General features: G+C 38.0%; 54 protein-coding genes and 1 tRNA gene. 21 read left to right on the forward strand and 34 right to left on the reverse strand.

What is annotated here, in order from left to right:
* Window positions 1–223: 223 nt before the first annotated feature.
* The 4 genes from DKM50_01245 (at window position 224) to DKM50_01260 (ending at window position 3179) form a co-directional block, all read left to right on the forward strand.
* The gene (locus DKM50_01245) at window positions 224–1414 is read left to right on the forward strand and encodes a hypothetical protein (protein PZM83729.1); all 1191 of its coding nucleotides are present in this window, start codon (window positions 224–226) and stop codon (window positions 1412–1414) included.
* A gap of 13 nt (window positions 1415–1427) precedes the next feature.
* A complete protein-coding gene (efp, locus tag DKM50_01250) occupies window positions 1428–1988 on the forward strand; it encodes an elongation factor P (protein PZM83730.1) in 561 nt (186 codons plus the stop codon).
* Between the two features lie 206 nt (window positions 1989–2194).
* The gene (otsB, locus tag DKM50_01255) at window positions 2195–2971 is read left to right on the forward strand and encodes a trehalose-phosphatase (protein ID PZM83731.1); all 777 of its coding nucleotides are present in this window, start codon (window positions 2195–2197) and stop codon (window positions 2969–2971) included.
* 118 nt (window positions 2972–3089) lie between these two features.
* Window positions 3090–3179 (forward strand) — tRNA-Ser (locus tag DKM50_01260).
* Window positions 3180–3185: 6 nt separating this feature from the next.
* Here the strand turns inward: DKM50_01260 and DKM50_01265 are convergent.
* Genes DKM50_01265 through DKM50_01305 form a run of 9 tightly spaced genes read right to left on the reverse strand, consistent with a single transcriptional unit; the run spans window position 3186 to window position 17879 of the window.
* Window positions 3186–3380, reverse strand: a complete 195-nt coding sequence (locus tag DKM50_01265) for a hypothetical protein (protein ID PZM83732.1) — start codon at window positions 3378–3380, stop codon at window positions 3186–3188.
* Window positions 3381–3420: 40 nt separating this feature from the next.
* Entirely contained in the window at window positions 3421–5466 is a 2046-nt protein-coding gene (locus tag DKM50_01270) for an ATP-dependent Lon protease (GenBank protein ID PZM83733.1), read from the reverse strand.
* Window positions 5467–5478: 12 nt separating this feature from the next.
* On the reverse strand, window positions 5479–7761 hold the full coding sequence (locus tag DKM50_01275) for a hypothetical protein (GenBank protein ID PZM83734.1): 2283 nt from the start codon (window positions 7759–7761) through the stop codon (window positions 5479–5481).
* Complete coding sequence (locus tag DKM50_01280; GenBank protein PZM83792.1) at window positions 7709–8710, reverse strand: DUF1016 domain-containing protein; 1002 nt, start codon at window positions 8708–8710, stop codon at window positions 7709–7711. Before DKM50_01280 ends, DKM50_01275 begins: the two co-directional genes overlap by 53 nt.
* 54 nt (window positions 8711–8764) lie before the next feature.
* Window positions 8765–12496, reverse strand: a complete 3732-nt coding sequence (gene pglX / locus DKM50_01285) for a BREX-1 system adenine-specific DNA-methyltransferase PglX (protein PZM83735.1) — start codon at window positions 12494–12496, stop codon at window positions 8765–8767.
* A 49-nt stretch (window positions 12497–12545) separates the two neighbouring features.
* Entirely contained in the window at window positions 12546–12917 is a 372-nt protein-coding gene (locus DKM50_01290; GenBank protein PZM83736.1) for a GxxExxY protein, read from the reverse strand.
* A gap of 48 nt (window positions 12918–12965) precedes the next feature.
* Window positions 12966–16562, reverse strand: coding sequence for a BREX system P-loop protein BrxC (gene brxC / locus DKM50_01295; GenBank protein ID PZM83737.1), 3597 nt, complete (start codon window positions 16560–16562; stop codon window positions 12966–12968).
* Between the two features lie 20 nt (window positions 16563–16582).
* A complete protein-coding gene (locus tag DKM50_01300; protein PZM83738.1) occupies window positions 16583–17140 on the reverse strand; it encodes a hypothetical protein in 558 nt (185 codons plus the stop codon).
* Window positions 17121–17879, reverse strand: coding sequence for a hypothetical protein (locus DKM50_01305; GenBank protein ID PZM83739.1), 759 nt, complete (start codon window positions 17877–17879; stop codon window positions 17121–17123). Before DKM50_01305 ends, DKM50_01300 begins: the two co-directional genes overlap by 20 nt.
* 723 nt (window positions 17880–18602) lie before the next feature.
* Here DKM50_01305 and DKM50_01310 point away from each other — a divergent pair.
* The gene (locus tag DKM50_01310; protein ID PZM83740.1) at window positions 18603–18998 is read left to right on the forward strand and encodes a hypothetical protein; all 396 of its coding nucleotides are present in this window, start codon (window positions 18603–18605) and stop codon (window positions 18996–18998) included.
* A gap of 46 nt (window positions 18999–19044) precedes the next feature.
* On the opposite strand, the gene DKM50_01315 is transcribed toward DKM50_01310, so the two are convergent.
* The 16 genes from DKM50_01315 to DKM50_01390 form a co-directional block, all read right to left on the reverse strand.
* Entirely contained in the window at window positions 19045–20841 is a 1797-nt protein-coding gene (locus DKM50_01315) for a hypothetical protein (protein PZM83741.1), read from the reverse strand.
* Between the two features lie 9 nt (window positions 20842–20850).
* Window positions 20851–21378: a hypothetical protein gene (locus tag DKM50_01320; protein ID PZM83742.1), complete on the reverse strand. Its 528-nt coding sequence runs from the start codon at window positions 21376–21378 to the stop codon at window positions 20851–20853.
* 12 nt (window positions 21379–21390) lie between these two features.
* The gene (locus DKM50_01325; GenBank protein ID PZM83743.1) at window positions 21391–21951 is read right to left on the reverse strand and encodes a hypothetical protein; all 561 of its coding nucleotides are present in this window, start codon (window positions 21949–21951) and stop codon (window positions 21391–21393) included.
* 16 nt (window positions 21952–21967) lie between these two features.
* Window positions 21968–23959, reverse strand: coding sequence for a hypothetical protein (locus DKM50_01330; protein ID PZM83744.1), 1992 nt, complete (start codon window positions 23957–23959; stop codon window positions 21968–21970).
* Window positions 23960–24159: 200 nt separating this feature from the next.
* Window positions 24160–24591, reverse strand: a complete 432-nt coding sequence (locus DKM50_01335; protein ID PZM83745.1) for a hypothetical protein — start codon at window positions 24589–24591, stop codon at window positions 24160–24162.
* Window position 24592: 1 nt separating this feature from the next.
* The gene (locus DKM50_01340) at window positions 24593–25132 is read right to left on the reverse strand and encodes a hypothetical protein (protein ID PZM83746.1); all 540 of its coding nucleotides are present in this window, start codon (window positions 25130–25132) and stop codon (window positions 24593–24595) included.
* On the reverse strand, window positions 25095–25538 hold the full coding sequence (locus DKM50_01345; GenBank protein PZM83747.1) for a hypothetical protein: 444 nt from the start codon (window positions 25536–25538) through the stop codon (window positions 25095–25097). Before DKM50_01345 ends, DKM50_01340 begins: the two co-directional genes overlap by 38 nt.
* A 6-nt stretch (window positions 25539–25544) precedes the next feature.
* Window positions 25545–26042 carry a hypothetical protein gene (locus DKM50_01350; GenBank protein ID PZM83748.1) on the reverse strand — a complete coding sequence of 166 codons (498 nt, stop codon included), beginning with the start codon at window positions 26040–26042 and terminating at the stop codon, window positions 25545–25547.
* Between the two features lie 27 nt (window positions 26043–26069).
* Entirely contained in the window at window positions 26070–26402 is a 333-nt protein-coding gene (locus DKM50_01355) for a hypothetical protein (protein ID PZM83749.1), read from the reverse strand.
* A 354-nt stretch (window positions 26403–26756) separates the two neighbouring features.
* Window positions 26757–27965, reverse strand: coding sequence for a hypothetical protein (locus DKM50_01360; GenBank protein PZM83750.1), 1209 nt, complete (start codon window positions 27963–27965; stop codon window positions 26757–26759).
* A gap of 8 nt (window positions 27966–27973) precedes the next feature.
* Window positions 27974–29527, reverse strand: a complete 1554-nt coding sequence (locus DKM50_01365; GenBank protein ID PZM83751.1) for a type II secretion system protein GspE — start codon at window positions 29525–29527, stop codon at window positions 27974–27976.
* The gene (locus DKM50_01370; protein ID PZM83752.1) at window positions 29520–29903 is read right to left on the reverse strand and encodes a hypothetical protein; all 384 of its coding nucleotides are present in this window, start codon (window positions 29901–29903) and stop codon (window positions 29520–29522) included. The genes DKM50_01365 and DKM50_01370 overlap by 8 nt, the downstream gene beginning before the upstream one ends.
* A gap of 8 nt (window positions 29904–29911) precedes the next feature.
* Window positions 29912–30286 (reverse strand): response regulator, encoded by a 375-nt coding sequence (locus DKM50_01375; GenBank protein PZM83753.1) that lies wholly within the window; start codon window positions 30284–30286, stop codon window positions 29912–29914.
* Between the two features lie 13 nt (window positions 30287–30299).
* Window positions 30300–31817 (reverse strand): hypothetical protein, encoded by a 1518-nt coding sequence (locus DKM50_01380; protein ID PZM83754.1) that lies wholly within the window; start codon window positions 31815–31817, stop codon window positions 30300–30302.
* 120 nt (window positions 31818–31937) lie between these two features.
* On the reverse strand, window positions 31938–32330 hold the full coding sequence (locus DKM50_01385; GenBank protein PZM83755.1) for an 8-oxo-dGTP diphosphatase MutT: 393 nt from the start codon (window positions 32328–32330) through the stop codon (window positions 31938–31940).
* Between the two features lie 159 nt (window positions 32331–32489).
* On the reverse strand, window positions 32490–33071 hold the full coding sequence (locus DKM50_01390; GenBank protein ID PZM83756.1) for a hypothetical protein: 582 nt from the start codon (window positions 33069–33071) through the stop codon (window positions 32490–32492).
* A gap of 177 nt (window positions 33072–33248) precedes the next feature.
* On the opposite strand from DKM50_01390, the gene DKM50_01395 reads away from it, so the two are divergent.
* Window positions 33249–33617, forward strand: a complete 369-nt coding sequence (locus DKM50_01395; protein ID PZM83757.1) for a two-component system response regulator — start codon at window positions 33249–33251, stop codon at window positions 33615–33617.
* Here the strand turns inward: DKM50_01395 and DKM50_01400 are convergent.
* The gene (locus DKM50_01400) at window positions 33614–34084 is read right to left on the reverse strand and encodes a cupin fold metalloprotein, WbuC family (GenBank protein PZM83758.1); all 471 of its coding nucleotides are present in this window, start codon (window positions 34082–34084) and stop codon (window positions 33614–33616) included. The genes DKM50_01395 and DKM50_01400 overlap by 4 nt on opposite strands.
* A gap of 161 nt (window positions 34085–34245) precedes the next feature.
* Between DKM50_01400 and DKM50_01405 the strand changes: the two genes are divergently transcribed.
* The 3 genes from DKM50_01405 (at window position 34246) to DKM50_01415 (ending at window position 38109) form a co-directional block, all read left to right on the forward strand.
* Complete coding sequence (locus tag DKM50_01405) at window positions 34246–34917, forward strand: cytochrome c biogenesis protein CcdA (protein ID PZM83759.1); 672 nt, start codon at window positions 34246–34248, stop codon at window positions 34915–34917.
* A gap of 419 nt (window positions 34918–35336) precedes the next feature.
* A complete protein-coding gene (locus DKM50_01410; protein ID PZM83760.1) occupies window positions 35337–36605 on the forward strand; it encodes a glucose-1-phosphate adenylyltransferase in 1269 nt (422 codons plus the stop codon).
* A 34-nt stretch (window positions 36606–36639) separates the two neighbouring features.
* Complete coding sequence (locus tag DKM50_01415; protein PZM83761.1) at window positions 36640–38109, forward strand: leucyl aminopeptidase; 1470 nt, start codon at window positions 36640–36642, stop codon at window positions 38107–38109.
* 11 nt (window positions 38110–38120) lie between these two features.
* Here the strand turns inward: DKM50_01415 and DKM50_01420 are convergent, their stop codons facing one another.
* From DKM50_01420 to DKM50_01435, 4 genes are read right to left on the reverse strand one after another with little or no spacing between them, the layout of a single operon-like run.
* Complete coding sequence (locus DKM50_01420) at window positions 38121–38702, reverse strand: hypothetical protein (protein ID PZM83762.1); 582 nt, start codon at window positions 38700–38702, stop codon at window positions 38121–38123.
* Between the two features lie 54 nt (window positions 38703–38756).
* Window positions 38757–39431: an endonuclease III gene (gene nth / locus DKM50_01425; protein PZM83763.1), complete on the reverse strand. Its 675-nt coding sequence runs from the start codon at window positions 39429–39431 to the stop codon at window positions 38757–38759.
* 57 nt (window positions 39432–39488) lie between these two features.
* Window positions 39489–41216 carry a DNA polymerase/3'-5' exonuclease PolX gene (locus DKM50_01430; protein PZM83764.1) on the reverse strand — a complete coding sequence of 576 codons (1728 nt, stop codon included), beginning with the start codon at window positions 41214–41216 and terminating at the stop codon, window positions 39489–39491.
* A 23-nt stretch (window positions 41217–41239) separates the two neighbouring features.
* The gene (locus tag DKM50_01435; GenBank protein PZM83765.1) at window positions 41240–42052 is read right to left on the reverse strand and encodes a hypothetical protein; all 813 of its coding nucleotides are present in this window, start codon (window positions 42050–42052) and stop codon (window positions 41240–41242) included.
* 158 nt (window positions 42053–42210) lie between these two features.
* Here DKM50_01435 and DKM50_01440 point away from each other — a divergent pair, with 158 nt between their 5' ends.
* The 4 genes from DKM50_01440 (at window position 42211) to DKM50_01455 (ending at window position 44958) form a co-directional block, all read left to right on the forward strand.
* Entirely contained in the window at window positions 42211–42930 is a 720-nt protein-coding gene (locus tag DKM50_01440; protein PZM83766.1) for a hypothetical protein, read from the forward strand.
* Window positions 42931–43265: 335 nt separating this feature from the next.
* Window positions 43266–43676 (forward strand): hypothetical protein, encoded by a 411-nt coding sequence (locus tag DKM50_01445; protein PZM83767.1) that lies wholly within the window; start codon window positions 43266–43268, stop codon window positions 43674–43676.
* Between the two features lie 177 nt (window positions 43677–43853).
* Entirely contained in the window at window positions 43854–44309 is a 456-nt protein-coding gene (locus tag DKM50_01450; GenBank protein PZM83768.1) for a hypothetical protein, read from the forward strand.
* A gap of 451 nt (window positions 44310–44760) precedes the next feature.
* A complete protein-coding gene (locus DKM50_01455) occupies window positions 44761–44958 on the forward strand; it encodes a hypothetical protein (GenBank protein PZM83769.1) in 198 nt (65 codons plus the stop codon).
* Window positions 44959–44997: 39 nt separating this feature from the next.
* Here DKM50_01455 and DKM50_01460 read toward each other — a convergent pair whose 3' ends face one another.
* Window positions 44998–45369: a hypothetical protein gene (locus DKM50_01460; GenBank protein PZM83770.1), complete on the reverse strand. Its 372-nt coding sequence runs from the start codon at window positions 45367–45369 to the stop codon at window positions 44998–45000.
* Between the two features lie 381 nt (window positions 45370–45750).
* Here DKM50_01460 and DKM50_01465 point away from each other — a divergent pair, with 381 nt between their 5' ends.
* From DKM50_01465 to pyrF, 8 genes are all read left to right on the forward strand, one after another.
* Window positions 45751–46710, forward strand: coding sequence for a hypothetical protein (locus DKM50_01465; GenBank protein ID PZM83771.1), 960 nt, complete (start codon window positions 45751–45753; stop codon window positions 46708–46710).
* A complete protein-coding gene (locus DKM50_01470; protein PZM83772.1) occupies window positions 46658–47791 on the forward strand; it encodes a hypothetical protein in 1134 nt (377 codons plus the stop codon). The genes DKM50_01465 and DKM50_01470 overlap by 53 nt, the downstream gene beginning before the upstream one ends.
* Window positions 47791–50100, forward strand: a complete 2310-nt coding sequence (locus DKM50_01475) for a hypothetical protein (GenBank protein PZM83773.1) — start codon at window positions 47791–47793, stop codon at window positions 50098–50100. Before DKM50_01470 ends, DKM50_01475 begins: the two co-directional genes overlap by 1 nt.
* A gap of 127 nt (window positions 50101–50227) precedes the next feature.
* Window positions 50228–51517: a hypothetical protein gene (locus tag DKM50_01480; protein PZM83774.1), complete on the forward strand. Its 1290-nt coding sequence runs from the start codon at window positions 50228–50230 to the stop codon at window positions 51515–51517.
* Between the two features lie 253 nt (window positions 51518–51770).
* Window positions 51771–52685 (forward strand): dihydroorotate dehydrogenase, encoded by a 915-nt coding sequence (locus tag DKM50_01485; GenBank protein PZM83775.1) that lies wholly within the window; start codon window positions 51771–51773, stop codon window positions 52683–52685.
* A 157-nt stretch (window positions 52686–52842) separates the two neighbouring features.
* Entirely contained in the window at window positions 52843–53484 is a 642-nt protein-coding gene (locus tag DKM50_01490) for a 50S ribosomal protein L25 (GenBank protein PZM83776.1), read from the forward strand.
* A 13-nt stretch (window positions 53485–53497) separates the two neighbouring features.
* Window positions 53498–54025: an orotate phosphoribosyltransferase gene (gene pyrE / locus DKM50_01495; GenBank protein ID PZM83777.1), complete on the forward strand. Its 528-nt coding sequence runs from the start codon at window positions 53498–53500 to the stop codon at window positions 54023–54025.
* Window positions 54026–54829, forward strand: a complete 804-nt coding sequence (pyrF, locus tag DKM50_01500) for an orotidine-5'-phosphate decarboxylase (protein PZM83778.1) — start codon at window positions 54026–54028, stop codon at window positions 54827–54829.
* Here the strand turns inward: pyrF and DKM50_01505 are convergent.
* The 3 genes from DKM50_01505 to trpB are packed head-to-tail and all read right to left on the reverse strand — an operon-like array spanning window position 54826 to window position 57424.
* Window positions 54826–55353, reverse strand: coding sequence for a hypothetical protein (locus DKM50_01505; protein PZM83779.1), 528 nt, complete (start codon window positions 55351–55353; stop codon window positions 54826–54828). The genes pyrF and DKM50_01505 overlap by 4 nt on opposite strands.
* Window positions 55354–55400: 47 nt before the next feature.
* A complete protein-coding gene (locus DKM50_01510) occupies window positions 55401–56201 on the reverse strand; it encodes a tryptophan synthase subunit alpha (GenBank protein PZM83780.1) in 801 nt (266 codons plus the stop codon).
* Window positions 56202–56233: 32 nt separating this feature from the next.
* The gene (gene trpB / locus DKM50_01515) at window positions 56234–57424 is read right to left on the reverse strand and encodes a tryptophan synthase subunit beta (GenBank protein ID PZM83781.1); all 1191 of its coding nucleotides are present in this window, start codon (window positions 57422–57424) and stop codon (window positions 56234–56236) included.
* Window positions 57425–57671 lie beyond the last annotated feature (247 nt).

Here is a 57671-nt window from a genome sequence, read left to right on the forward strand (position 1 = left end):
ATAGGGAGCGACTCGTCCCTATTATAATCATCCCAATAGGGATACTTTATTGCCTGAACTCAATGTTTATCAGCGCTAAAACTCATAATTAGAACTGCTGAGCTGTTAACTTTCTGTGTTTTTATTGGAATCAGTTGTGCTTTTGAGGTGCTTTTGGGGCGAATTAAAAAATGACTCCTATGGATTGAAAACAGTTGCTTTCCAAAAATCATTAGCTTAAGATATGAGCATGCAACTACGTGATCAGAATATTGATATTTTTTGTGAGGTTATTGATAACTTCGGCGATGCCGGTTTTTCTTTCAGGCTGGCGAGGGCTCTGAAGCAACATAACCGTAGCCGTCGTATCAGATTATTTATCGACGATATTTATACGCTTAAAGCTATTGCTCCTGAGATCGATATACATTCCGTGAGTCAGATATTAACGGGTATTGAAATCGTTTGTATGGATAGTTACCTGAATGGCCAGGTTCAGCAGCTTACATTTGCTCCGCTTATTATTGAGTCACTTGCCTGCGAGATCCCGGATTTGTTCAGGACCCAGGTATATGAACAGGCTCAGTTAATCATCGTGATCGAGCATCTTACCGCTGAGAGAAGCTTTGAGTCCATGCATGGCTTAGCGGCCCCTACAGGCTTTGAAACGCCTCGTTATGTATTTGCTCAAGGGGTTACCTCCAGGTCAGGGGGAATGCTGATAGAAGATACAATAATAGATATAATTAACCAACACACAGACCAATCTGAATGGCGTAAAAAATGGCTGGAACCTTTTCGTAGCCAGTTGCCTACTGATGCACTTGATTTCAAAATGGGAAGTCTGTTTTCTTATAACCGCAGTATGGATAATCTGGTTGATGCTTTGCATGCGTTAAACGAAAATAACCTGATGTTTGTTTTGGGCAATTTATCCCAGGCTTCTATAAAACAGGCGTTGGAAAACAGAAACGTCGACTGGATTTCTGCCGGGGTTGCCCGACTGGGACAGGCGTATTTTTTATTCCCGGAAATGCTTCACTATAATGACTATGATTCATTATTGTTTTCAATGGATTATAATTTTGTGCGCGGGGAGGATTCTCTTGCACGTGCGATACTTGCCGGCAAACCTTTTGTCTGGCATAGCTATGAACAGGAAGATAATTATCAGCTTGTTAAAGTAGCTGCCTTGCTTGATGTCATGGAAGCTTATCAAGACTGTGCATCTAAGGTCTTTGAGCAGTACAGGCAACTGCTAATGTTATATAATTCTAAAAAAATAGAAAATAATCTTTATAATCTATGTGAATACTACTATTCTTTCTTTCATGATTTTGTTAAAATACAATCCTGGGTGAATCGCTTTCGTCAGGATTTAATATTACACGGTGGTATTGTTCCCAATCTTGACCGATTTATCAAATCTTTATAATGGAGAAAATAATATGCAATTAGCACAGGATCTAAGACCGGGAAATATTATTAAGCAAGGAAGGGACCTCTATGTTATTCTCAAGGCTGAGTATTTCAGAGCTGCACGGACGAATGCTGTAGTCAAGACAAAATACAAAAATATGTCTACAGGCTCCGTGAGTGAAGTAATTTTCAAGCTTAATGAGAAACTTGATGACGTACGTCTGGACAAGAGAGAAATGCAGTTTTTGTATGATCTTGACGGGATGTATGCTTTTATGGACCAGGAAACTTATGATCAAATGGAAATACCGAAAGAAGATATTGGCGATAACGTTAATTATATTAAAGAGCAGGACATGGTAAGTATTGTGTTATACGAAGGCAAAGCATTAAGTGTTGAAGTTCCTAAAGCAGTTGAGCTAAAAGTAACCTATTCTGAAACAGGTTTGCGTGGAGATACCAGCGGAAAAGTTACTAAGCCTGCGACTGTTGAAACCGGGTATGAATTGGCCGTTCCTGTGTTTGTTAATGTTGACGATGTTATCCGTATTGATACCGCTACCGGTGAATATATAGAACGAGTCAAATAAGCGCCTTTTACCTGCAAAGGTTATTCGAGCCACAATTTTTGTCATTTAATCTGCTCCCCTGCGAAGGGGAGCAGTTAGCTATTTTACAAAATACACTTGCATTTATCCCATAAACATATTATTAGTTTCTTACTTTTAGGCAGCTTAATGCCTGCGTTATTTTTTAATAGAATAATGGTTGTTCGGATTGTAAAAAGAGGCAGGATATGACAGAGCTATTAAATGACGAGAATGAAAAAAAAATAATCGAGGATTATAAGAAAAGTGAAAAACGAATTCTTTTTCTTGATTACGATGGCACTCTTGTCTCTTTTTACGATAGGCCTGGGATGGCGAAGCCTGATGAAGCGCTTACTCAGTTGCTGAGGGACCTTTCTTTTGATGTCAGGAACAAGGTGTTTATAATTAGCGGAAGAAACAGGTACCTGCTCGGAAAGTGGTTGAATATTTTTAATATCGGACTTTCTGCTGAACATGGTGCCTGGCTTAAATATAATGGCGATCCATGGCAGACATTAATCCCGATTGATACCGCATGGAAAAAAGACCTGCGACCGATATTTGAGCTTTATGCGGATACAACTCCCGGATCTTATGTCGAGGAAAAGGATTTTTCGATTGCCTGGCATTATCGAAAGACGTACCGGGCATTAAGTGATATTAGGGTAAAGGAATTGAGAAGAGATATGCTCCCGAAAGCGAAGGCGCTTCACTTGCAGATTTTGGAAGGACAAATGGTGTTTGAAGTTAAGAACCCTGACGTTAACAAGGGCCTTGCAGCACTGAGATTTATGTCGGATGAAGCTTATGATTTTTCATTTTCAGCGGGCGACGATAGAACTGATGAGGATATGTTCAAACTGCTCCCGCCGAAAGCGTATTCGATTAAAGTTGGTAATCCGCCGACTGCTGCCCGCTATTATGTCAGGACCTACAGTGATCTTCGAAGTTTGTTGCATAAATTGTTACGTGTTGCCAAATAATTCGGTTTGTCCGAATCGCTGTCCTTCAGCCTTAATATGCGCTATTTACACGATTAATAGTTGAAGTGTCGCTAATTACCGTGTAATATGTGGTAGTATAATTGAATATAGTGACAACGGAGAGGTGACAGAGTGGCTGATCGTGCCTGTCTCGAAAACAGGTGTACCTTTACTGGTACCGTGGGTTCGACTCCCACCCTCTCCGCCATTCCAGCTATATTAGCAATTTATGTTTGGTACAGTTTTGGTACAAATTTTTGAATTCCAGGACTTCAACCTGCATTTTTGCCCGCTTACCACGCGACTTATTGATGTACAAACCGTAATATCGAACAAGCTGATACCCTTTGATACCAATGCGTTTCGCTTTATAGCACTTGGTCAGCAAATCAGTTATGTTTATCTCCAATTACTGTATAAAATCCTCAATCAATACCAAGCGAGAGATGCTACGAATCCACAACCTTCTGCAATAACATCTGACCATTACCGTAAAAGGGGACATCGGTCTTACCTAGCGTGCTAGCTGGCAGTGTAGTCATTTCACTGATATTCTCCATTGGGACAAGGATCGTCTTTGCGCCGTTGTCGGATAAGATGGTAACCTTGTCTGGAAAGTGCAGAGCTCGTTCCACGGCTCCACCTATGGAGATATTTCCAAGTACTGCCAGTCCGGGTTTAAGGTTCTTGTTATAAATGGCTGAGATAATTGATACATAGACAGCACTGCCTATACCTCCACTAATATTTGCACCCAGTAGATTAGTAACCTGTATGTTAATATCATAGCCTTTTAAAGAATGTTGTTCGTTAAGAATGGTTTTTTCATTTGCCTTGATGTAGTTATAGGTGTTTTTAATATTCTCTTTTACATCGGTATTTGAAGTGCCGGTTATGTTTAGTTTTCCGCTTCCCTGTATCGCAACCGCCTCGATTTTAACCAGGCAATTATTGTCGCCATCGCTGGTAGCTGTGTAACAAACACCCGGAGGCAAAGCATTTTTCTCGATTAGATTGCTGCCCCGTTCTTCCGGCAAGCCAACAAATATCTCTTCTTGCGTCTCTTTGTCGATGTATGAAAAATTGGTATCCCAGAACTCCATTCCACCGATTCTCTTTAACTGTTCTTTAACTCGGCGCCTCATTTCCATGGCTAGAACCAAGTATTCTCTTATATCCTCTTTTGTGAAATTGGCATCTGGATGTAGCAACTTAATGAACCCTGATACAATTTTGCGAACCGACTTCGAGTCTCTTTGTTTTAAATGATGCCCAAAAGAGAAATACTTATCAATTGCATCGTTGTAATTGGTTCTGCGCTGATACTTTAGGTTCTCAGAAAAGAAATCGGTGCTAAAACCAAAATGACCCGTGAAATTGGAAGGGCTAAATTTGGTTATCTCCCAGCCAGGCAAAAACAAATGTATTCGATCAAGGAAGGCTGTATCTCCGTTGACTTCATCGGATAGCGGACTGAAGAGATGTGAAGTTTGAAGTACGGTTTCAACTGGCTGATTAATGTTACCATTATAGATAATTGATGCTTTACCAGAGATCTCGCCACCTTTACCGCCTCGGGAAAATGATCCGGACTCCATGTAGTCTTTCATTAAAGGCTTAGCGTCAGGATCTTTAAAAAGTTTATCTGTACTTTCATCAAAGCAGATTGCATCCCATTCGCCTACTGATCCAATTCGGCCGGTGGAATTATTGACAAATAGTTTAGCCACAGTACCCTGACCACCTGAGATAAGGAGTGCATACGGTGTAATTTCTTTGTAAATATAGGATTTACCAGAAGACCTGGGTCCTAGTTCAACCATGTTGAAATTGGCCTCTACGAGAGGAATTAGCCTCATTAGCAGAAGTGTCTGTTTTCTCGGGTCTAAGCCTTCGCTTGCAGGTTCATAGCCAGCGCTTCGGAGTAATAAAGTTTGCCATGCTTCTTTCGTAAACTCTTTTCTTTTTTCAACAATTTTGTTTCCGTCAAACCTTGATAGCTGGATTGGTTTTATATCTTTAACTACGAAGGGATATACGGTTGAACCTACCGTGATCAAAGGATCGTATTCCATTTCAATAATAGCCCAGATTCCGCCAAGAAGAATTTTTTCATGGCTATTTACCAGCTCATCACTGATATTGGCTTTCTTAATATTGCTGTTCGATATTGATGCCCAATACCTGTCTTTTTGAGGATCAAGGTCGACTGATATTTTATCTATTATCTTATAGCGACCATTCTCTCTTATTTTCGATTGAATTAAGGAACTTTCTTCAGGATTTACATAATGATCGTGAAGTATTTTTTTTACTCCATCGATACCTTCTTTAATTTTAGCTTCATCATCCGTGCTACAGGTGTTGGCTAGCAAATACTCCAGAACAAATGCAGGGACATTAGCTCCGCCTTTGATAATAGCAGCCAAATCTTTTCTGACCACAAATCCCTTAAAATGCTCTAAGGTCTGCTTGTCTAAGTCATCTAATATCATAAATGCCTCCCATTATAATAAACCGCCAAAATCACGTGCATCGGATTTCTTTATTGTAACTGTGTCTAATTGTTCCTGAGTTTCTGCGTCTAATAACACGGCCATAACTTCGGCGTTACCACTAAAAGAAAATTCAGCTGATAACGTCTTCCCTGACTCGATCGTAAGGATGCTGCTGCTGGAATACTGACAATTACCGGAATACAACATGATCTGAACTTTGCGGCTATTAGCAAACAAATCAGTGCAGGCACCTGCTTGTAATTTGATACCAAACAAGTCGCCGATAACATCTGCTAGTTCTAGTTTATTTATAATAGTCACGTCCAGGTTGGAGGTCACTGCGCTCTGTTTTTTAAATACAAACTTAGGAATAATTATCTCCTGTGGGGTAAACCCGCCATGAGAAAAGCCATACACGCCTTTTGATTTGAATGGTCTATGGCTCTTAGCCGTATAGACATACTTATACTCACCACTTGACCTTTCAAACATCAACCAATCAGTATTGTTTTGTTTGTCGACGGTAAGAATGTATCTTTCACTCGGTTTGCATAGTCCAGTGACTGCCGGATCAATTTTATCGGATTCGGTTAAGAGACCGGTTAAAACAAATCCGTGATCGGTTACTAAATGGACTTCTTTATATCCCATATTGATTAGTTGCGTGATCTTATCTTGGAGAACAGCTTCGAATTCTGAAAACAATTTGAGAGCACCCTGTTGCAGCTTTTCACCAGTGCTATCGATGTCTTTGTAAGTCAGCACCAGATAGTCAGCTTGTTCGCCATAGTTCAAATCAGCTAAATTAATAAAGGTTATATTTTTACCGGTTGATGCAACCAAACTTTTTTCACGGTCCTTGTGTATGGCAAGTACCTCATCATTTCCCAGATACAAAGCACTCATGTTGTGCTCAGTTTCGGAGGGCATATCGGCAAGCATTATGTGCTTATCAACTTTAAGTTTTTTCTGTAAAGACGCAGCTATCTGATCGGCGATTTCATAGCGGATGCCATCGCCTACAATCACAGCAATTCTTGGTTTAGCTTTTTTTAACAAGTTTACCAAATAGCCTTGTTGATCAGATTTGTATTCACCGGCAAATTCAAACCATTTATGCAGCAAGTCCTGGTTAAGGCTTTCGTAATACTCTTGCAGCGGTCGAATTATTTTTTCTTCCTGTAAAAAACGTGCGTATAGATTGCGGATAGCCCTATCTACTTTAGCAAAGTGGTTTGTATAAAACTCCACAACTTTACTCAAAGAATTGCAGGAGATTAATGTCTTGCTGTCAAATTCCAGCAGCGTTATTACATCGGACCACCATGAAGGGATAAACCGTTTTGCTTTTTGACTATTTGCACGGATTTTTACCGATGCCAATTTTTCAGAGATATATACTTTATCCCGAAGGTTCTTTGTAATATCAATGATTGCCTTGTGATCCAAAACCTCAAAACAATGCTCAGGGCTTGCGTTCCAGTGTGCAACTGCAAGATTAATGTGATAATTGCTTATATAGTCCACAAGTGAGCTACAGTAGGTCTCACTATCCATCCAGCGATAATAAAGCTGTAGTAATTCCTTAGAAATATTATTAGCAAGCAAACCATCGAAAAGTTTTTTGACTACCTCATCAGCGAGTGTCCGGGGCGGTTTATTCATGTACGGCTGATTTAGCAATTCGAATACTTTCTCTTCAAACAATCTGCGGATATCAGTATCTTTAACACTTAGATATGATTCTGGATCGTGCAGAAAAGGTAACAATTCATCCTCCAGGTTAACCAACTCTTCCAGGTTTTGAAGGATCTTTTTCCACCAGGCGATATCTTTTCCTATGCCCATTTTACCTGCGGTTAAAAGTACAGGGCTGTCCATCTGCACTTGTAGGCCTGTGCTTGCAAAAAGTTTCTTCTTGAGCCATTCCTCGGGGCTGGTGAGATCAAGACACCCATGAGTAAAGCAGTAATCAAATAAGAAGCTCAGCTTTTCCTGTCTGCGGGTTACATAAAATACCACCGGCTTATCTTTGTATTTAGTTTCAGCCTCATATCGCAAAAACAGCTCTTCTTTGACTGTCTGCCAATCTTCGGTATATGTGCTGTCTGTCTTAATAATGATATAGTTGCCAGTATCTAATAAAGGCAAAAGAAACCCGCACTGAGCTTTTGGGTCAAGGATTACTACCCTTTTGCGAAGTTTCAGCTGATGTTCAATATCTTCCAAAAACCATTTATCAATCATTACCGGACTTATCCTCCTGTGCTTCTGCGTTTTCAAACAATTCATGTAGTTTTCTTTGCAGTACTGCTTTAGGTATCAGCTTAGTTTCATAATCAGCAATCAGAGTAGGACTTATTGATCTGCTTAGTGCATATTCAACTACATCCTGGTCTTTATAAGCGCAAAGCAGAATGCCGATGCTCGGGTGCTCATGCGCTTTTCTGACATCTCTGTCCAGCGCTTCCAGATAAAACTCCAGTTGCCCCATGTGTTCTGGTCTAAATTTGTCTATCTTAAGCTCAAAAGCAACCAGGCACTGAAGGGAACGGTGATAAAAAAGAAGATCTACATAAAAATCCTCATTTCCCACCTGCAATCTATAATTCTCGCCCATGAAGGTGAAGTCTCCACCAAGTTCAAGAATGAAATGTTTAAGATTATGGACTAAGCCTTTCTGTAAATCACGCTCAGAATGCTGTTCCGGTAAGCCGAGAAACTCAAAAACATAGGTGTCTTTAAAAGTATCTGAAATATTTTGTGGTAATTCTCTCATCACAGGTGAAAGATTTGTCTGGGCTATCTTGGTCCGTTCAAAAATACCAGTAACGATCTGCCGTTCAAGTTCTCTCTTGGAATATTTTTCTCTGATAGCTAGTTGGAGATAGAACTCTCGTTCCTCCTGGGTCTTGCAAGCTGTTATTATAATCAGATTATTTGTCCAGGATAATTGTGTCACCAGTGGAGACAGTTTTGGCTGGTCGTTATATATTTCATAAAACTGCTTCATTCTCCAGAGGTTTCTAACATTAAATCCTTTAATATCAGGCTCGGTTTTCTGGATGTGCTCAGCAAGGCCGGAGACTACACCTTTTCCCCATTCCTCAGAATTTACTTTGCCTGAAATATATTTACCTACCTGCCAGTATAGATCAATCATTACATGATTAACATTGCTGATCGCTTTATTGCGAGCCTCACGAATAAGTGTAAGAACTTCGGTAAAATTATTAGTGATTATATCTGACATGATTAACTCCATTTTCTCACAAACTGATTATAAACTATCATCCTACCAGTCCGCTTTTAAATATTTATCTAGTTGTTTTGCGTTGAGCACATCGCAGCGAAGCAAGCCTTTTTTCTGCAAAGGTGCTATGTTTTTACCTACGCCATCATCGAGCTTAGGGTCATAGCCTTCAGCGATGAGTTCCTCAATTTTTTTGGTAAACTCGGCGATCTCCCTTAGCTGCAAACTGATTTTCTCTTTCTCGCTCTGTGCCTGGGCGGTCTCGCTGTCCTTGAGCTGGATCTGGCGATACTCCAGGTTCTCTATACGTTTACTGATATAGGCTGTCTTGAGCCTGAATAGGTTATCCCGGCTCCATTTGTAGATGCTAATGTATACTTCTAGCCCCTGATTTTCTCCGCTGGATAGATGCCAGATAAAAGGGGTCTTGGGCAGGTACATAAAAAGGTTAAGGTGGTTGCTTAAATCATTAAAGAAGTTGTGTTCCAGATAATCATTCAGCGGTTTACCAAGCAGACCGTCCATTTGCATAAACTGAGCAGAAGTAAAGCCATTATCCAGGCAATGTTTCTCCAGTCGATCAAGCAGTCGTGGTTCACCCAATTGACCAACCAGCGGGATGATCCCATCATCGTCGTCTGCTAGTATGGTGCGGATAGCATCTGCCAGAAACTCCAGAGCAATCTCGGCTGCACGAGCTGAAGGTAATACGTTTGCTTCTTTGAACCAGTACCAGATGTTGATTGGGTTGATCTGGTGACGGATGCAGAATTCTTCCAGGTCGTTGTTGTTTTGATAGAGTGTGGCAAATTCTGCTTTGATGGCTTGAATTTGCTGGTCTTCAACTGTAGTTATTTCTAAGTTGTTGATGAATTCTTTACCACGAAGGTCACGAAGATCACGAAGCTTTTTTAATTCATTATTTTCTTCGTGTTCTCTGTGTTCTTCGTGGTGAAATATTTCCAAATAAGCAGCACGTGCTTCTGCCAATACCGGCAATTGTCCTACAGGTTTGCCCATTTTTGTTTCTACTTGCAGGCGGTCTTCAGGGCTGAGATCGTAGACCTCAAAAATCAGCTCATTAATGATAGCTTCGTTGAGCAGGACTCGGGTTAATTGAGCGTTTTCGTAATTTAGATAGGAAAACAATCTGTCTTTTAGGGTTGATTCCGTATAAGCACTAATTGGAGTTTTATTAAAGTTTGTTTCAATTATATGGTAAGAACAGAGGTGTTTTTTAATTTCGATATTTTGTGCCGCTAAATTGGAAATATATTTCTCAAATTCTTCAGTTGGCTTTACATAAGGGATTCGCTTAATATCGCCTATCTGAGTATGAACTGTTGAATTTAAACAGCTTGCTATATATGAAACTAAATTAGTGTTTAATAAAGCAATAGCGTATCCTAAATCTGAAATATCTTTAGGCAAAATTCCAGGACCTGACATATCAAATAGAACATCTTTATCTAAAAATCTAAAAGCAACACCTTTTGATGTGGCATCTGAATAGGTTATACCTTGCCTGAAAGCAAAATCCTTTGATAAGAGATTGAAATTTTTACTTTTCATTATTTCTGCGCCATTATTCTTATAGTTAATAACCAGCCAAATATTACCAAACCATTTATTAAATGGGCCGCCTTTTGCATATTTGAACCAATGGGAATTATCTATAAGATAATTTGAATTTATCTCCCAAAAAAACCTTAATAATCTTTCATTGTCTCCGGTTTTTACACCATTTGTGATATCGGATATATTAGCAAAATTCAAATGGCCAAACTTCTCCCGAAACCCATCAGATATCCAATAAATAAACGGCCAGCCTTCGATGATTTTGAGTTTGGATTGGTCGAGAGTGTAAGCTCGTTCGTTTTTGCGATTATTGATTACATCGTCATAGGCACGCTCTAATGATGCTTTTTTGTGTTTTTCCTGCTGATTGGCGGTAATGTTGAAATATAAACCTGGTACATCTTTTTTTGTTTTACAAAGTACATACCAGGTCGCATCCAATAAAATACCAGTGCCAAACAGATTTACTCTGTCTAAGCCATAATCAACCATAAGATCAATATGAGTTTTCTCAATCATAAACTTTCTTACTTCTTCAAATGTTTTGATAAACATAAAAGTATGAGGATGAATTAAAGCTACATAGCCAGTTTCGTCAGTAAGTTCATAGCATCGCTTAATAAAAGTCGCATAGAGATTGGTGTTAAACTTGTAGGGTTTCTTGTAATTATCTTCAATAAAGGTCTTCAACTCTGGCCCAAAATCACTACCATCGGTATAAGGAGGGTTGGCAACGGCTATATAGTACTTCTGAGTTAATAGCTGCAAAAAGGTAATGGCATCCTGTGTTTTGGTGTTTAGGAAATTAACACCTTGCTGGGCAGTATTTTGTTCTACAGCCTTTTGCAGGTTAGCAAAAAAGTTCACTCTAAAATTCTCATACGTAGCTAAAGATGGTTCGGTAAACAGATTTAACTGACTGCCTTGCCACTGCTTAGTCAAATCATGCAAATGTGCGCTTAGCTTTTCTTCGAGTCTAATTAACGAACCAAACTTATAGGCCTGCTGGAGATCTGACCAGAGGTCCATTACAATTTTTTCTAGTTCGCCGTTTAGAGGTTGACCGTTCTCTTCAAAGAGATGCTTTACTTCACTATAATCCGGCAAAAAAAAGTCAGAGCTGACAATATTAAAATGTTCGATTTTGGTGCTACGTTTTTTCCTCTTGGCTTTGATATACAAGCCCAGTTGTGCTAACTGTATAGCCCGATCATCCAGATCAACTCCGTGTAGGTTGTGCTTGATAATAAGCTCAGGTATTTTGTTTTCATTATAATCTGCCCCATAGTTATCAATCTGATCCTGATATAAATCATAAAACAGATCAAAGGCATATAGTAGGAAGTTGCCAGAACCAGTAGCCGGATCAATTAGACGAATCTCGGTAAGTGGCTTTACTTCTCTTGTCCTTGTTGAGGGGGCATTGGCTATCTTATATTTTTCTTTGATCTCAGAATCCGGGTACATTTCCAGATACAGCTTACCAAGGCTATTATCTACCAGGAATTTTACTACCCAGCGAGGCGTATATACCTGACTCTGTATGCTGACTTTGTTGTATTCGGTTTTATCTCCACTGGCTTTATGAGCTGCTTTTTTTGCGTTATTATAGCTTTCATATAACCAGCCCAGCACATCATCACTTTGCCAGATGTCAGTTTCTACCTGATTATCAGTATCGATCTGATTGAAGGCACTAATAATAGAATTTAGTTCAATAGCAGTTGGCAGTAAATGATATGGATGCTCTAGACTAAATAGTGGAATATCAAAGGAAAGAGCAGCCAATTGATCTTTTAAGAATCCTATTAATCCTTCCTGCTCAGCGGTTCTCCCATCGGGATTCTGTTCCAGCCAATGACGGTGAGCAAAGGAGCGATCGCCGTGCTGACTCCTGCGGGTGATGATCTCCGGGTGCAGGGTATGTGCTTCCATGACTTTGAGCGCAGAAATCCGATTGAACAGGGTGAACGAGAGTTCTTCGACCAGTTTTTCGTACCCACCTTTGACTTTACCGGTTTCAGCTATCAAGACATTAAGAATACCTTCGATTCGTGTACGGTCTGCCTGATAGTCCGCTGGGATAGTAGCTATCGGCTGCGATATAGTATCAGAGATTCCCATTCTTCCCAGACGATTACGAAAGGCTTTGTCGATGAGTTGTCGTATGTTTTCTGCATGATCTGATAGTTTCATTTTTAATCCTTTTCACCACGAAGTACACGATGGTCACGAAGCACTGATTTTATAACACAAAACGTTTTATTCCATCTTTTAATAGCTTATTATTAAAATTTAATAACAAGCCGACCTTAACCTTACTTAATTTCATATATGTCAAAATCTGTGCATCATAAATAGGATTCATTTTTTCAACACTTTTTAGTTCAACTATTAATGTATCTTCTATAAATAAATCTATTTTATATCCACATGATAATTTTATATCTTTATACTGAACTGGCAGCTCTGCTTCCATAATGAACTTAATATCAGCTTTAGCTAACTCATATGCCAAACATTGTTTATAGGTGCTTTCTAATAATCCAGGCCCTAAATTCTTATGCACCTCAATCGCTAAACTGATTACCTTATTAGATAATTCATCAAATTCCATGAATATGTTCCTCTTCATATACTTCGTGCTCTTCGTGGTAAATAATCTTCATTCAATAAGCTCAATTTCATCATTATCATTTGCACTGGATATCTTTTGCATTTCCTGCCCCAGCCAGCTTTTATATGCACTTACTTTGAGCCTTGTTGATGGCATTTTTGTTGTGAACGTCTTTATGCTGGGTATCGCCTGGTTGCCAGGTTCTGGCTTAGGTGGTGTGGTTCGAATAAGGCCTGATTTCAGGATTTCCAGTTCAGTTTTTTTACTATTATAGAGATCAATAAACGATAATATTTCCGAATAGGTAAAACGGGAATGTTTGTCTTTTATATCAAAATCAATATCTACTTTGGTTTGTGTTCTTTGCTGGGCATATAGTGAGATGTTTTTAGCCTTATCAAGAGCCAGATCATTTAATCCTACTGGCAGTTTAGCAATTTCCTGGATAATAGCTTCAGCCTCCGTTGTGAGGACAGTATATTTAGCAGCCATGTCTACAACAGCGCATTGTATCAGCTTAAAATATTCATCTTTTATATTTTGAGCACACTGCTGAAGTCCGGCATAGTTGTTGACAACACCGCTCAGGTATTGCTTGTTAAAGGCAGCCTCTAAATCTGTAATTACAACACTTGGCTGTGCAGACTTGATGAGCTCATCATTTACACCGCTGACAAAAGTTCGCCATTGCCTTACTTTAGGCAGGTTGGTACGGATAAACTTTTCTATTTTCTCTATAGCCTGAAGTGCGTTTGCATATGACTCTTTACTCTTAAGGAAATTCTCTGCCTTTTCAATATAATTGGCTTCACTTACTGCCCCGGTAAAACTTCTTAGTGCATCTTTATTAGCTTCTGCATCCGTAAACAGTTGGTCAAAATCTTTGTTCTGCCTACGCATATCCTCCACTTTGTCACAGAACCTTTTGGCCAGTTCTCGTATAGCACTCACCAGATCAAAATCATTGGTATTCCAGTCTACTTTTTTTCCAATATGATCTTCACAGTTAAGCCCCTGTAATGCCGTTACAATATCATTTTTCTGTTGCGTGGTCAGGGCTTTACCAATCGCCTTAAAAGAGGCTTTGCGAAACTCTCTGGCAGCACCGAATATCTCTTTGACCCCATCATCTCGCCAGGAGAACTTTTCACTGGCATTGTGTTTTGCCATTACTTTACCGGCACGCATTAGAGCCGCAACAGTCGAAATCACGGTTCCAAAGGCGAACCCTGTTGGTGGCATCTCAAGTTCTTTTTCCAGAGTTGCGCCATCCACAAAGGTATTACGTATTTTAAATAAGACCTCTTCGGTAACTTTTAAATTATCTCCAACAAAATTGCCCTGATCATCAAAAAAATGAAAGTCATTTCCATGAAAAAATTGTTTCAATCTGGTAGCAGTTGCTTCTTTGATCACACTCGTGGCAATAGTATCGCTCAGTTGCGAATCTAATCGTTTGAAATAGATATTTTGTACAACCTGTCTTTGCTGTCCTTGTAAGGTTGTCTGCCAATTATCCTTATCTAATTGGAACAGGTTATAAAGATAGATTGCCGTAGAATTTTGCAAAGATTCCTCGATCAGATTCTTTAGCCTTGCTTCTTTTTCAGTTTTGGCAGTAGAAAAACTGCGTAAAATCTGGCCTTCTTCTGATTTTGAATTGCTATATTTTTGTTCCAGATAAGATGTGCGTTCGATATCGTCGATTAGCCTATCAATTTCTTTAAAAGAAACGTTGTCAGGTACGAGGTAGATCAGGTCTTTGTCATTCTGGTGCTGTACTCGTAAACCCTCGATATCAGCTATTCGGTCGTCGCTAATATTATAAACACCTTTGAGCCTGAGTTTTAATTGTTTTTGAGTAGGACTTGTGAGTTCATCTTCATTATCAGTAGTTATGTAAAAGTCATATTGTGAATTGGCATCACTGATCCGGCTGATTGCCTTGATATACAGAGATGCTTTATAAGCTGTTACCAGCTGCTTCTTTTTAACATAACCTTGGACAGTGAATCCGTTCATTTCATCCAGTAAACGCTGTTCAATATCTGAGGTGATACGGTAGGAATTGTTTGAAAACAGAAGTACTTTAGCTTCCACCAGATTATTCAATGCCGCCGCAATATCAGCTTCAACCTTGTGATAAGCTTCCGGATCTTTAATAAAGGCTTTTACTATATTGGTTAGAGTTGCTGGAACGACCTCTGCTCCTACAAGGAAATTAATGGTTTCCAGTAAGTGTCTGCCAGATATCGACGATTGGCTTTCCTTGAGTATAGTCTCAGCGTTAGTAAATCGATTAACCAGATATGCTGGTGGCTGCAGCTGAGCTTCTTTGGATATTTGCCAGCCTGTTGCCATTTCAAATAAAGAATTATTCTGTAATTCATGTTTTAAGATGTCATAGGTAGTAATAATCATGCCACGAGCGGCAACTTTGGTAGAGGCATACCCTTTGGTACCAAATAGAAAGTTTTGTAGCAAATCAAACTGATACTTATAAAACGGATAATAGGTAGCATATAATTCAGGCGTATCTGTTTTTGCAAGGCCCGTGGCAGTTAATGAAGAATGATCACTTATCTTACCGGAGTTCTTTTGATAATGATCTTTCAAACTCTGTACCGCAGCTTCGGTTTTATTGAGTAATCGACTTCGAATAATAACATCGACTTCTGTAGCTTCCAGGTGAATTTTTGTTTTAAACCGGTCGGTTACTTTTGTCAGTTGTGCTTTGCTTACATTTGAATTATTGATTATATCGTCTAGTTTTTCCTGAGCAATAGCCATGGTCCAGACTTTACCGCCGAGTGCAGAAAGTGATTCACTGATCCCTTCCAGGTCAAGCAGGTTGAATTTCTTTTGACTAATGGCTTCACTCGCTTCATCAAAAAGAAAAACAACCTTTTCATCTTTTGATATTTTAAGATAATTCTGCAATTCTTCTTTTAGCCGGGTAGCGCTAAACTGATCAATATCCCGCCTTATCGTTTCAAGTAAGCTTGTGTAATCACCTTCACTATTACCTTTTTGCATATAGATTACTTTGATCAGTTTGGCATACTCAACCATACGAGGTCGAATGTCAGGCCATTTTTTATCTGAATTCTTAGTAATGAACTCATTAATGTTGATTGTATTATCATTGATAAGCAGTTGGAACAATAAGAAGCCATGCTCATTTTCTGGCAATTCCAGTGACTTAAGAAAATTCCTAAATAGCGTATAGGCCAGACCTTTAGACGTATCCTGTTTCGCAACATCCAAAAAAACTACTCGGCAGTTTTCAGCACCCAATCGTGCTATTGAGTTTTTTATTAATGCTTCGTCTCTTAAACCGCTGAATCGCTGCAAGATGCGATCCCGAGCTGGTGTTCCTGCAATATTGCGATTGCTGAGCATATACCCAAGCAACTTACCGAAGTAAGATTTGCCTGAACCATAGAAACCAGAGATCCATACCCCGGTCTCCAAAATATTAGAAGTAAACTTAGTGACAAAATCAGCATACTCTTTGGCCAATCCCTCGGTCACGATATAGTTTTCGATTTCTGCCTTTGTTTCTGCCTCAGACATATCCTCAAGGTCGATGACATTTTTGATATCTTCCGAGAGGTCGATGGTCAGGATTTCTTTGATCAGCATCTATAGGCTCCTTAGTCCGGTTATTCTACAATCATGCATCTGTATTTAGATGCGGGTCGTTTTCCTAAAAAAAGTATTGTATCTTTATCTTTTGTTGCAGGATACAAAATAATCAAAGGCAGAGAGGACTTCATTACCAGTGCATTCTCCATAATATGGATGTTATCTATCCCACTGCCATATAATGCACCGGAGTGAATCATTACAGGTATTTTCTTATTTGACATACTTTCCGCTATCTTGTTAATGACAAGGGAAAACAGATCGTTTCCTGATTCTCCTTCTGGGGCTTTAAATATTTGATGCAAAGAGCCTTTTAACAGTTCAAAGCTCTCAGCTAATTCTTCTTTATTGGACTGAACATAATCATTAAGCAGCTTATTTAAGTCGATGATTTCGTAGGTTTCGTCTGTCATTAGCTTAGTTATGGACTTGATATAATCCGATTCTCTGCCAGGTTCGCATAAAATAAGAATGGAATTACCGCCATTGGCATTTAGCTTAATTTCTGACCGATTATTTGCCTCAACAAGTCGCTTCGCTGATTGAATAACATCATCAGGATTTCGTAAGTTCATTATACATTTCCTTATATGAGATTTGTGTTTCAAGTTTCAGTGAGTTTCCGGTATAACTGACATCAAAGTACTTCATCAAATTTTTCTGTAGTACTCTCGCTATAAAGGCTTCTTTATCTAGTAAGCAGTAGGCGAGCCATTTACTTTCAAGTAAGTTTGACCTAATTTCCACCTTAGATAGCCAGTACAAAAAAATAATCAATTGCTTATCATCGATATACTTGTGACTAATAGTCTTACTACGCCCACCTTCAAGTAAATTGAATTTACTAAGTAATGCCAGGTACTTCCGTGCGGTCACATCGATAGTAGAATCAGACCATTTCTTTAGCGCATCTTCACGTTGTTTAAGGTCCTGAATGCATGCAATGACTTCACTCTTTTTGATTGCAATCCGGCCACTGAAGTATGCAGGGAAGTATATACTTTGGTTAAAGTAATCCAATAAATCATTATTGAAGGATACATTCAAAAAAAGCATCGACAGCGAATTTTCAGAAAGGCCTTCTTTTTCATAAACTGTATTGAATAAGACTTTAATCTCATCGTTTTTGAAGTAAACAAGGGTATTTTTTACTGCCCGTTCATATCGTTGCAAAGAACGAGTCGTTTTTAAAGTTGTATTTGAAAGATCATTAGGGCTCGCTGGCGTGTTCCCACTGCCTGCATTAATTATGTTAGCAATTATGCTGAGATCCGATATGCTACCTATAACATTTATATCAGTATTGATGTTCATGAAGTGACCACTCCCGAAATACACACTTTGTGATAAAAAAGTCTTCAAGCAGTTAAAGGCATTGCTGCTTCTCGAAAACTTTCATATATATCCCTATCCTTATGAATAAACGGCACTCATATTATACCATATTAACATTGTTATTATGGTTACTACGAGAGAAATCTATTTATTATAAAATCTTAATATATAACTGCAAATGTGACTCATTTAAAAATAATTGAATTATTAGGTTATTCGATTTTATTTAGAAAACAATGAATTAATATATTCATATTTAAGCATTGCTTCAATTGTCATTCAATTGCAATTTCATCTAACCTGTAAATAAATTTACATATATATAGCAGTTTACTGGAAATATTTGACAGAAAAATCAAAGGGATAAATTATCGAAACTTTAAAGTGATGAAAAAATCACCGTTTCTTCAGTCATATCAAATATTCTGTCAGCAACAAATTTGGTCTGTTTGTTTTGCCTGTTTCTTGTATTTTTTTTGTCTTTATATTGCGTGTTTTACAGGTTTATTAATGTATTTATCTTTAGGTGTGCATATTTGATGTAAGCCTTGGTATTGTTGAATTTGTCGGAAAAATATTATACGATTAATAATAGAAACAGATCCGGATATTTTCAGCTTTTCAATCAAGAGCGAATCCTATATTGGTAGAAAAGAATGGTATCTAATAAATGTCAGAGCAAATGAGGAGGTTTCGTTAGAGATGAAATATTCAGTTGTATTTGTTGTCATTATGATAGGAGCTTTGTCGTTAACGGGGTGCTCGGAAAAAGCAACTAATATTCAAAACAAGCCGGAAGAAAGCCAGCCTATGATAAATGCAATAAAATTGTCACAATCAGTTGCAGTGCCACACCAAACAGTGACCGTGGCGGTTCAGGTAGAAGATACCGGTAATAGCTGTGAATATTATTTTACCGGGGACGGAAGTATTCTCACCAGCGATGATCCTCGTGTTGTATTTTGGACTCCACCATCAACTGTCGGATCACACCAAATCTCAGTTGTTGTTTCTGATAAGATGAATAGCGCTTTTGCAACTGCCAGCATCGATGTGGTAACCGGGAACATTAATTCGAGTCTGACGGCGGACCATTAGTTCTGTGACCGTGAGATAATCAGTAGCAGAGTTCCGGCTACGGCGGCTACTTTTTTTCTTCCTTGTACTCTGATATGTTCAAATTTTCATCGATAATGTGCGGAGTTATTATAATAATAGTTTCTTTTTTCTCGTCTTTTATATCGGAGCTTTGGAACAAATTTCCTATGAATGGCAGCGACATAAGTATTGGTATTCCGGAAAGCGTTTTCACTTTTTTATTTCTAATAAGACCGCCGATAACGATGGATTGTCCGTCTTTGACCGTCAGCTCAGTTTGTACTTCGGTTGTGTTCTCTTGTGGGAGACTGTCATTTATTTGTCCTTCGCTGACTTTTGGTTTTATAATCATATTAATGTATTTTTCTTTTGAGATTTGGGGAGTGAATTCCAGTTGTGTGCCTACAGTCAAAAATTCTACGCTTTCAATTGTAGACGAATTCGTTATCTGTCTGACGCGGTAACCAAGTTTTTGTCCGGTAATTATTTTGGCAGGTTTGTTGTTTGTTGCTAGTATTTTTGTGTTTGCCAAAAGATTGGTGTAGATATTTGTTTGTAAGGTTTGCAGCCATGCTTTCATTTCGTCTTTCATGATCATAGCATAGAACCCTTTGTCGCTATTTGCATCTGACGCCTGTGATGCCAGGCCTTTAAGGCTAGCGCTGTTATTCTCGTTTTTCTTGTATTGGTATCCTATTGCCGAAAAGGGATTTTCGCCTGCGCTTACTTCGATTACCCGGGCTTCTACCATAACTTGCTCGGGACGATTATCTATGCTTTCGATAACTTTGGTAACTTCTTCGATATCTAGCATGTTCCCCATTACCGAAATGGCATTAAGGTCATTATTTACAGAAATACCCATTACATTTGGCATAAGTTCGCTAATGTATTTTTTTGCGTTTTCAGCTTTGATATAGTTCAATAAAAATGTTTTTGTGTGTTTTCGGTAAGAGACTATAATCGTATTATTTTTTTTTGTCCAGGTATAGCCATTGATTTTCAGTATTATATCAAGGGCTTCCATTATCGGTATGTTCTTGGCGGAAAAGCTAACGTTCCCGGTAACCATTTTATCTATAAGCATATTGAAATTTCCCTGAGCAGCGAAGATGTTGAGTATCTGCGTGATTTTTACTTGATTGAGACTAAGATTAATTGTTTTTTTGTTCAAAAGATCATCGTTTTGCAGTTCGGTTTTGAAAGCCGTAACTTTTGGGATGGCATCGTTTAGCGCTTTTGCATTATGCTGGTCCTTATTATTTGCTGCTGGAATGGAGGCAGATTTTTCTTCGATTATTGTTGTTATTTTTTTGCTTTTTTCATTTTCTTTATAAACTTCAATAGTTTTTATTGCCGGAATAGTTATTTTTGATTGCAAATATTGGGTTATAGGTATATTGCCTTTTTTCTGTGACAAACTTAGTGCGGTTTTTCCATAATTATTTTTTTCCTGAATGGTTGCTCCTCTGTTAACAAGCATTCGTACTAAATCAAAGTTTCCTTTGGCTACGGCTAGCATTAATGGCGTGTTGCCCTCTTTTGTTTTTGCATTAACGTATGCGCCTTTATCGATCAATATTTTTGTGATTTCAATATTCCCTTGATCGATAGCATGAAATAGCACCGACCAGCCATCTTCATTCCTATATGAAATACTCGTTCCTTGTTTAATGGATTCTTTGGCCTTGTTATTATTTCCTTGCCAGACATAATTCATCAATTCTATGGCTTTTTCGGTTTTGTCTTCAGGTGCGATAGTTTTGTTAGCGGTATGTGCAAAGTTTGCCAAGGTGATCATTACCATAATGGTATATGCAAGTATTAGTTTTTTGTTTGTCATGGTTTTCTCCTATTTCTCCAAGTATAAGGTAATTGTTCGCCCTTCTTTTTCCATAACAACTAGCTTTTCGGTTATGCTGATGACCTTGTAACCGTTAAGAGAGTCATTCGTTTTTAATGTCGATCCATTGATAAAGGCTATTTTCTTTTCATTACTGTCCCAGATACCTTCCAACACAAATTTTACCTTATCGTTTTCTTGCGATTTTGCTTGCTTTTTAATTGCTTCTGATTTTCTTGTTTTTTGTTCACTCGTTAAAGTATTTGTTTGTTTTTCAGGTGTGTAAGGTGTTCTTATGAATGGGTCATTAATTAGTGGTATTGTTTTAATTGCCATAATTTCTTCTTCTTGTTTAGTATTGCGATTTAATATATGCGCGTAATCAATGGTTGAAAAAAAACTTGCTGTCGGGAGGATCAGGTTAGGTGACGGTGCGCTAACCTTTAGATTTTTTTGGTTACTTGTCGGCTGATAAAAGTAAACCATTAATGTGAGAATCAATAGTCCCCCAGGTAATATAAATGGTTTTATATTCATTGTTTTTTCCTTTTATTGCTCGCTAACAAAGTAAGCTTTTATTTCCAGCTTCAGGATAAGTGGACCATGAAGCTCTTTTGAAAAAGTATAGCTTTTTATTTCAACGATGAAGGGCATGGTAAGTAGTTTTTTTAAATATGATGATAACTGGAAATAACTCCCTTTTAGTTGTAGTGAAATAGGGAGTATCTGCAACGTCAAATTGTTATGTTTTTCTTGCATGATTTTTTGTGGAATGATTGATAATACTTCCAATTGTGGATTTTTTTCGGCGTTACTGAGGAGCGCCAGGAGTTCAGGCAAGTGTTCTTTGGCATTGAGATGTTTTTTGTTCAGGATATTCTTCATGCTCGATATGTCGGCATCGTTTATACTTTGTAGTTTAAAAATTATATTGTTAGCGGTTTTTATCTCATTTTTAATATTGCTAATGTCAATTTTAAGCTGATGATTTTTGACAATAATTGATCTGAAGGTGAATCCGAATATTATCATTATAATCATGCAGATTCCAGCTATAGCTGCTAAATAAATTTTCATGTAATGAGAGTATTTAGAAATATCTGTAATCAAGTTATATATCCTTAAATTAGTTAGTTATTATGCAAAGGAGTTCAAATTTTTGCTGGTCTTCTGCATTTTCAATCTCTTTTTTATTCAGAAAAATCAAGTCAATCTGATCAATTGCGGGAGATTGCCTTAACCGGGATATGAATTCTGCCAGCTCTGAAGTTGCGACACTTGCTGCTCGAATTGTACCTTTTATCTGTGTTGTGTAGTTACTTGTCGGGCTTAGGTCTTTGGTTTCCGGGTTGAAATTTATTTCATCGAGAGAGATGTGTTTGGGGATGGATTGACTTATATCAACTAATAGCCGGATAGCCTTTATATTGTAATCTGCTTTTTCTTGCATGAAAATAACCTGTGTACTTTTTGTGTAGTTGCTGTTTTGTATATCGACTAGCTTGTTTTTGACGGGGCTTAGTGCTGCTAATTGCTTTTTAGATGTGTTAAATAATTCTAATTTATATTTATAATTTGAGTCGAGTAATTGTACTATAAGCAATAACAGAATACAAAATGAGGTTATCAAGACAGAAGAGGGCACGATCAGCTTAAGGAGTGTTAACTTTTCTTTTATTTTTGTCGGTAGGAAATTCGTAGCGGAGGCAGTGTCTATCATTAGCAATCCTACCAGTTTCACGAACGAAGAACTGTTTTTTTCGATAGTATTCTGATTGTCGGATATAACATCGTAATGATCAAGTAATTTGATTTTTTCTATATCCAGGCTTAGCTCTTTCGCGAGATAATCATCGATGCCGATAATATCAGCTACGCTCCCTGATATGATAACTCTATTCATATCACTTAAACCGTATTTTTCCCTATAATAGGAGATAGTTCTGATTACTTCCATGACAAAGATTTCAGCTGCACCTCCTGATCTAAGAAGCGCTGTTTTACTGGTTTCAACTTTCACGAGTTCTGCTTCGACTTCGCTTGCCATTCGGTTGAGTTCTGATATGTCCGGCATGCTCTGGTAACCACAGCTTATGCAATGTTTTTCCAATTTCTGCAAGATTTTTTTCTTGCCATTAATAAGAGATTTTAGTTTTGGATAAAGAATGATGTTGTTTTTTGTATTGAGGATGACCATTATATTGAAGAGCAATAGAAGTATTGTTAATAAATAAAAAAATGAAGATAACGGTACTTGCTTAAATACAACAGAAGTGACAAAGGCACTTAAGAAGGATAGTGTTGCAAGTATAATGAATAACCGTGTTATATGTTTGTCGTTTTGTTTTTTAAAGGCTTCGCTTTTTAGATTGGACCCTACTTCTTTTTGCTCGCTAAGGGTTTTACTGAGGAGAGAAATCGAGTATAACTTATCGATCAATGATGACTCGATAAGAATATTAGCAAATTCGTCGTTGTCGTACCTGATTACTCTTGCGAAAGCTATGCTGTTTCCCTTTATAATATTAAGTACGGCGAAGTTTGATTCTAATTCTAGCCATAAGAGCTGTTCGTTATTTGTTAATGGCATGTTCCGTGAACAGTATTCTTTGCAGGCAAATGGTGCAAAGCTGAGAAATAGTGGTGTTAACCCGGCATCTTGAACAATTTCTACGATTTTATCAATTTCTTCCTGAGCAATAATTGTGATAAATAATTCTAGATTCTTTAAATCATTTTCGTAAAATTCCCTGATAACAGAATACTCAATTGTTGCTTTGCCGATGTCAAAATCAATTTGATCCCTATACATCCAGACGATTGCCTCGATAAGATCTTCTTTTTTCATGAAAGGAAATACACTGTGTTGATAAAAGATATCCTTATTAGAAAACGTGAGAAATGTTTTTTTTGTTTTAATTTTGTTTAATTGGAGGGTTCTTCTAATGGAATTTGATATTATAGAATGCCTTGGACGACTTTTGTCTTCTGGCGGGTATGGCAAGGTAAATATATCCCTGATTTTGTAATCTTTTCTTTTTTTTTCGCAGATCAATATTTTTATATTATCAGAACTAATATCTATGCCAAGCATTTCTGAATTGGTAAAAAATGACATAAATACTTCTTTCGATCATTATTTTGCTATTTATATAATTTTATCAATATCATTTATATATCGCAATTTGATGATATAATCTGCACACATAAATAATGTTAAGATATGAATACTATACTCTGTTTTTATCGATCATTTATTCGTCTGATATTAGTGGGAGCTATGAGAATGCAGTTGTCAATCAATGTTCAGAGTACTTGCTAATTGCCTTTCCAGGAATAGCTTAGTCTCCGGCTTGGCAGGGTTCCGGTTGTGTTGTTCTGGTTGATTGAGAGCTCCATTGTCCTGACAACGAAATGATCTCCGGATTGAGCATTTCCCGTGATAAACACTGTTGCAGACCTGGAGGTGACATTTTGGACGCTTAAGTCAAAGCAGTTCGAATTTAGTGTTATACTTGATCCGTTTATGGCATTTGAAGAGGTTACCCAATCTTCCGAGGAACTATAATAGAGTAATGCCCAGTTCAGACCGCCTTCTGCTATGCCAAATGCCTGGCTTGTTTTGATAAAATCGGACCGTTCGATACTTTCACTCCTGAAAATAGATAAGGCATGAAGACCTATAATGCTTAGAATACTCATTAAGAAAACTAACATGACCAAGATATATCCGTTTTGTTGTGTGCGCATGTTATCCTCTGATGTTTCTTGGCCGTACTCGCATATTAATGGTAATATGAGAGATATTCTCGCCGATCGCGATCTCTGACTCAATAGTCCTTATATTCGTTGAAATTCCGTTCCCGGTCATAGGTTCAGATAGTACATTATTGCTGGCATCATAGTAAATAAAATTCAGGGCGTGGGCATTTTCTGCAAATTGGTAGCTTGTCCCGTTAATAGATTTTTGTATTTTCTGATTTTCCGGATAATAACTTATGGTATTATCTTCAATGTCATTAAAAGCAATAATATTGTTATTGGCAGTGAGTATGCTAGCAATATCCTTGATGTTTCGAAGGTCTCTACTTATTGCAGTGTATATTCGGTTTGCGTTACTCCTGCTGACTGATTGTTCAAGTATTACCTGAAATCCCCGGTTGAACAGAATAACTATAGACCCGCTGGCAAGGGAAACAAAACTGCTTATCAGTATGATAACCACAATCAATTCAATTAATGTATATCCTTTATTAGAATCCATGGTTTGTAAATAATGTTGCAAGTTCATATTGTATATTTGATGGTGTTGTTACCGTGATTAACGACTTTTTATAATCGGTCGTACTTCCAGCTATTGTATCAAGATCATTCGGGCCATTTACATAGTTAACATTAATAGTATAGCTATAATTATTATAAGGGATAGAAAAGTTTTCTGTAGAGACTGAGTTTATGTTGCCAAAACTAAGTCCGTGAAGGTCCTCAAGCTTTGATTCAGCGAACATGCTTGCGTTATTCATTTCTTCCATTGGGACTCTTTTCATGAGTACCGTGAACATAGGGTTCATAATCTTGGGCAAGAGGATAGCAAGGATAGTCAACGCTGCTATGAGTTCTATGAGCGAGAAGCCTGTTGATCCGGATTTATTCGTAGATGAGGTGTTATTAATGAACAACCGGACAACTCCTATTATTCATATCTACTGGATTAGCCCAGTGTAAGGGGTTATTGATATAGTTGCTGTTTCCCCTGTTGAAGAATTGCTCAAGACTATGTTTTTTGTTGTATTAATCGCGCCGGAAGTATCCGCCGGTATTCCTTTTTTATCAAACTGAAGTGTATTTCCGGCAAGATCAGTGCTTATCATTGTTATTCCTGGGAATAGATCTTCGATATTTACGCTAAAAGTGGTGCTGGTTGAAGGATTGGTAATAATGTTGTCAAAATTATTATTTCCTTTGTAGACAGTATAATTTTCCTGAGCAGCATCTACTTTAATTCCATAGATTGTCTGTTGTGAAAGGGATAAGTTTTGGACAAGCCGGATATCCATAACTATGTAATCTTTCGTAATATTAACCTTTGCAGAAGATAAAGATGGAATTTTAATAACTGTAACAAAACTCAAAAATGATATTATGGATATAATTACGATTAATTCTATTAAAGTATAACCGGCATTATTATGATAAATCAATTTTTACACCTAAGCCAAAACTAACTATTAAAGATGTGCATGGTCAGGTGTTGCCACTCTTCCTACAGTATTATCATAACTGTATGCTACGGAAAAAGGACATGTCGGTACTAGACCGTCTGCAAATAATGCTCCTGTCAGCGTTGTAGGGAATGCTGCTACAGCATTCGATGCGTTTTCTGCATATTTTAAAGCTACGGCAGAATGAATTGCCCCGATATTTGCATCACATTGTGCTTTTTTTGATTTATTTGTCAAGTCAAGAAACTTTGGTACCGAGATAACCGCTAAAATGCCAAGAATGATGATAACCGCGATCAATTCTATGAGAGTGAAGCCACGCTGATTTTTGTAATTCATTATTTGTAAATTCCTTTCAGATTGAAATCAAGTTTAATTATATAATATCAAAATTAATTCATTATACAAGTATTCGTATTGCAAAATACTCGTATTCTTTAAAACCGACTATGAGGAAGACTCTTTGAATATAAGAGACTATATAACAAAGATTCTGTATTATCCTGAACGACTGGCAATTGATTTTAAAATGCTTAACTGGACTGTTGAACTTGATAAATCCGGCTTGTCTGAATCTATATTCAACCCATTTAAATGGGTTTATACAGAAAAGACGTAATATATATTCCACTTATTTAGTTATATATTAATATTTAGGTATGATTTTTCTTCGCTTTTATAGCAAGGATGTTTTTATCTAATTAATGACGTCATATTTAATATCGGTAAATATACGGCCAAAATAACAAATAGTACAATTGCCGATAAAAATATGATCAAAATTGGTTCGAGAAGTACAGCCAGATTGTCTAAAGTAACAGAGGCTTCCTCTTCGTAATACTCTGATACATTCAGTAGCATTTCGGTTATATTTCCGGTTTTTTCTCCTACTGCTATCATGTTTGCCACTAATTCAGGAAAGACTTTGCTTTCTCGCATCGGCTTCGAAATCCCGTGTCCGCTGCGGATTTTTTCTCTGATTTCATAGAGTTCTCTTACTATTATCGAATTGCCTGTCGTATTGATGACTGCTTCGACTGAATTGAGTATGGGTAATCCGCTTTGTATCAGCATCGCCAGTATCTTTGTCAGCCGGGAGAGGATGAGCCGCTTCGTAAGAGGTCCGAAAATTGGGATTAAAAGTACTAAGCTATCCCATTGCTGCTTGCCTTGATATGTCCGGACATATTTTCTTAAAGCATAGATCGTGATCGTAATCGTCAGGATCATTATGAGCCAATGATGTCCAACATAGGTATTTATTGCTATCATGATTTTTGTGGGCAAGGGAAGTTGTCCACCGTGAGCTGAGAACATTTTCATGAATTTCGGGAAGATAAATAATGTTAAAATGATCGAAGCGATTCCTAATGAAAATATAACGATAAGTGGGTATCGGGTAGCTTTTTTTATTTTGTCTTTTACTTCCGATTCGTATTCCATTAAAGCTACAAGTCTTTTTAAAATATCAATGAGTATTCCCCCATCTTCTCCTGCTTTGATCATGTTTGTATAGATAGTGGTAAATTGTCTGGGATGATTTTGCAGTGCTTCGGACAGGTTTTGACCGTTCGCTACGGAATTTTTAACTTCCTCTATCAGCAGTTTCATTTTTCTTTTGCTGACGTGCTGCTGTATTGTATCCAGGCTATCAGTTATAGTGAGGCCGGCCTTGATCAATACTCTGAGATTCATGGTAAAAAAAAGAATATCTTTTATGGTAATAATTTCAAAAATATGGTTGATATCCTGCCTTAGAATTGAAGCCTTTACTTCCGTAATACTGATCGGGTAAAGACTGAGCTCTTTAAGTTTTTCGGCAACGCGGGATGTACTTGGTGCATCTATAACACCTTCTTTTTTCCCACCTGTAGACATCGCTATGTATTTATATGTTGGCATGAACTGTTCTAATCAACACGTAGTTTTGTTACTCGTAAGACTTCGTCAATAGTTGTTATTCCTGCTATCACTTTCTGGAGCCCATCATCAAACATCGTGATCATTCCATTTGCCAGCGCGGCTTGCCTGATTTCCGAGCTGGAAGCTTTTTTAACAACGAGTTCTTTTATTTTATCATTTGTGAACATCAGTTCGTAGATTCCAGTTCTTCCTATATATCCTTGGTTCCGGCAATGAATGCAGCCTTTATGCCGATAAAACACCATTCCTTCTGTGATATCCACAATCCCCAGGTTTTTGTAGAAATTATGGTCAGGGGTATAGGCTTCCCGGCATTCTAGGCATAATTTCCTCACTAAGCGTTGGGATATGATAGCGTTAATCGAGGAAGCCAATAAAAATGGTTCAGCTCCCATATCCGTTAGCCGGGCCATTGTTGACGGTGCGTCGTTGGTATGGATTGTGCTGAAGACAAGATGTCCGGTGAGGGCTGCCTGAATTGCTATTTCGGCAGTTTCCAGGTCCCTTACCTCTCCAACCATTATGACGTCAGGATCTTGTCTTAAAATGCTTCGTAAGCCTGAGGCAAATGTAAGACCTGCCTTGGGATTGATTTGTGACTGACGAATCATTGTCATGTTGAATTCAACAGGATCTTCAACTGTTACAATGTTTTTACTTATGGTATTGATGGCATTTAGGATTGCATACAATGTTGTTGTTTTCCCGCTTCCTGTAGGTCCGGCAACCAGGATTATGCCATATGGTTCGTTAATCGCTTTCGTAAACGGTGGCATGATCTCTTTGCTTAATCCCAGATTAGACATATCAAAATTAAGTATGGATCTGTCTAATACGCGGATTACCACATTTTCTCCGTATACAGTTGGAAATGTGGAAACTCTCAGGTCGATTTCTTTGTCTTCTATCATAAGCTTGGCTCGCCCATCTTGAGGAAGCCGGGATTCGGTAATATCGAGATTAGAAATTATCTTGATTCTCGATACTATATAATGATACATATCGAGAGGGAAGGTCGCGAGCTCATTGAGGATCCCATCAACGCGGTAGCGTAGCCTGAATTTTTTTTCGTCCGGTTCAAGGTGAATATCGCTAGCCTGTATTTTTACTGCTTGCTTTACCAAGCTATTGACAAGCTGGATCACTGGTTTTTGTTCTTCCATAAGGGCAGTTTTCATCTGTAATTGTTTATCTTCTACCGGAAGCTTATTTCCCTTGAGGCTCTGGATGATAGGTTTTAGTTCGTCTTGCAGGGAATCTACTCTCTGATAGAAATGATTAATTGCCTTGGTAATTGAGGTTTCGTTGGCAGCTACAGGATAGATATCCAGCCCTGTTTCTCTTTTTAACTCATTCAAGGCAATAAAATCAGAAGTATTTACCATTGCCATAACTAAGAATTTTTTAACTTTAAACAGGGGTAAGGCTTTTAGCTTTTTGCTTGTTGATTCTTTGATATATTCCAATACCTTTGCATCCGGGGTATAGCTATCCATATCAATGAATGGTACCTGCATAGTAAATTGGTTGTTATTATACATTTTTCCGGCTCCCGGTGGTTATCATCTGCCTGACTTGGCTGATAATATTTTGCGGATCTGTGTTTTTGTTGACAAATACTTTTGCGCCAACCCTTAGTGCCAAGGGTTCGTCGGCAGTATCATCGGATGTGATCACAATTGATAAATGCTTATGTTTTTCGTCAAACATTAATAACCGGCAGACAATGAATCCATTGCATTTGGGAATTTCCGAATCCATAATTATATATCCTACCGATTTTTCCCTTGCTTTATTAAGCCCGCTTATACCATCTTCCGCATATTCAAGATTGATTCCGGTCGCAGAGAATTCTTTGCGAACTTTCTCGGTAAGGGCTTTGTCATTGCTGATAATCAGTAATGTTGTAGTGTCCATAAACAATTTTATCCCAGGACCTTCTCTATGAATTTGATAAGCTTTTCCGCAGAAATTGGTTTGGCAAGGCAAGGATATCCGCTGATTGTTCCTCCCCGGTGTGCCAGATCGGATTCTTTTACAATTGCGGTCAAGAAGACAACAGGAATGCTTTTTAATTCATCGCAAGCTGATATTAACTCAGCAATTTTGCTTCCCATGAGATCCGGTATCATGACATCCAGGAGTATAATATCCGGTTTGAACTCTAATGCCGCACTAAGGGCCAATTTGCCTTGCGATTCGGTCCTTACCTCAAATTTGTCAGTGTCTTCGAGATTGAGTCGGATCATACGTGCCAACGCTACTTCATCATCCACAATGAGTACTTTCTTTTTTATCATGGCTGCATACTCCTTATTCTTTATTGTCAGTTTCAAAGCGCATGTATACGATAGTACCCTGATCGCTTGCGTTAGTTATGTCAATTGCGCCATGGTGCATTTCGATAATATTTTTTACGATTGACAATCCGAGTCCGGTCCCTCCTGTGTTTCTTTTGGTAGTAAAGAACGGATCGAATATTTTTGCCAGCAATTCATCAGGAATTCCCGGTCCGGTATCTTTAATCTCAATAATAACATATTCTCTATTAAGTTCCATGATATCACTGTATGCCTTAACTGTGATTTTGCCTCCATCCGGCATCGCATCGATTGCGTTCATCAGCAAGTTGAGGAGAACTTGTTCTATTTTGTTTTTATCTATGCGGATCGGCGGAATATCTTTTTGAAGATCAGTTCCTATTGAGATATTGGCCCTCTTAAAGTTGTGATTCAAGAGCGCAAGCGCTTTGGTAATTATTTTATTGGGGTTTACCGTTTTTATTTCCAGGTCCGATATGCTTGAAAAATCTAGAATGCCGCGTACGATAGTATCTGCTCTGTTGACTGCATGTTCAATGTCATGAAGAGTTGTCAGAATATCTTCGTTATCGGTCTTTATCTTTCTGTTTAAATAGTCTATTCCCTGGCAAATGATAGCTAGCGGATTTTTAACTTCGTGTGCCACTCCGGTAGCGAGGGTTGCTACTACTTTCATTTTTTCGGCTTGAACTATTTGTTCTTCTAATTGTTTTCTTTCAGTAATGTCATGAAGTATGAGCTGCAATGCTTTTTTCTTTAAGGAATGGTAGAGAGTTCCGGATAATATTGCCCGTCGAAGTTCTCCGGAACTGGAAATGATCTCAACTTCTCTATCGATCACTCCGTTTTCTTTTATTGTTTTTTTTATGTAATCATCATATTCATCGGCTTTTTGAGGAGGATGAATTACTTTGTGATGTCTTCCGATGAGTGTTTTTTTTGTCGTTTTGAGTAAAACTTCAGCAGCTTTATTACAGTTAATTATCAGTCTTGTTTCCGGATCTTCAAGCAATATAGCATCGCGGGCATTTTCAAATAAAAGCCTGTATTTTTCTTCGCTATCCTTGAACTGGACCTCAGCTTTTTTTTTCTCTTGAATATTATTCACGTAGTTTTCGGCAATTGTTAGCCTGATCATGAGTTGTTTGAAGTTGACTGGCTTGGTTATATAATCGTCTATTCCTGCGGACAGAATTTCCGTTATATTTTCTTTCTGGTCCTGGCTTGTCGTCGCAATAATGAAGTAGAGTTCGCTGTTCGGCATCTGTCGAATAATTCGACTTAAGTCCGTGCCTTTCATCTTAGGCAATAGTATATCGAGAAGGATAATTGGGTAGAAACTTTGTTTTATGAGTTCCAGTGCTTCTTCTGCTGAGCCGGAAGATACTACCTCGTAGCCTAGCCGTTGCACTATGGAAACTATTATCTCGCGGTAAACCGGTTCGTCTTCGACGACTAATATTTTGGGCAATGTTCCACCTCTTAGATTAATATCGAATATACTTTTCATGAACACCGGAACATGCGTATAAAACTACATGTCTTTATAAGCTTCATATAAATAAATTATAACAAAATATTGCGATGATTCTATAGCTTAATTTATGGAAGAAGTATGGTTGGTGTTGTGCTAATTTTGGTGCTCTTCAAGTTTTTTGATGATAGGCCTATCAGCTTGGGGAAAATCAAATAATGAAAATTCGTTTTTAGTGATCCATTTATAGTCGATATGCTCATTGAGCCTGATCTCTCCTTCAATAATTGAGCATAAATAGGAGTGAAGATTTAAGCTGACATTTTCTTCGTAATGATTAACCGAGAGAAAATGTTTGTTAATAGAAATAACAAGTTCAAGTTCTTCTTGAATTTCTCTGATTAAGCAAGATTCAAGGGATTCTCCTTCATCGACTTTTCCACCGGGAAATTCCCACAAACCTCCCATCGACTTATCGAGTGGCCTTTGTGCAATAAGGTATTTACCGTTAGCATAAATAATGGCTGCTGTTACTTCTAGTTTTTTCATTAATCAGCTCTTTGTTTTTATTTTCCCGTGAATGATAACATATACTCCTAATCAATGCAAAGTTGTTTGCCGACGGGCGACTATGACGAGTTTTAATATAGAAAAAGGGACGTGTTAATCTCGTCCCTTTTTCTATATTTATTTATTCTATTTTGGTGTCTATTTTCCCTGGATAATTCCGATAGTATCGACGTTCCATGTTCCGTTTGATTTGTCTTTTGGTGAAAAACTAAGACCTTCAACTGCTGTTAGTGTCAAACCGTCATTTGGAACATTGTCTGGTTGCCAATCGTCTCTTCTCTTGAAATCTTTAAATGGGATTGTGAAGGCTTTCCAGCCGGTGAAGTTAACCGGAAATGCTGTGGCAAAGCGTTCTCCGCCGTTATCAGTAATTTCTACCATAAGAGTTTTGCCTGAACTATCGCCTTTAAGTACAAAAAACAGGCTGTCGCTAGGGTTCCATTGTTTTTTGTCTTTAAAGCTTGAACCTACGCCGCCCCAGTCTTTGATATCAAATGACATAGCCATTGACGAGTTTCCATTGTATTTTTCTTTTTCATCCGTCGTGATTTTCATTGAAGAATTAGGTGCAGCGAATGATGTCCAGCTTTCAGTTGCGTCAAAATCTTCGATTATTTGGAGATTTGCAGGAAGGTCTGCTTTTGGGGCTTTGCTGCACGCAGTTAACAATCCTAGCGATAGGATAGAAATGAGACAAAGATAATGATATTTTAATTTCATGATTAGTACCTCCTAAAATTTTTTCAATAACGTGACATAAGATATAATAAAAGACCGGCGTTGTCAAATAAGTTTTGGCTGCAATATTAAAATTATCTGGAATTATTCAATAAAGCCCACCTCAATATTTATGATATAATTGTAAGTAAATCCTGATAAAAAAACTGTAAATGAGGAATGCTTATGAAAAAGATATTAATTGTAGATGATGCCAATTATTTTAGGAAAAAAACAGAAAAGTTTTTGATGAACAATGGTTTTACAGTTGTTATGGCGGAAAATGGAGAGCAGGCAATTAAAAAATATAAAGAAGAATCTCCTGACCTTGTGCTTATGGACATTACTATGCCTGAGATTGATGGTATTACTGCCACAAAAATAATTATTGAATATGATTCTCAGGCAAAAGTGTGTATGTTGAGCTGCATGGGGCAGGGACATATTATTGAAGCTTGCCGTGAAGCCGGCGCTGATGACTTTATCGAGAAACCATATGACGACGATAAACTCCTTGCGTATCTTAAACGGACGTTAGAAGAAATCTAACTATACTCTCTAAGGTAACGTAAGTAATCAGCAGATTCCGGTTCGTTTTCCTTCGGTGCAAACGGAGCGAATAACTTGTCCGTTTGCTGGAAGTATGGACCTTCTTTGATCTCAAAAACTGCTGCAGTTGTACTTAATGTAACGAATGAGTGCCAAATTCCCGGCAGAATGTCGATCCCGATATTGTCTTCTTCCGGAGAGAGAATGAAAAAATCTTTAGCACTACCTTGATCATCGAAGATAAAGAATTTGATTTTTCCTTTGAGAATAATGAATGTTTCGGTCTTGTCCGGGTTCTGGTGTTTATGTGGTTGGATGTATGAGGACTGATCGACAATATTGAGAAATCTCTGTACATAATCCGAGAGCTGGTGAAAGTTATGATTGATCCTTTTTCGCGGATTTGCCGTAATTTGTTCTGTCAGGTCGGTGATTAATGTTTTTGTGAGGAGTTTGACGTTCTCCATGTATGGGTACCCCTTGTATTTTCAATTAGCTCTGTGCTATTGAGTAACAGTCTTATTGTATCTGATAATTTGCTAAAAGCAATTGATTTGATATCCCAAGCTTTTTTTTGTATAATAAGTATTTCAATAAATCATACTAAACATCTTAAAGGAGATTATATTTGAATTTATCGATTGTTGTGGTCTTTTTTAGCGGGATATTAGGTTTTTTTTCTCCTTGTATTCTGCCTCTTTTCCCATCGTATATTTCTCTGGTTACAGGGATTTCTCTCCATGATCTCAAAAATAATGACCGTAAAAATATTTCTGTTTTTTCTCATATCTTATCATTTTGTGCAGGATTTTCTTTTATATTTATAGTTCTAGGCGCTGCATTGACCGTTGTTAGTCATTATTTCGTTCACTATCAGCATTTGATGGAGATTTTCGGTGGGATTGTTCTTGTTATATTTTCGTTACATATGTTCAAAGTAATAGAAATCAAGAATCTTTATCGTGATTTGAGACTGCCATTTCCGAAGAAAATTGGAGGGGTGCTTGGCGCATTTTTTATCGGTGTTATTTTTGGATTGGGATGGACACCTTGTGTTGGGCCAATTCTTGCCTCTGTTCTGGCATTAGCAAGCGAGAGTAAGACGATTTTTCGTGGAGTGCTTCTTCTCAGTGTGTTTTCTTTTGGATTGTCATTGCCATTTATAGTTATCGGGTTTTTTATTAATAGGACTATTAAGTATCTTAAGTTTATTAATAAATATACGTTTATAATCGAACGGTTGTCCGGGGGACTGGTTGGAAGTATCGGTCTATGGTTTTTGTATAAAGGATTATTCTAAACGGTCTTTATTGGCTGGGCGTTAGGCATGTCCTGGTTATTGCCACGCCATTTTCCCGGCTCAATCATTTTTCTCAGGACCCTTATTGCATTTCCAAACGTACCATGTCCAAAAATAAGTACATTTTTGTCGACGCAGGAGGAGTTCAGCAGTCGCCGTCTAGTCAAGGCAAGCAGAATTTTCAATCTTTACTCGAAAAAAAATGTACTTATGGCTAAAATTTACACTCATTCAGAACGCTAAATATTATCCTGGTTTCATCGAATAGGAATTTTGGTGGTGTCAAAAATGGCTTTATTATCAAGTAAATAATAACTGACAATAGAAAATAATACTTGTTGATATTTATTAATACGGTATAATGTAAAAAACATAATAAATATTGCGATCAGTGAATATAAAAACGATAGGGTGATATAATGGAAAATGTATTAAGTATCATTTTGGGCGGAGGAAAAGGTACTCGCCTTTATCCGTTAACGAAGTACAGATCGAAGCCAGCTGTGCCTCTCGGGGGCAAGTACCGTCTTGTAGATATTCCGGTCAGTAATTGTATTAACTCAAGTATTAACAAGATATTTGTTATCACTCAGTATAACTCGGAATCATTGAATAGAAGCGTTTTTCAGACTTATAAATTCGATATCTTTTCAAAAGGCTATATTCGCATTCTGGCTGCTGAACAGAGCCCGGAAAACGTTGATTGGCTTCAGGGTACAGCTGATGCAATCCGAAAGAACATCAAGCATATTTCTGATCTTAAAGTTGACTATATTCTGATACTATCGGGAGATCAGCTTTATCGAATGGATTATCGTCAGATAATCGAAAAACATATCGAGTCAAAGGCGGATGCAACCCTCGCTCTTACGGTTTCCGAGATAGAAAAGGCATCCTCCTTCGGGCTTGCTAAAATCGATGAGCATTCTGAGATCAAAGCTTTTGTTGAAAAACCAAAGGATCCGGCGATTATTAATGAATTCAAGGTGCCGGATGCAATTAAGCTAGAAGAGGGATTGCCTCTTGATAAGGACTATGTGCTTGCGAATATGGGTATATATGTTTTTTCTGTTAATTATCTTAGAGAGCTTATGGAGAATACGATTGAACCGGATTTCGGCAGGGATATTTTCCCTGGTTTATTAGGGAAGAAGAAGCTTGTCGGGTTTGTTCACAAAGGATACTGGGAAGATATCGGTACTATTAAAGCTTTCTACGAAGCGAATCTTGATTTGGCTTCACCGCTTCCAAAGTTTAATTTTTATGATATGGAATATCCGATCTATGCTCAGCCGCTATTTTTGCCGCCGTCGAAGTTTGAAGCAAGCTTCATAGAGAATTCGCTGGTTTCCGATGGCTGTGTTCTTAATCGTGTTACCATAAGGAATTCCATGATTGGCATTCGGACAATTGTTGACCGTGACAGCTATATCGAAGAATCGATCCTCATGGGAGATGATTATTACCAAACCGAAATGTCAAAAGTCTGCGATGATGTAAAAATGGGCATTGGAAGAAACTGCGTTATCAAAAAAGCTATTATTGATAAAAATGCCCGTATTGGAAATAACGTAAAAATTATTAATCCCAGAAATGTCCAGAATTATGAGGGCGAGAATTATATGATACGGGAAGGTATCGTCGTTATTGAAAAGTATGCTTGTATTCCGGATAATACAGTAATATAGTGTCGCTACTAAGTTCTTAAAGGGGGGTCTTGTTTTGTTTGCAATCCGAAATGTCGATTTGAGTCAAGTAACTGTCGGGACGCTCATAGTTGCTGTTATTGAAGATCAGGAAATTCAGGAAATTTATGAGCAGGATATTATTAATAAAATAATTAACGAGCATAAATCTATTCCTGAATTTCCAAAAGAAAAAAAAGAACAACTTATTCTTTATAAGGTCCCAGGCATTAATGCCGATAAGGTAATTTTTGTGAGCCTTGGAAAACTGGAACAGGTAACCAGTGAAGACGTTCGTGTTGTTATTGGCTCGGCAATAAGTAAATGTATGGGAATGAAGCTTGATGAAGCTTATGTTGCTATCCCCTCAAAACTGAAGTTGCCATATGCAGACGTAATTTCGGCTATGCTCGAAGGTGCGTACTTGCGTAACTATATTTTTGATAAGTATAAAAAGGATAAAAAAACTAAAACGTTATCAAAAGTCGTTTTTGTAACACATGAATCTGATATTCGGGAATATGAAGCACTTAATAAAAAAAACATGGCTATTTGTAGCGGGACGTTGATGGCTCGGGAGTGGGTGAGTACCCCGGCTAATGAGCTTACTCCAGAAATATTCGCGAATGAGATTATAGATAAAGCCATAGATAGCGGTATAACTATCAATGTTATGGAAGAGCAGCAACTTGCAGATCAAAATTTTAATGCGCTACTCGCAGTGAGCATGGGGAGCCAGAATAAGCCGCGATTCGTAATTATGGAACACAATATTGATAATACTGACAAAATATGTGTGCTTGTCGGTAAGGCGGTAACCTTTGATTCCGGTGGTATTAACCTTAAAACCTCAGATTCTTTAAGTGATATGAAATCTGACATGAGTGGAGGCGCTGCTGTTGCAGCAACGATGATCACTGCTGCCAAACTTAAGCTGCCTATGGGCTTGGTAGGTATAATTCCGATAGTCGAGAATATGCCTTCAGGAAGCGCGATCCGTCCGGGTGATATCGTAAAAAGTTATAATGGGAAAACAATCGAGATACTTAATACTGATGCAGAAGGCAGATTGATACTGGCTGATGCTATTTCGTACGCTAAAAAAGAATATAACCCGGAAATGATAATTGATCTGGCAACATTGACCGGAGCCTGTGTTGTTGCGCTCGGGGAGAAGTTTGCCGGAATTTTTTCTCATGATAAAGAGATGATTGAACAGATGTTGAAATCATCGGAAAGAACCTATGAGCGTTGCTGGCAGTTACCTATGCCCGATGATTATAAAGAGTTTCTCAAGAGTGATTTTGCAGATATAAAAAATATAAGTTCCAGGCGATGGGGTGGTGCTATTACTGCTGCCTTGTTCCTCTCTGATTTTGTGGGAGATACGAAGTGGATGCATCTTGATATTGCCGGACCGGCATATATTACCAAAGGCGATCCCTATTGTCCTGTAGGGGGTACCGGGTTTGGTGTCAGACTGCTTTGTGACTTTTTGCAGCAATAATCTTTTTCGGACTAGTAAAGAGCACATTCCGAATTGAGTTGATCGTTATTGTAGACTGCAACATAGTTTTTACTTGTTTGTGCAAAAAGCGGAGAGGTTAAGTTGGGTTCGTCGCTCATGGTTATCGGGATGATGCCTCCTTTTTTATCTGCCTTTGCATTGAACATTTGCCCGTATGTTATATTGTCTTGATTTATTTGCGTCCAGCTGTCCCAGGTTACTACAAAGCCTTCATTTTCCAATGCTTTAACTTTTATGCTGTTTTGGTAGTTTGCTTCATAGCTGCATATTTGAAATGTATCGCCGATCCTGGTCCCATTAGCATCGAATAACTGTCCGGAAATGTTTCCTGAACTCGAATCGTCGTTAAGGGTTTCCCAAATAACGACAAAAGTACCGTTTGATAATAAGGCTATTTCGGGATTGATTTGTGATGTCGTGGTACAGGTATTGATCAGTGTTTTTTCAATACAGATCACTGGTTCTGCGGACCTGTTATTTTGGGGAACATTATTCTGGACAAAAGTTGAGCATCCTGGTAAGGAAAGTAATAGGGCTAATAACGGTAGTAAGAGCGAATTTCTTATTATCATAATAAAAATGCTCCTTCTTTATATATTAGATTATCGGTATTTTATTCCCCTTTGTTAACCGTTTTTTATTAAGCTGGAGGGGCAGTATTTATTAATGATGCAAATCCCGCATTTTGGTTTTCTGGCAACGCAGGTGTTTCTGCCATGGTAAATAAGGTAGTGCGAAAAGTCGGTCCAGGTGATTTGGGGAACAAGTTTGATCAGGTCCTGCTCGATTTTTTCGGGATCAGTATGTTCTGTGATCCCTAATCTTCCGGATACTCGGATAACGTGAGTATCAACTGCGATTCCTGAATTAATTCCAAAAGCGTTTCCAAGTATTACGTTAGCGGTCTTCCTTCCGATCCCTGGCAGACTTGTGAGTTCGTCCATGGTCCGAGGCACTTTGCCGTGATACTTTTCAAGGATCTGGCGGCAGCATTTTATTATGTTGGCTGCTTTGTTCTTGTAGAATCCAATTGTTCGGATATCCTGTATGAATTCTTCGGGATCGGCATTCGCAAAATCCTGTGCTGATCGATACTTTTTGAAAAGATCTTCAGTCACGATATTCACTTGCTTGTCGGTTGTCTGTGCCGATAGGATGGCAGCGACCAGGAGCTCTAAGGGTGAAGTGAAATTAAGTGCGGATTTTGGCTCCGGATAGGTATCGGACAGAAGTTTTGTAATTACGGCAGTCCTTGACTTCCGCTCTTCAAGGCTTTCTTTTCTCACTTGCTCAAAATTCATAGGCAACTCCCTGGTTCTGGATATTAGGTCTCAGAGTAACGGTTTTCCGGGTGCACGTCAAATATTTATCGGCGAGACCGCTCTGAAATATTTTTCCAGGTCAGCAACATCCATGGTATTCCCGACATCGTGGGCTTCGAGCCATCCTTTTCTTGCGATATCGACGCCGAGTTCTACATAATGCATGCTTTCCATATTGTGGGCATCGGGGTTGATAAATATCTTTATTCCCAGTTCTTTTGCTTGCTTGCAATATCTCCAGTCAAGGTCAAAACGATTGGGGTTGGCATTGAGCTCTATTGCTTTATGATTTTTGGCGGCACAGCTAAGAATGGTTGCCATGTCGACATTATACTCTTTCCTGGCGAGTAGCAACCGTCCTGTCGGATGTCCGAGTATGGTTACATAGGGGTTTTCAAGCGCCCGGCATATTCGCTTGGTCATATCTTCCGTGGACAGATTAAACCTGGAATGTACCGAAGCGATAACAAAATCATAGAGCGCCAAGGTCTCAGGATTGTAATCAAGAGACCCGTCACCTAGGATATCGAGTTCTACCCCCTTAAAAACTCTGAACGGATAATGCAGCTTATTAAGAATCTCAATTTCTTCGAGCTGCCGGTGGACCTGTTCGATTGTCAGCCCTCCGGCATAAGAGGCAGTAACTGAATGATCGGTAATCCCGATATACGAGTATCCGGAGTTTTTGCAGGCGGTTACCATTTCTTCCAGTGTATTGTTACCATCACTCCAGGTTGTATGACAATGAAGTATTCCTTTGATATCTTTTTTCTCGATAAGGCGGGGAAGCGATCCTGTTTCGGCTGCTTCTATTTCTCCGAGGTTTTCGCGCAATTCCGGAGGAATGAAGTCTAGCCCCAGCGCAGCAAAAATTTCTTTTTCGCTGGAACAGGGTATGTTGGTGTTATCTTCACGGAATAGCCCGTATTCGTTCATTTTCAGGCCCATTTTCTTTGCCCGTCCTCTCATTGCAGTGTTGTGGTCTTTACTGCCTGTAAGATGATGGAGCGTGTATGGATATTCTTCTTTGCTGACAACTCGCAGGTCACAATTCATTCCGGTGCGCAGGCTTATAGTTGATTTTGTTGTGCCTTTAGCAATTATATTTTCGACCGTTGGCAGGGATACAAAGAAGTCCATGACTTTTTCCGTGTTATCACAGGTGGCAACGATATCTATGTCCCTGACGATTTCTTTGCGGCGCCTAATGCTTCCGGCAACTTCAATACTGGTGACCTCCGGCAGTGATTTCATGTGAGCGACAAGTTTGTTCGCTGTATTGATCCCGTCGGTGAGCAGATAGGTACCTGAATATTTTTTTAAGAAGGAGATCCCTTCCATAATGTTCTGTTGGGTTTTTAACCCGAATTTCTCGATATGCAGCAACCTGTTTTCCAAGCATGCCTGTTCCAATTCTTGAATGCTTTTGATTCCTAGCTCATGGTAAAGAATAATAACTTTTTTGGGACCAAGGGTAGGGACCTTCATCATTTCAATCAGTCCGGGAGGTGTTTTCTCTTTTAATTGTTCGTAATAAACAAGATGTCCTGTAGTTTGGAGTTCGTGAATTTTTTCCAGTATGCTTGAGCCGAGGCCCTTTATTGTTTTTAGTTCGCCGCTTATTGATAGCTCTTCGAAATTATTGAGGGATTCTATTGTTCTTGCGGCATTCTCGTATGCTCTCACTTTGAATGGATTCTCGCCGCTGATTTCCAGCAGATGTGCAGTTTCCAAGAATATTTGCGCAATCCTGTCTTTGTCCATTGTCCACTCGTGAGCTTAATCGGTTACCTTTTTAAAAGGTTCATGTTAATTGTTGTGCCAACCAGGAAGAAGAACGCGATAAATTGGAACCATAATAGAAAAATAATGATCCCTCCGATAGCCCCGTATGTTTTGTTAACATTCATGAAGACGACTGCCAAACGAAAGATCTGGCTGAAAATAATAAAAGTAAGAACAAAAAAAATCGCACCGGGTAAAGTGTTTTTGAAGCTGATATAAATGTTCAAAGCTTTTTTATAAAAATAGCCTACGGCCAAAACAAAGGGCAAAAAATAGAGTGCGATTTCAATGAATGCAATGAGTACTGACCTTCCCCAGAACGGCGGCATATATTTTTTTAATATAACTTCTCCGGCTATCACGAAGAGGATAACTAGAATGGCTATGAAGGCAAAGACAATAAGGAATCCCATGGAGAGCAATACTTTTTTAATGATCGAACGATTATCGTTAATGCCGTTCAGCTTATTGAGCAGTTTAATGGTTACATTAATAATATTAGACGCGGAATAGAGCGAAATCAAAAGTCCTATAATTACCAGCAAAATTGATTTTGAGGGTAGTATCTGCTGGACGTTGTTTGTGATAGCCGAATACGCGTCAGCCGGTATAAATTGGGCTACGGTTTTGAGTAATCTGTCATAGAGCCGATACCGGCCTGCAACAAGTCCAAGTACCGAAGCAAGGAAAAATAGTAAAGGAAAAATCGAGAAGATCGCTGTGAAAGAGATTATCGAAGCATGCCCATAGATGTCTTTTTCACTAATATCATGAAATAGCTTTTTTAGAAATGATTTTATTGCCTTAATATCCATATTTTTCTATTCACTTAAGTTTTGAGGGGTATTATACTGAGATATCGAGAATATTAAAAGCGTTTTTTGGAAGCTGTTTTCAGTTTAATGTGTAGTTAAGAAGGATCTTGCATTTAAAGGCAAATATCTTTAAAATATAAAAAAGTTTGGATATATTGATGAAGGGAACGGTGCTTGGTTTGCTAAAAATATTTTATTCTTTACTTATGGTTTTTTCTTTGCTGCTTGCCGGGTGTGCTCAAGAATTCAGAGATGCTACGGTAACCCCAAAGAAAATTGAAATAAATAGTGCTACCGGGACCTTTGACCGGGTTTTTCTTGCGTGGAATTATCCATCCGGATATCCGACGATTAATATCGGAGTTTATCAATTATACCGGGATACAGCTGATGTTGTAGCATTGGTTTCAACTAACTTTTTGGTGGAATTATCATCAACGGCTAACACCTATGAAGATACAGCTGTATCAGAGAATACACTGTACTATTATAAGCTCCTCTATAAAGATTTTTTTGAGGCAGGTATTATTGATGTGTCTGCCCCGAAAATGGTACAGACTTGTCTTCGTGCTAGTGTTAATGTGACCGTCGATTTCCTTAATCCATCCAGTCCGACTCTTGCAATTTCTGCTCAGAATTATTATCCTCAGTTGGATTTTCAGCTATATAGAATAACCGGCAATTTCGTTCAAGTGCCGACTTCAGCTCCGGTGGCGTTTTCTGGTCTGTTGAGTGGAGGAAGTATCATCAAATTCCGGGATCCTATTGCTACTCAGAATCCTAATCAAATATATAGTTACCAACTGCGTGCCTCAAGCAGTGCTTTAAATGCTGTGATAACAAGCAACGTTCTTCAAAAGCAGTTAATAACACCTTGATAATTCTATCTTGTTGTAATTAATATGAGCTACTTCTTGTTTTGAAAAAAATATAGACTGACTGTCTGCCAGCAGAGTGTGGCATCTATAAAAAATGTATTCCTGATTTCACTGGAATGCGAAGGAAATTATTTGTTTCATAATTAGGATTGATATTCTAGACAGGATTTTCTATATAATAAAAATTTATTTATAGGTAGGAAATGAGAATCTTGGTCATATTGAAATTCATTATTTTAACGCTATAATTATATTAGTATTGCTCTCCTGAGCGAAATAACGAGAGGTTTGAATTTCTTTTTTGAAAAAGGATATCATAAGGAGCGGAGGCACTGATGAACAAGCTATTACTGTTGGATGATAATCATTTTGTAGTCATGAGTTTTAAGGGTATCCTGGACTCAAAGTATATCCTTCTCGTTGCCAGGAATTACGACGAAGCCTTAAAACTCTATTCTGAAGAACCCGATATCGAGGTGATTATCTCTGATGTCAATTTGCAGGATTACCGTACCGGATTGGATTTTGTTAATCTCGTAAGAATGAATAATCCTTATGTACAGATTATATTTTGCAGCGGCGAGAATAATTACGACTATGTTAAAGACCATTGCTGTCGCTACCTGCCTAAACCGGTTATGCCGGACGTCCTGTTGGAAAGTATCGAAAAAGCTTTGCAATATCGAGAGCAGTTAGTAAGAAAAAATAAGCAATTATTCCATAATTTGGAAAACGCAACCGCTTAACAGACGGTCCTGTTTAATTATGAACTGTGGAGTGCGGGTTTGCTTGAGGCTCTACCCAAGAAATACTTACAAACCGCTATTTTCGAGTATAATTAGATTGTAGCCATGCAAAAGCATGTTGACAATAAGAAAATTGATGTTATATTAGTTAAGTTGAACTAACTAAATTGGAGCCCTATGGATTTAGAAGAACTGTTCTTAAAAGTATCGAAACTGGTGTCTAATGGTGTGCACTCTGTTACCAGGGAGTCTATTGGAAAGCATGGAATATGTTCTGATATAACATTTAATCAGTGGCATTATCTGGAAGCCATTGGAAATATGGAATATCCGACCTTTACGACACTTTCTGAGAAACTAGGAGTAACCAAGCCATCGACAACTGCAATTGTAAGCAAATTAATTAAAATGGGGTATATATTTAAACAGCAGTCTTTAGTTGATAAACGGGTTTTTTATCTGTATCTGACTGATAAAGCAAAAGAGATCTTAGAGTCAGAAAAAAACGGAATGAAAATGTTTGCGGCTAAAATGAAAGAGAATATGAGTAGCGAAGATATGGAAAAGATCCACTATGTTCTGGAAAAAATAATGAAGGTTATGGGACCGTTTTTCGATAAAGAAAAATGGTAATCGAAAAACGATAGTTTGAACAATGCCGGACCGTATATATTCGGCGAAAAGATGAATCTCTGTTTTTCTCAGGTGCTAACGTTTGATAAACTGGCACTGATTATTGAATTCTATCATAATTCCAAATAAATATTTAAAAATTCCTACTAATCATATTTTGAAGATAATTGGAAGAATGGAGACTTTAATAGTTTCATTGCCGCAGACGGGCTAAAATCGCTTTTCTAATTTTATTTTCAATATATCATAATAGGTTAAATTCCGGAGATATTTCTGGTGTCTTTTGAGTGGGGTCCGGTCGTTGCAGTTACTGTGGATGCGGGGTTTTCTTTGATGTCGAATTGTTGGCTAAAAACCATAAAAAAACGATTTGTAAAAAAATAATTCTATGCGATAATCTAACAGCAAAGAGACGGATAACTAAACCAAATGGTTGGAGTGGAGATTGCTGGTGGATAAGTCAGGTGCAGGAAATGTTAATGCTGATAGGATCATTAATCGTCTAAATGCCAGTATATTGCAACATCTATCAGATAAATATGTGAATAAGGCAGAGAATGCTGTAACCCCGGAAGAGAAAAGGACTTGTTATAACAAAGTGCTGTATTATTCGGGACTAAAGGCTATACTGGAAGATACTGTTGACTAGAAGTCCGATAGTTCTCAATAGCTTGATGAAGTGAAAGCTTTATTCAATAAGTGTTGAGATCATATTTACAAGTTCATCCAAACTCTGGAGTATGCTTTTTTCGAGGAGAAGATCGCAACGAGGAATTTTAGTATTCTTAGTGAGCATATCGGAATAGGCTGTCAGAAGAACTTTTTTGATCGCCGGGTTGATTTTTTCTACGGTTAATATAAGTTCAATACCATCGAGTACAGGCATTTTGTAATCTGTCAGCAAAATGTCGACCTGATTATGGTTTTCCCTGATATATTCTAGTGCCATTATGGGATTAATAAAAGAAATTGCCTCGAATTGTTCTGATAGTTTTTTGGTTATTACTGTCAAAAGTATTTCTTCATCATCTACTAATACTATCCTGGTTTTATTTGCCATCTGGATTCCTTTCCTTTATCTCAGAAAACTTCTGCTTTTTTTTCTGTGTTATCGTAGTGTCTATATTATTTCACAATAATATATAAAAAGTAATACCTAATCTTTTAAGAGATAAGCTGTTTGGTTTCTTTTGGGTTTTCTTTGTCTGTTTTTTTCTACATGGCGTTGATATATTTGTATGTCAATATTTATTTGCATCGGTGCAGATAACGTTACTGCATCACTCTTTTGACCTTTGCTGTCCAATAATGACAGAGGATCTTTCTTGATAGATATGTAGGGTTCATAAAATTATAATAATAGGTTCCTTTAGAAAATATTTATTGTTGGTATAATTAAAATAGATATCGTTAGGAATATGATTGGATTGTGAGTTTTTAAATGAAAACTAATGCAAAAAAAAATATTAGTGTCTTTATTCAATGTTATCTCTCAGTGTTTATTACAAAATGGAGTCCTTACAAATTATCAAGGTGGTATATTCATTTGTTAGGTAATTTTTTTTATATTTTGAATAAGCGAGAGAAGAAAACTATTGAAGAAATTATTATAAGTAGGCTCTCAAATAAATATGATCTTAAAGAATTAAATAGAATTATAAAATTATATTTTGCGGGCATGTTTGATCATTATCATGAAAAGATCATTGCCGCATATTCAGATATTAAATTGATAAAGTCATATTTTGATAAAAATATTCAAATAGAAAATTTAGAAATCCTTAATGAAGCATTTAATCAGAATAAAGGAGTTATATTAATAACTGCGCATTACGGAGCGGTTGAGTTTTTGCCTGAGACTTTATCTTTTAAAGGATATCCACTAACAATGATAATTAGATTTAAAACCAATAAGTTAAAAAAAGCTACACTCGATAGGGCAAATCAATTAAATGCAAAAGTATTAGATCCTGAAAATAGCATAATAATCAACGATATAATTAACCACTTGAAACAGGGTCGAGTTTTGTTTACCCAATGTGATGAGTTTGACATATGGAGGCCATTCAAAAATAGAGAAACAATTTTTTTGGGTGATAGGCATAACGGAGATAAAACATTGGATGTTATTGCAAAAAGATCAAAGTCACCAGCTGTAATGGCATTATTGGAGAGGCGTCGAAATGGCAGGTATTGTCTGAAATTTTATAGAATTTCTGTTTCAAATGAAGATGATAATTTAACTATATTTGAGAAAACGATGCTTATTCTCGAGGATAATATTTATAAGCATCCTGAACAATGGTATCAATGGAATAAACTGGAAAAGGGCATAGAGGAGGGAAGTAATGAAGATATCCAAAATCAAAATGTTTTATGTGAAAATCCCCTTAGTATTTAAGTTTACGCATTCTTCGAAGGAAAGAGTTTCTTCTTCATCATTAATAGTAAAAATTGAAACTGATGATGGTTATTGTGGTTATGGCGAGGGTACTCCAAGGGATTATGTTACTGGAGAATCGATAGCAAGTAGTATTGCTTTTTTCCAAGATTCTATAATCCCTTATTTAATTTATTACGAAATTGAAAATTTAGATAGCATATCAAGTATTTTAAAAAAAATCGATGAGATTACTAATGAACAAAGTAACCCTTCTATCTTGTGTGCTATTGAATTAGCGCTACTAGATATCCTAGGGAAAAGAAATAACAAACCAATATCTGGGATATTGTTTTGTAATCGGAGTCGAGCAGTTAATTATAGTGCTGTGTTGCCTATTTTACCTGTGGATATGTTTACAAAATATTTGCATATGGTTAAAGTCAAGAAGATTAGATATCTTAAATTGAAAGTTGGAACTGACTCAGACATTGATCGATTAAAATCTGCACGGGAAATATTGGGAAATGATATAAATATTAGAGTAGATGCAAATGAAGCATGGGATATTGATGAAGCTATAGATAAAATTTTGGCATTTGAAAGATATCATGTCAGTGCAGTTGAGCAACCAATAAAGAAAAGCGACCATAATGGGCTAGAAATGATATTGCGTAAGGTTAGTGTTCCCTTAATTCTGGATGAATCACTGTGTAATATGAGCGATGCTAAATTGCTTCGCGAAAATATATGCACAGATAATTTGATATTTAATATTAGACTATCAAAATGTGGTGGTATATTTAAGTCGTTAAAGATATTAGATTATGCTAACAAACATGGAGTGAAATCTATGTTGGGGTGCCATGTAGGAGAAACAGGTATACTTTCTGCAGCAGGCAGACATTTTGCCCAAAGTATAGATGGATTATTATTTGTTGAAGGCTCGTACTCAAACTTAATTCTGGAAGAAGATATAATTAATCAGGATTTGTTGTTTGGTGATTATGGTGTTGGAGTACCATTGGTTGGTCCAGGATTAGGCGTCGAAGTTTTGGGAGAGAAAATTCTTAAATACGCAAAGGGTGAAATAACATCGTAATGAATAAGTTTGTATATTTGATTGCTTCGATTCTCAATTTGTCTTTTTTGTTTTTTATCATAACAAAAAAACGTAATATGGTTACAATATCTTTTGCTTTTTTCTGTTTGACGCTTTCTATGTGGCAATTTATGTTGTATTTGATTCACACTATTAAAGATCTATCGGTTTTATACCCTTTATATTATTTAACACGGTTGGGTAATTTTTTTATTGCACCAGCTATAGTTTTCTTTTCATATACTTTAATAAAAAATATTGATAAGAGGTTTGTGTATCCGATATATGTAAGCTTGGGAATCGCGTTAGTGAATACTTTATTTAGTTTAATATTTCCAACAGAATTGTTAATGCATGAATACGGATATTGGCCAAAGCCGGACATAAATAGCTTTTTGTATAGATCCAATATTGTGATCTTTGGGTTAATATGGTCTGCTTGGGCTTTATTTTACCATTATAAAAAAGCAAATACTTTAGAGCGTCAAAAGGTATTACTTATTTTCTTTGCAACACTAATTGGTGGAATATTGGCAGTTTTTAATTTTAAAGGCTCTAATCCATTGGGTACTATCGGAAATATGGTGTTTATGACAATAACCTTTTATGCTATTATTCGACATCGATTGATGGATATTGAAGTCGTAATTAAGCGAAGTACCTATTTCTTAATCCTATTTCTAATAATAATTTACCCTATTACGATAACTATTAATTATTTTTCAACAAAAATTAATTTAGGCTACCTCAACTTAATATTAATTGCTTTTATCTGGACCTTAGTTTTTCTTCTTGTTGATAACATCAAGCGATTTCTACAAAGAACTACCGATAAAATATTTTTTATGGCAGATTATGACTATGGAGAAGTACTTGCTGATATGACCAATAAGTTGCAACGTATTACTGATGTCGAAGCATTGGTCCATGGTATTGATAAAGAATTGAAGTCTGCATTTAAAGTCGATAATACTGGAGTTTTTATTGTTAATCATAGTAAGACGAAATTCCATTTGTTGACAGTTGAGAATATTAAGAAGGTTTTTGATAAGCAAATCGATCGGGAACATATCGAGGCTATTATGCCGATACGCCAAAACAATCCTATTATTCGAGAGATCAAATCACGGCAGAAGAACTGCATCTTGTATAGTGAGATCAAAGATGATTATGAGCGGACCAAAGAAAAAGAGTATTCTCATATTATGAGTATTATGGATATGATTGAGGCGAAACTGCTCATCGGCAGTGTTGATAATGATGATGTTACCGGAATGATAGCTGTGGGGCAGAAGAAGAGCGGGCAGGATTTCAAGGAAAAGGATATTAGCCTGTTGTATACGCTTGTGAATCAGGGTGCTTTAGTAGTCTCGAAAATTTTCGAGATTGAGGAGAAAGCTAAACTGCATGCAGAAAAAGAAATTGAAGCGAAATTTCGTGAGGAAGTTGAAGAAGTTAATACTCAGTTGCGGGAAGCTATTATCGAGTTGGAAAGAACACAAGAAAAGCTGATTGAGGAAGAGCAGCTTTCTGCTATGGGCAAGCTTGCCGGAGAGGTTGCCCATGATATCCGTAACCCGCTCAGTTCCATTAACCGTTTTATCTCGAGTTTGTTTGACAAGGGATGCCTTAAAAACAGTAAACTGGTCTTAGCAGATATCTATAAACGTGTTGAAATCAGCGAAGCTGTGGCAGATAAGCCGGTTGTTCTGGAATATATGAAATTTGTTATTGCTAATATTCAGGAGGTAGAAGACTCTTTGTTTGAGATAAAGGATATCAATACCTCTTTACGTAAGATCGCCGGGGATTTCTTAGAGTATTCTAAGGTATCACGCGATATACCAACCGTAAATTTGAAAGTCGTTGACGTCATATCAGAGCTGCTTGCCGGGTGTGAGCAAGATTGCCAGGAAAAAGGGATCACTATTGTAAAGAACTTCAATTCCCTTAGATGTGTATGTCTTTTTGACTATCAATTGCAAAAAGTTTTTACTAATATTTTTGATAACGCGCAAAAAGCCATACTTGAGGCGGAGACTGTTCGAAAAGAAATTAAGGTAAGCCTCTATGATAATGGAAAGGAGATGATTACTCTGGAGATCGCAGATTCTGGAACTGGCATCCCTGAAGATGATTTGAAACTTATTTTTAAGCCTTTCTACACTAAAAGGAAGAATTTGCAAGGGACCGGACTTGGGCTGGCAATAATTAAGAAGATTGTTGAGAATAACCAGGGTATTATTGATGTGTCAAGCGTCGTCGGTGTTGGGACAACGTTCAAGATTTCATTTTATTGTAGTGATTAGTTCCTTTGTTTTGTGTTAACTCAATGTTTACAAATTATTAAGAAAAAGAAGTAAACAAAATAAAATAAATGTGTTATCGTTATATATACGTATATGCAGAAAGTATTATGCTTCGCGAGGTGTAATAATGGATGAGAATAATGTTAATATAGGTCAACTTATCAAAGATTCTTGTATTGATGTCAATAGCGTTGATGTTGATAAGATCATCTCGAATACTGAGGATCGCGATAAAGATATTCTGGTGAACCGGATAATCAAAAAAATTGATTCTCCCAAAGATCTCATTCTTGTCATAGATGATGACCATTCCCAGCTCAAATCAATTAAGAAATTGTTAGGCGATCATTATGACCTGATCCTCTGCGACAAAGGAATCCCTGCTATCGATCTCTTTAATCGTGAACATGACAAGATAATGTCTATCCTGCTTGATTTGCGATTGCCGGACCTTGACGGGTTCGAAGTATTCGAACGGATTAAAGAACTCAATAATAATGTGCCGATCATCTTGATAACCGGGTATCAGAAAACGTATGGAGATGGTTTCGAGCTCTATAAGCAATACCGTCCGCATGGGTATATTGTTAAGAATCATGAGAATGAGACAACGATGATTTTTGATACATTGAGATCATCGGTAGTGATGTATAAAAAACTGAAAGATATAGAAAAAGCTAAAGAAATGGAGATTAGGTCCAGAACCATGGCTGGGTTATTACATGATCTCAAGAACCTTTTTATTCCAATTACCTATGCGCCGGATATCATAATCGATACGATTAAAAAGAATGATCTGGTACAGGCGCTTTTTTATGCTGAAATGATGAAACATACGACCTTGATATTTAACGCCAATCAGGAATTGATGTTCAATTTCGCCAGGGGCGAAAAAATGGTCCTTCGACCTAATTATTTTAATATCGCTGATTTGGTTAATGAACTGATCAATATTATTAATACTCAGTACTGTGGCTCGCTGGATTTTAAGACAATTTTTTCCTATCAGAAAGAATTTTATACGGATAAGACAATTCTGATCTATCAGGTTCTTTATAATATTGTCAAAAACTCCTATGACGCTTTACTAAGTACCGATAGACGCGGAGTCGTCAAGATCGAGGTATATCCTTATCCTGAATATAAGACAGTTTATGCTGATAATGCATTATTTGATCGGAAGAACGAGGCCGACATGGTAATCGTAGTTGCAGATAATGGCCCGGGCATGCCTGAAGAGATGATAGATAAAATATTTGATCCGTATTTCACTTATGGAAAAGCTGATGGCAACGGACTTGGCGCATGGATGATCAAAAATGGCATTACCGATATGTTGCAGGGGGAGCTTGTTCTCGACAATAAGCCTGGAGAAGGTCTTGCCTATCACATTTGTTTGCCGGCTAAAGAAGTCTAGTTTTCTCGAGCTTCTTGCGGGAGCCGGAGTTGTTTCGCTTACTTTTCCCACCCAACGAATACTTATGTATTAGCATGCTGTTTTGCCTCTCAGAGTAGGTGATTTCTTTTCAGTTATAATAAAATATACTCCTCGGAAGGAAAATTGCAAAAGAATAGGACAGGGTCGTAAAATTGGCATCCATAATTCTGAAGTTTTGTGATAGAATTGATGCGCTTTACAAAGAATTAACAGACTAAGTAAGGAGTTTGAAATGATCGATCTAACTGTAGAAATTGCCGGTGTGAAGCTTAAAAATCCGGTTATGGTTGCTTCCGGGACCTATGGATACGGAAGAGAGTACGAGTCTTTTTATGATCCGGCTTTGCTTGGAGCTATTGTCGTTAAAGGGACTACTCTTCATCCGAAACCGGGAAACAAACCTCCCCGTATTATTGAGACACCGGCAGGAATGTTGAATGCTATAGGTTTGCAAAATGACGGGGTTGAAGACTTGTGTGAGAGGCATATGCCTTTTTTAAGGGAAAAGAAGATTCCGGTTATCGTTAATTTTTCAGGTAATACTGTTGAGGAATATTGTGCTGTGGCTCAGCGCCTGGAAAATGAAAAGGGAATAGTTGCCCTGGAAGCTAATATCTCTTGCCCGAACGTTAAAAGGGGTGGGCTTGTGTTCGGATCCGATTGCGATGTCGCCGCTAACCTAATAAAAGAAATAAAAAAAGTTACGTCCTTACCACTCATTGTTAAGTTGTCTCCTAATGTTACCGACATTGTGTCGATTGCCAGGGCTGTGGAAGATGCCGGTGCAGATGCCCTCTCATTAATAAATACGCTTATCGGTATGTCCATTGATGTCAGGGCCCGCAAACCATATTTGTCCACCTATACCGGCGGCTTATCCGGACCGGCGATTAAGCCTGTCGCTATTCGTATGATCTGGCAGACCGCAAAAGCTGTAAGTATCCCGATCATTGGCATGGGCGGGATCATGACCGGACACGATGCTGTAGAGTTTTTTTTGGCCGGAGCGAGTGCTGTGTCAATCGGCACTGCGAGCTTCGTTGATCCTTATGCTCCTGTTAAGGTTATCCAGGAACTTGGATCTTATATGAAAGAACATGGCTTTTCTTCAATTAAGGATTTGCGAGTAGCTTTGCGCGAACCTTAGTATCAGGTTTTGATGAGGATATTCGCTCATTCGTATTGAATCATGGGAAAAAGACACCATAGGGATTAATAAATAATATTGTAAACGAGAATTCTCTATGTTATAATCCAGTTCCTGTGGATAAAATGATTTTTTTATTAAAGAAAGGTGAATAATAATGGAGCAGGTAGAATTAAAAACATTGCCACGTGAGCAATTCGGAAAAGAGTTAACAAGGAAAATTCGCAACAATGGCATGGTGCCTGTTGTTTTGTATGGTAAAGGAATAGAGACCAAAAGCTATATGGTTAAAGAGAATGAACTGATAAAGTGCTTAAATACTGAATCAGGTACACACGTTATTTTTAATCTTCTTATCGATGAGAAAAAGAATACCGCTATCATCCACGAAATTGACAGGCATCCGTTATCAAGAAAACTTCGACATGTAGATTTCTTGCATATTGATATGTCAAAAGAACTCGAAACTGATATCGATGTTCGTCTGGTTGGTGTAGCGCCAGGTGTTAAACAAGGTGGAGAGCTTCTCCAGAGAGTTAAGAAAGTAACCATTAAATGTCTTCCTGATTATTTGCCGAAGCATTTTGAAGTAGATATCTCCGATCTTAATCTTGGTGGAAGTATGCGTATCAGCGATATTGTTATGCCAAATATTAAGATTGTTCGTCCACCAGCTGAAACTGTTGTTGCAACAGTTGACAAGCCAAAGGGTATGGAAACCGATGCTGAAGTAGCAGCAGCAGCGGCAGCAGCCGGGGCGGCAGCAGCAGCATCTTCTGCAGCTTCTGAAAAGAAATAATAAGCAGACCATTATGGATAAAAGAACTTTAGGTAAAAAAATATTAGACTCGGCTTATCTGGAAGGTGATTTTACTCTTCGTTCCGGAAAGAAAAGTAAATATTATCTGGATAAGTATTTATTTGCTACGAAACCTGATATTTTAGCGCCTTTAGCCAAGGAACTCGCAAAGAAATTGCCTTCACTTGATTCTTTTGATCGCTTGGCTGGTCCCGAATTGGGTGCGGTTGCACTTGTTGCAGCCTTAAGTATCGAGATTGGGAAGCCGTTCATTATTGTACGTAAGGGCCAAAAAGGGTATGGTACGGACAAGGTCGTTGAAGGTGAGATACATGCCGGGGAAAAGGTAGTCCTGGTTGAAGACATCTTAACGACAGCAGGAGCAGCCATTACAGCGGCTGAAAATCTGAGATCAATCGATATTGATGTTAAGCTTATTCTTGGAGTTATTGATAGAGAGCAAGGCGCTCGAGAGAATATAGAAAAAGCCGGTTTTGTAATGGACAGTGTTTTCACGAAAACAGAACTGGGCATCGGATAAATGAATTTTCAAGAAAAATTACGCGGCTCCGAGACCAAGAATAATAGCAAGCTCTGTGTCGGCCTTGATATTGATCCTCAGAAAATACCTTTAATTCTTCGTAAAGAAAAATCTCCAATACTTTTTTTTAATAAAGCAATTATAGACGCAACGAAAGATCTTGTTTGCGCCTATAAGCCGAATATGGCTTTCTATGAATCACTCGGGGTTGAAGGGCTTGCTCTCCTGAAAGAGACATTGTCCTATATCCCTCAGAATATCCCGGTAATCCTCGATGCAAAACGAGGTGATATCGGGAATACTGCAGCTATGTACGCAAAGGCGATATTTGAAGATCTCAAGGCGGATGCGACGACTCTCCATCCTTATATGGGATATGACTCTGTGCAGCCATTTCTTGACTATAGCGACAAGATGTCGTTTGTTCTGTGTGTTACTTCGAATAAAGGATCTATCGACTTCCAGAAGCAAAAAGTCGGTGATCAGTACCTATATGAACTTGTGGCCACGAAGTGTAAGGAATGGAATAAATCTGGAAATGTTGGTCTTGTCATTGGTGCTACCAACCCAGAGGAACTTAAAAAAGTCCGGGAATTATGTCCGGGAATGATATTTCTTGTGCCAGGTATCGGCGCGCAGGGCGGTAGCCTGGAAGACGCCGTCAGATATGGTCTTATGTATAACAGTAATATTGTAATTAACTCGTCCCGTGAAATTCTTTATGCTTCCTCGGAGAGTGATTTCGCGCAGAAAGCCCGAAATAAAGCGCAAGACGTCCGTGACAGAATCAATAGCCTTATTTAACTAGCGTTATCTGCCCTTCGCAGTATCGGCAGTTCCTTCGGCTCGCTGGGTGATGGCGGTTCATGGTGAAGACTTATTAATGTGAGGACTTCTCTTTCAACGCCGATTTCTTTGAGCATTTTTGCGCCGATTTCCGGGTGGAACACGTAGGTGTAAAAATAACGATAGGCGAGACGAGCTTCTGGTTTGGAACCTTTTTCGGCTAAGTATCCAAGGAAACTTGGCATGAATTTTTTAGAAATAACCACAAGCGGACGCACCCATAATGGCATAAAAACAGCAGCTTTACCGATATCGTGAAGCAGGGCTGTTTTTAGAATGCGTTTTTCGTTAACCCAATCGCTATGTTCGATTTCTTTCTCTGTTTTGTATGCGGTATCGAGAGCGTGTCGTTGATCGGCTATCCGCTGCCTATAGAAAATAATCTGTTCTTGATGGCTGAGATGTTTTCTTATAAACATTTCATCATCTGCGGTTATCTTGGCTTTTGCTGCACTATAAAATTGTACGATTTCATGCTTCAAATATGTGACTCCTTGTCAGCATAGATTTTTGTGCAGGGACTAATCTCCTATTTTAAAAGTGCTACTTTAACGCTTTTTGCAAATTCATACACGCTATCGATGCAGTCCTGCTTTTGAGCCTCAATTATTTTAACTATAGCACTGCCAATTATGATCCCGTCAGCGAATTGCGCTACTCTTTTGGCCATTTCTGGAGTAGAAATCCCGAATCCGACAGCGATTGGAATTTCTTTTGTCCTTTTTATATTTTTTATTATATCATTTACTGAAGTTTCGATCGTTTGCCGTTCTCCGGTTACTCCTGTTGAAGAGATAAGGTATATAAACCCGTTCGCCTTTTGAGTGATTTTTTTGATTCTTTGGGGAGAGGTTGTCGGTGCAACAAAGCTGATAACTGGAATTGAAAACGCTTTGAGTTCTGAACATAGCGGAGCAGATTCTTCAAATGGAAGGTCAGGTACAACCAGTCCACCGATGTCATGATCCTTAAGTGCCTGGATAAAAGCTGTTTGTCCGAATTGAATGACGGAGTTGTAACTCATCATAAATAATAAGGGAACTGAAGATTGTTGGCGAACACGGCCTACCATCGTGAAAATCTTTTTGAGGGTAGTTCCGGCAACCAATGCCCTGTGCTGCGCTTTTTGTATAACAGGCCCATCAGCAATCGGGTCAGAAAAAGGAATCCCTAATTCTATAGCATCTGCTCCGGCTTTTTCCAGTGTATAGATAAGTTTTTCTGTGGTTTCAAGGTCTGGGTCTCCGGCAGTTATATATGGAATAAAGACTTTGTTGTTTTTGAATAGCTCCGATAATTTCACTTCAAATCCCCCCGATCCTTTTAACATACTCCTTTGATAAGGAGATTATTTTGTCAGTATCATTTATTAAATGTTATAAATTTCTGAGCAGTAGCTACGTCTTTGTCTCCTCTTCCCGAGAGGCAGACAATTATTATTTTGTCTTTAGACATTTGAGGTGCTTTTTTGAGCATCTCTGCGAGAGCGTGGGAACTTTCGAATGCCGGGATTATTCCTTCGGTCTCTGACACTATTTTGAATGCCTCAAGTGCTTCTGTATCGGTTGCACTGCTATATATCACGCGAGAAGTGTCATGTAAAAAACTGTGTTCAGGGCCTATTCCCGGATAATCAAGCCCGGCAGATATTGAGTGGGTCTCTACTATTTGCCCATCATCATCTGTAAGTATATAGCTGTAGGATCCGTGAAGCACTCCGGGACGTCCTTTGTTAATTGTGGCTGCGTGTTTTTCTGTAGCCAACCCTTCTCCAGCAGCTTCGACTGCAATTAATTCAACGCTTTTTTCTTTCAGGAACGGTGCAAAAAAACCGATGGAATTGCTTCCTCCTCCAACGCAGGCGATGAGGCAATCCGGGAGTTGTTTTTCTATCTTTTTGATCTGTTTTTTTGTTTCTTTTCCAATGATTGACTGGAACTCTTTTACCATTTGAGGGTAGGGATGCGGGCCGGCAACTGTGCCTATTAGATAAAAGGTAGTATCGACTGTCGCCATCCAATCTCGCATAGCCTCGTTCATCGCGTCTTTTAAGGTCTTGCTGCCTGAAGTAACCGAGACGACTTGTGCTCCAAGAAGTTTCATCCTGAAAACATTTAGTTCTTGCCGGGCTATGTCTTCTTCACCCATATAAATAACACACGGGATCCCAATAAGTGCAGCAACGGTTGCAGTCGCTACCCCGTGTTGTCCTGCACCGGTTTCGGCTATAACCCTTTTTTTCCCGAGTGCCTTGGCAATAAGTATTTGTCCTATAGTGTTGTTTATTTTATGTGCGCCGGTATGATTAAGATCTTCTCTTTTAAGATAGATTTTTGCGCCACCTAGTTTTTCGGTAAGGTTTTTTGCGAAGTATAAGGGATTTGGTCTGCCGATATAGTTTTTGAGATAATATGTAAATTGCTCTTTGAATTCTTTTGTTCTAATGATTTTTTTATAATTGTGTTCTAGCTCTATGACTGCTTCCATGAGCGTTTCAGGCAGAAATTGTCCGCCATATTTGCCATAATAGCCTGCTTTGTTCTTTGTTTTCAATGTACACTCCTTAGTGGTGTTATGTTCAATTCAGCTGCAATCCGGTTTTCTTTCAGTTGACAATAAACTATAGATATTCTGTTGGCGGGTGGTCAATGATAGTTAGGTAATAGATCTTATCAACTGGCTGACGATTCATTATATAATGAGCATAAAATATGTGCAAGAGTTCTAAAAAAAAATAGATAGCTATAGCCTTATCTCTGATCATTAATTAATAGAATAATAGTGAAATGGTGATATAATG

This window comes from Candidatus Margulisiibacteriota bacterium, from assembly GCA_003242895.1.
Classification (GTDB): Bacteria; Margulisbacteria; Riflemargulisbacteria; order GWF2-39-127; family GWF2-39-127; genus GWF2-39-127.

What these genes read in the sequence shown, in the direction of transcription:
- DKM50_01245 (PZM83729.1), top strand. Translation starts at nt 224, where the DNA reads ATGAGCATGCAACTACGTGATCAGAATATTGATATTTTTTGTGAGGTT.
- efp (PZM83730.1), top strand. Translation starts at nt 1,428, where the DNA reads ATGCAATTAGCACAGGATCTAAGACCGGGAAATATTATTAAGCAAGGA.
- otsB (PZM83731.1), top strand. Translation starts at nt 2,195, where the DNA reads ATGACAGAGCTATTAAATGACGAGAATGAAAAAAAAATAATCGAGGAT.
- DKM50_01270 (PZM83733.1), bottom strand. Translation starts at nt 5,466, where the DNA reads ATGATATTAGATGACTTAGACAAGCAGACCTTAGAGCATTTTAAGGGA.
- DKM50_01275 (PZM83734.1), bottom strand. Translation starts at nt 7,761, where the DNA reads ATGAATTGTTTGAAAACGCAGAAGCACAGGAGGATAAGTCCGGTAATG.
- pglX (PZM83735.1), bottom strand. Translation starts at nt 12,496, where the DNA reads ATGAAACTATCAGATCATGCAGAAAACATACGACAACTCATCGACAAA.
- DKM50_01290 (PZM83736.1), bottom strand. Translation starts at nt 12,917, where the DNA reads ATGGAATTTGATGAATTATCTAATAAGGTAATCAGTTTAGCGATTGAG.
- brxC (PZM83737.1), bottom strand. Translation starts at nt 16,562, where the DNA reads ATGCTGATCAAAGAAATCCTGACCATCGACCTCTCGGAAGATATCAAA.
- DKM50_01300 (PZM83738.1), bottom strand. Translation starts at nt 17,140, where the DNA reads ATGAACTTACGAAATCCTGATGATGTTATTCAATCAGCGAAGCGACTT.
- DKM50_01305 (PZM83739.1), bottom strand. Translation starts at nt 17,879, where the DNA reads ATGAACATCAATACTGATATAAATGTTATAGGTAGCATATCGGATCTC.
- DKM50_01310 (PZM83740.1), top strand. Translation starts at nt 18,603, where the DNA reads ATGAAATATTCAGTTGTATTTGTTGTCATTATGATAGGAGCTTTGTCG.
- DKM50_01315 (PZM83741.1), bottom strand. Translation starts at nt 20,841, where the DNA reads ATGACAAACAAAAAACTAATACTTGCATATACCATTATGGTAATGATC.
- DKM50_01320 (PZM83742.1), bottom strand. Translation starts at nt 21,378, where the DNA reads ATGAATATAAAACCATTTATATTACCTGGGGGACTATTGATTCTCACA.
- DKM50_01330 (PZM83744.1), bottom strand. Translation starts at nt 23,959, where the DNA reads ATGTCATTTTTTACCAATTCAGAAATGCTTGGCATAGATATTAGTTCT.
- DKM50_01335 (PZM83745.1), bottom strand. Translation starts at nt 24,591, where the DNA reads ATGCGCACACAACAAAACGGATATATCTTGGTCATGTTAGTTTTCTTA.
- DKM50_01340 (PZM83746.1), bottom strand. Translation starts at nt 25,132, where the DNA reads ATGAACTTGCAACATTATTTACAAACCATGGATTCTAATAAAGGATAT.
- DKM50_01355 (PZM83749.1), bottom strand. Translation starts at nt 26,402, where the DNA reads ATGAATTACAAAAATCAGCGTGGCTTCACTCTCATAGAATTGATCGCG.
- DKM50_01360 (PZM83750.1), bottom strand. Translation starts at nt 27,965, where the DNA reads ATGCCAACATATAAATACATAGCGATGTCTACAGGTGGGAAAAAAGAA.
- DKM50_01365 (PZM83751.1), bottom strand. Translation starts at nt 29,527, where the DNA reads ATGTATAATAACAACCAATTTACTATGCAGGTACCATTCATTGATATG.
- DKM50_01370 (PZM83752.1), bottom strand. Translation starts at nt 29,903, where the DNA reads ATGGACACTACAACATTACTGATTATCAGCAATGACAAAGCCCTTACC.
- DKM50_01375 (PZM83753.1), bottom strand. Translation starts at nt 30,286, where the DNA reads ATGATAAAAAAGAAAGTACTCATTGTGGATGATGAAGTAGCGTTGGCA.
- DKM50_01380 (PZM83754.1), bottom strand. Translation starts at nt 31,817, where the DNA reads ATGAAAAGTATATTCGATATTAATCTAAGAGGTGGAACATTGCCCAAA.
- DKM50_01385 (PZM83755.1), bottom strand. Translation starts at nt 32,330, where the DNA reads ATGAAAAAACTAGAAGTAACAGCAGCCATTATTTATGCTAACGGTAAA.
- DKM50_01390 (PZM83756.1), bottom strand. Translation starts at nt 33,071, where the DNA reads ATGAAATTAAAATATCATTATCTTTGTCTCATTTCTATCCTATCGCTA.
- DKM50_01395 (PZM83757.1), top strand. Translation starts at nt 33,249, where the DNA reads ATGCTTATGAAAAAGATATTAATTGTAGATGATGCCAATTATTTTAGG.
- DKM50_01400 (PZM83758.1), bottom strand. Translation starts at nt 34,084, where the DNA reads ATGGAGAACGTCAAACTCCTCACAAAAACATTAATCACCGACCTGACA.
- DKM50_01410 (PZM83760.1), top strand. Translation starts at nt 35,337, where the DNA reads ATGGAAAATGTATTAAGTATCATTTTGGGCGGAGGAAAAGGTACTCGC.
- DKM50_01420 (PZM83762.1), bottom strand. Translation starts at nt 38,702, where the DNA reads ATGATAATAAGAAATTCGCTCTTACTACCGTTATTAGCCCTATTACTT.
- nth (PZM83763.1), bottom strand. Translation starts at nt 39,431, where the DNA reads ATGAATTTTGAGCAAGTGAGAAAAGAAAGCCTTGAAGAGCGGAAGTCA.
- DKM50_01430 (PZM83764.1), bottom strand. Translation starts at nt 41,216, where the DNA reads ATGGACAAAGACAGGATTGCGCAAATATTCTTGGAAACTGCACATCTG.
- DKM50_01435 (PZM83765.1), bottom strand. Translation starts at nt 42,052, where the DNA reads ATGGATATTAAGGCAATAAAATCATTTCTAAAAAAGCTATTTCATGAT.
- DKM50_01440 (PZM83766.1), top strand. Translation starts at nt 42,211, where the DNA reads ATGAAGGGAACGGTGCTTGGTTTGCTAAAAATATTTTATTCTTTACTT.
- DKM50_01445 (PZM83767.1), top strand. Translation starts at nt 43,266, where the DNA reads ATGAACAAGCTATTACTGTTGGATGATAATCATTTTGTAGTCATGAGT.
- DKM50_01450 (PZM83768.1), top strand. Translation starts at nt 43,854, where the DNA reads ATGGATTTAGAAGAACTGTTCTTAAAAGTATCGAAACTGGTGTCTAAT.
- DKM50_01460 (PZM83770.1), bottom strand. Translation starts at nt 45,369, where the DNA reads ATGGCAAATAAAACCAGGATAGTATTAGTAGATGATGAAGAAATACTT.
- DKM50_01465 (PZM83771.1), top strand. Translation starts at nt 45,751, where the DNA reads ATGAAAACTAATGCAAAAAAAAATATTAGTGTCTTTATTCAATGTTAT.
- DKM50_01470 (PZM83772.1), top strand. Translation starts at nt 46,658, where the DNA reads ATGAAGATATCCAAAATCAAAATGTTTTATGTGAAAATCCCCTTAGTA.
- DKM50_01475 (PZM83773.1), top strand. Translation starts at nt 47,791, where the DNA reads ATGAATAAGTTTGTATATTTGATTGCTTCGATTCTCAATTTGTCTTTT.
- DKM50_01480 (PZM83774.1), top strand. Translation starts at nt 50,228, where the DNA reads ATGGATGAGAATAATGTTAATATAGGTCAACTTATCAAAGATTCTTGT.
- DKM50_01485 (PZM83775.1), top strand. Translation starts at nt 51,771, where the DNA reads ATGATCGATCTAACTGTAGAAATTGCCGGTGTGAAGCTTAAAAATCCG.
- DKM50_01490 (PZM83776.1), top strand. Translation starts at nt 52,843, where the DNA reads ATGGAGCAGGTAGAATTAAAAACATTGCCACGTGAGCAATTCGGAAAA.
- pyrE (PZM83777.1), top strand. Translation starts at nt 53,498, where the DNA reads ATGGATAAAAGAACTTTAGGTAAAAAAATATTAGACTCGGCTTATCTG.
- pyrF (PZM83778.1), top strand. Translation starts at nt 54,026, where the DNA reads ATGAATTTTCAAGAAAAATTACGCGGCTCCGAGACCAAGAATAATAGC.
- DKM50_01510 (PZM83780.1), bottom strand. Translation starts at nt 56,201, where the DNA reads ATGTTAAAAGGATCGGGGGGATTTGAAGTGAAATTATCGGAGCTATTC.